We start from the raw sequence: 41,810 nt of genomic DNA, 5'->3' as shown, positions 1-41,810 counted from the left end.
CTCGCGGCTTCCCCCTTGCGGTTTCGCTACGGTTGTCGTTACTACTTCCGGTTACCTCCTTTCAGGTAACTAGTTTTGGCCCATGCTGGGCACACTAGGGTACGCAGTGCGTACCTTTTGGGATTGCATGCATCGGAAGCTTGAAAAGGTACGCACTGCGTACCCTACTTTATTTAACAACAGCAGTTGGTTTCAAGTAACGGCTGATTACTCTAACGTTAATCAGGCGCCCTGCCCCAGCCCAGCATTGCCCACACCGGGCGTTTCACGAAAGGCATGCTTATAACAGACGCAGGCATTGACAAAAGTTGGGCATCCGAAAATGAAACGATATTCAAATTACAATACAAGCGAAGGGAATGGGGTAGGAAAGGAAAAAAGGCCAAAATACCGGGCTTTTTGCAGTCTGATGCGGGATGTCTGAGCGATACCTAATCCTGACTATTCTACTCAGTTTTTACAGCGAGTAAATACTTTTAGTGTTGCCAATCATGAAACAATGAATCTATAAATAGTACTATTGTCAACATTATTACTCTCTCCTATAGTTGAGTCGTAGTCTAAATTCTTTTCCACCGCAATGAGGATCTAACCATGAGCGACTTCTACAAAGACATCTTAACCGGAGCAGTGTTTTTAACTGGCCTGCTGGGCTTTATCTCTGGCGAATTCATTATTTCATCCACCTTGTTCGCGGCTGCGGCCATTGCCAGTAACGTCAACACGAACCGTAAACGTGGCAATGACGGTCGCTTAACATGCGAGTAACCGCCTTGTCTGAACAGCTTAAACAAGCGACTTAAAAACTCCCAGCGCTTCACGGCTCTGGGAGTTTTTTATTTTAACCCTGTTTAAACTTCGCAATCCGCTTAACAGCCTGGCACAGCATCAGTCTTTATTAAGCCGGAAATCGCAACCAAGTCGCACTCCACTCCACCCCGGATTGCCGTCAAATTCAGGCATTCGCAAAAATTTCCGCCCCGGTAAGACCGATTCAACTATGATTATCCGTATTGAAAAAGGCATGGCAAATCGGTGCGTATTTCATATCACTCAATGGATCTACTCGGTTATTTTGACCAGCCAACCATCGCTGCCTTTACATTTACCTTGGGCGCTAATAGCGATGCGGGCATAATCGCCTTTCAACGCTTCAGGCAGATTGCCGGTTACCGCATAGCGTTTGGAGGACAGTTCCTTTACCGCGACCTCGACCGGCTGCCCCTTGACCGTGACGCTAATGCTGGAGGGATCCAGAACACCGGAAGCCAGAAAAGAAAACGGCGCTCCAGGCGCTACTTCCGCTTTGTCGGCCGGGTCAAAATCACTAAATCCCGGTTTCTGGCAGGCTTTTTGGCTGCTACTGCTGCCGTAAGCCCAGGTTTGACTGGTCACCATCGTTAACATCAATAGTGGCAAAACATTGAATAATTTCATGAATTGACCTCGTGAGTTAATCAGGGAAAGGTTAATTGCCGTTACCGGACAAGCAATGTCGTCTATATTACCCCAGGCGTATCAGATTGGCGCCACTATCGTTCGCCAGGATAAAGCCAAAGTGTTTTATGGTTGCAAAAAAGTGCGAATAAATTCGCACCTACAATTTACCTGTCATAATTAAATTGACTGACTACTTTGGCTTGCATGGACAAAACAGTCAATAGCGGTTGTCAATTCTCCCGAATATTTTCCATTTCGATGCATTCTAAGTTATGAGAGAATCGATCATATCCCATCCAACACGAGCAGGACGATTTATCTCGAAATCAACGCAACCTGATACCTCCCGGCACTTGTCGTCTCTTAGGAATCTGTGGCCTTTTCTCCGCCCTTATCGGGGGAGAATGGCTCTGGCCTTTGTCCTGCTGTGTCTTGGCTCGGCCACCATCCTGGCGGTTCCATTGGCGTTCCGAGACCTGATTGACTTCGGTTTTGGCCAACGGCAGAGTGCCAGCACGGGGCTGCTGGGCTCGCTGAGCCTGAACGGACGCTTCGCGGTCCTGTTCGGGCTGGCGAGCGTGTGGGCATTGGCCGTCGCGGCGCGTTATTACACCGTGACCTGGCTGGGTGAGCGGGTGACGGCGGATTTACGCAGTGCCGTGTATGCGCGTGTGCTGGCGCAGAATCCACAATTTTTCGAAACGCTGCAGACCGGCGAAGTGCTGTCGCGGCTAACCGGCGACACCGCCCTGATCCAGACCGTCATCGGCAGTTCCATTTCCATGGGCTTGCGCAGTTTGTTTCAACTGGCCGGCGGCATGATCATGCTGGCGGTAACCCATTTATACCTGTTCTCCCTGAATCTGGGTCTTATGGCCCTGCTGATGCTGCCCATCCTTGCTATCGGCCGTCGCGTGAAAAAACTCTCGCGTGAAGCGCAGGACAAAATTGCCGATGCCTCGGCGCTGGCCGGTGAGATCCTCAACGCGGTGCCGACGGTTCAGGCCTATACCCATGAACAACAGGAAGCCCGGCGCTTCGCCGACCGTGCGGAAGTCAGCTTTATGACCGCCATCCGGCGGAGCCGCGTGCGGGCAGTGCTGACCGCGCTAATTATCATGGCGGTGATGGGTGTCATTGTTTTTGTGCTGTGGGTCGGTGCGCACCAGGTACAGACTGGCATCATGACGGGCGGGCAACTGACTTCCTTTATCCTTTATGCAGCCCTGGTAGCGGGCGGAGCAGGCACCCTGGCGGAGGTATGGGGCGATGTCATGCGGGCGGCGGGCGCGGCCGAGCGCTTGCTGGAACTGCTCCATGCCAGGCCCGCCATTATCGACGCCAACCCGCCCCAACCGCTGCCGTCCCCCGAAAAATCGGAAATTCAGTTCGAGCATGTCACCTTCCGTTACCCGTCGCGTCCGCAGACGAAGGCGCTTGATGACATCTCGCTCGACATCGCCGCCGGCGAAAGTGTCGCGCTGGTCGGCCCTTCCGGTGCGGGCAAGACGACCCTGTTCCAACTGTTATTGCGTTTTTACGAGGTAACGGACGGCGTCGTCCGGTTCAACGAACAGGATATCCGTCAGCTTTCTTTGCACGACTTGCGGAACAGGATTGCCATCGTGTCGCAAGATCCGGTGATCTTCTCGGCCAATGCGCTGGAAAATATTCGTTACGGCCGACCTACGGCCAGCGATGATGAGGTCATGGCAGCCGCCCGATCGGCGCAGGTAGAAGAATTCATCCAGCGCCTGCCGGAAGGTTATCAGACATTCCTTGGCGAACGCGGCACCCGCTTGTCCGGAGGCCAGCGCCAGCGCATCGCCATCGCCCGTGCCATTTTGAAAAATGCGCCACTTCTGCTGCTCGATGAAGCCACCAGCGCACTGGATGCCGAATCCGAAATTCTCGTGCAAGAGGGATTAAATGTCGCCATGCAAGGTCGCACTACCCTGATCATTGCTCACCGGCTGGCTACAGTGAAAAAAGTCAGCCGCATCATTGTAATGGACCAGGGACGCATCGTCGAAATTGGCGCGCCGGATGATTTGCGCCAACGGAGCGGGCTTTACGCCAGGCTCGCAAGCCTGCAATTCGACGTTTAAACAAAGCTAGTACTTAGTCAGCCTTGTTCTGACGAGTAAAATTCCTCGTTGGGAACCGATACCGGGCCATATGATATGCCGCTCTCAAAGCCCGGTATCGGTTCCCACGGAGTATCGTGGCCACCAGAAAAAATACCGCCGACAAAAAGCGATGAATGCAACGAGCATGATTAATGGCCCTGGCATCATCTCCCAGAACCAGCCCGTCTCTCACCTGAGTACCGGTCAAAGGGGCCGCCTTGATGAAAAAACAATCCATGTGCATCAATGTGCTCAATAGCCGGCAATCAGATGAATGTGACCTATTCAAGTCGAGGATAATGAATTGCCATCCAACTTCCCGCTTTGGAACATCGTCAGCTCCCATCGCTGCGCTAATTCATCATGCCGCAGTATATAGATATCGTTTTCGCTGCCGCGCACTTTGAAATAACGGTATTCGGGTGCCAGCCAGCGGTCGATCACTTCTTCGATTTCAATAGCTTTATCGCCCATGAAAAAACGTCTTGGCGTTTCCTCTCCCCGGTAACCGGCATAACATTCCACACGAATTGTTAACGTTTCCGAATTCATAGAATTTTAACCTATGGTGATGCACTATTATGGTTCAGAGTTATTCTACCTGATTGTTTTGGTGGAAAGATTAAGGCGGCCAAATCCTATCCACGGAGCGGTAAGTAAAGATCAGGCCGGCTCGACGCCGATGATTTCCCCCTGCTCATTCAATCGTAACCGCAAACGCCCATAACAGGGTTTCTGATCGCCCTGGCAGCCGGAGCCTTCCATGATGCTTTCAAGAAAAGTCACATAGATCAACAGGCTCTCGGGCTGGCGCTCGATGATTTCATAGTGAATCGATTCATTGATGATCCCGCCGTTCTGGCTGCAAAAGGCACTCAGCTCTTTACAATTTTGCAGTAGACGGGTAATCGCTAGTGCTTCTGTCATGGATTTGCACCTCTTTAATATCTTACGCGGTCAGAATCGCCGGAACGCTGGGTTCAACGCTCAAGCTGGACTCATGAATAGACGGATAACAATAGCGATTATATAGGCAATGCCGGTTCAATGAACAACCTCGGGCGCCCAATCCAGTTCCTATTGGATGAATAAGCGGTAAAAGTCTGGACAGGAACTGAAGACCAAACTAATCGGCATTCCGCTTTGCCGGCCCTTTATTGCCGGATCGACCGGGCGACGGTTTCCGCTGCGCCGCCGCATCGTCCGCTTGCGCTTCATCAATCAAGGCATGGCAGGCGCTATCTTCACCCAATCCCCAGTCAACCCATGGAATAATGGTCGCGACCGGTGTCAGCAACACGCCCAAGGCGGCCGAAATCCCTGCCTTGGCAGCCAGACTAGACCGATCCGGCATGACTGTCGGCGACTTGAATGTTCCTGTGACATTGACCGGCACGCGCGCGGCTAACAGACTGACATCCTTGGGATTGGCATCAAGCCGCAGATCAACGGTCTCCTTGCCCAAATCAATCTGCCCGGTAATATTGATATTGGTATCGGCAGTATCGATCATGAACGGCGCGGTCTTCATGATGCCGTCATTGACCTTGAAGTTGCCGATTATGCAACGCACCCGGGTACTTTTGTCCTCGGTCAGCAGAAGGCCCAGCGATTCGGCCACATCCAGACCCGCCAGTTCCACTAGCAGACTGCTGATATGGCCTTGCTCCATCAGCAACGTGACATCGCCGTTTCCGCGGCCGAGCATTTCGGCTACCGAGTTGCCGGTCGTGTCGAGGCCGATCTGGCCGAAGAACATGCCATCGCTTTCCTGCTCAAACTGTGTATCGGCCAACAGGCGTTTGAGCGGCACCTCGCGGATTTTGATATCCGCCTTCGTGACGATAAGATCCTTGCCGGCATCCATGGTGATGACGGATGCAATCTGGCCAATATCGATGCGAAAATTCAAGGGGTCCAGCGTCAGCTTGCCGTGATCCACGTGCAGATGGGTCTTGAATTCGTCAATCGGCAGATTGGGCGTGATGATGTTGTCGCTATAGAAGTTCACGTCCGCGTCGGCGGAGCGCATCGCCTCTGGACTATAGGGTTCATCGGGGAAGATGCGCGGCCTCTCTTTCTCCTCCGGCGTCGGATCGACGCCGATAAAGCCCACCAGATCCTTGAAGTCGAGTCGTCTGGACTTGATATTGGCTTGCAGAAATGGCCGCTCTTCCGGCGTGCTATAGGTAACTTCGCCGGCGATATCGCTGCCGCCCATTTTTCCATCCAGATCGTGTATGTGCCAACTCTCGCCGGAGCGCGTCACATGGCCGTTGAATTTATAGGACGGGGTCTCGGCCATCGGCACGCCGATAAAAGGCGTCAGCATATCAAGACTGTCGCCCTGTAACTCGATCGACAGTTTGGGTTCGCGCAATTGTACCGGATCGGCAAACGTACCCTCGACCACGACCTTGGTCTCACCGGCGGTCATTTCCAGATCGACGGGATAGGGCTTGCGCTTTTCCCACAGTTCCAGCAGCGAGCCACCTTGCGCCTTAAGCGTGAAGGGCTCGCCCTCGAAACGGCCCTGGCCTTGCAATTCGACGGCCTGTTCTTTCGCCGCCCCGACTGCCGACGCACTAATATCCAGTTCCGTATCTAAGGTCGGATCGCGGTAGACCAGTTTGCTTTCATCGAGCGTCAGGCGGCCAATTTTGGGAAATTCGGTGCGCTCGGTTTCCGTTTCCTCGTCGGTTTTAAACGCCCAGTTGCCTTTGCCGTCAGCGTTCTTTTCCAGCAGCACCCGGGGCCTGGACAAGTGGATTTCCGGCAGCACGATCTTGCCTTTCAATAAATCCGGCAATCTGATGCTGAATACCAGGCGATCCAGGCTCAGCATTTCCGGCTCGCTGCCCCACTCCGCATTGGCCAGTTCGATTTTGTTGACTGTGATACGCGGCGTCCAGCCCAACTTCACATCCAGATCACCCTGAATCTCAAAACGCCGGTCCAGCTGGCTGCTGATTTGGGACGATATCGGAGCGCGCAACCGGTTCCAGTCGAAGAAAGCCAGCAGCAGAGCGATAGCAACGATCAGTACCAGTAAAGTTATTCCCACCCACTTCAAGACATGTTGCATAGAAATACCCTCTCTGATCCAAAACAGCTGCGCGCACGGAGAGACAAAGAAGAAACCCACTTTAATCCAAGGAAATCAAATATCTGATTTTATGCATGAATCAGGATCAAGGACTCAATGAAATCGTTAGAGTTCAGAGCTGATGGAACTAGAAAGCCCTTAAAGTGAACGAATAAAGTGATGCCATGTTAAATATACACTTGCCTTACTTCATCGATACAATGTATAAATAATATCGATTCAATACTTCTTTCAATGGAGATCAGTTATGAAATTTTTTAACAAAACATCGTTACTTGCATCAGCCATGGGCCTGACATTGGCCAGCGGCGTAGTTCTGGCTCAAACCGCCGGCTATTTATCGATCAAGGATGTGGAAGTGGAAGTGGAAGGCAAAGCCGACAAAAAAATGCTGGAAGTGGAAATCAAAACCAACCAGGACATCCCTGTTGACGGAAAATCCGGCGCCTTCGGCTACGCGGTATTGACCGACGGCGGTAATAATGTGCTGGTGCTGACTACGCACTTGCCTATAGACGACAGTTCCCATGAAGCTGCCACTTCCGGTTTTCATGCTCACGTCCTGGACTTGAAAGACCCCACCGAAGCCTGTGCGGGCGCCAATTTTGAAGTCGACCTGGAAAATTCCGGTAAAAACACCGCTTTCGACGCCAATTACAAATGGAAAGTCAAAGGCAGTAAAATTTCCGTCGAAAAAGTGCCGGTCGCGGATCTGGGCGATGCGGGCGTGGAATCGGTCGTCTCATTTACACTGAAACCGATAATGGAAGCCAATAAAAAACCGACCAATCTGTGCGTAACAGTGGCGGATCAGGCTTAAGTTCATATCTGTGCGGTGCAGCATTGATAAGATGTTGCACCGTATCACCGCCTTCAGGCATACGTCGCCATGAAAACAAGCTATTCACTGGCCGACAAGGCGCCAGAGGTTTCCATAATCCCGGTAGGGTACGCATTTATGCCCTTTAGGGTAGTGCGTACCTTTTGGGATGACATTCACCGGAACCGATTGAAAAGGTACGCACTGCGTACCCTACTGTGTTTTTCAGGCGGGCCTGTGAATAATAAAACTCAGTTTTCACAGCAGCCGTTGCTTTCAGGTAACGGTTGATTGCTATAGCCTGTTTTATCCCCACTCAAAGCTCCGCTTGCAATCCCGGTATGCCGATACGTTGTATCCGAATGGCATTCTTGCCTTCTTCATAAGCCGGTATTTGGCCTTCGTGCCGCCAGAGCCTGAAAGCCAGGGCATACGAAAGGACGCGCACCGGATAGTCGCGCGGCAGTTTTTGCAGATAAGGCTGTATGGTAACGAAATCCGTCACGCCGTATTTATGCATGATAAAGCGCAAACCGCCGTTCGCGGGTCCGATATTGTAGGCCAGCAGCCCCAGAAACAGATCGCCGTTCATTTCGGCCAGATAGTGTTTTAACGTAGCGGCGGCAATGAAGGCGTTGTGCCGGTGATTGAACAAAGACAGTTTTTCCGTGCCCAGGCGCCTGCCCACCTGCTCCAGGACCGGTTTGGGCACGCGCGTGATCTGGAACAGGCCGTGCCCGCCATCCAGGCTGTCCCGTGGCTTGAATGAAGACTCTGCCGCGGCGACCCCCTGCAGCAGATTCGGGTCCAGATCGAACGCTTTGGCTGCTTCCTCGATAGCGGGATTATAAGCTTGCGCGCGTTTCACCAGATGCAGCAGCTGCGCGGTGCCGTAACGCCGATAGGCGGCATAAACCTGATGCGCCAGCGTTATACGGGCTGCTTCCTGCCGGCCTCCGACCAACGCCTTAAAATGTCCGTATGCCAGAGCGAATTCACCCTGAAGCGCAAACCAGCCGATCATGAGCGCCAGCCCGGTTGCCAGCATCGGCGCCAGCACGGCCGAGACCGACTGCAGCCGACTCCGCAGTTTCCACCAGCCTATCAGCAAGACCGCCGCGGCCAGGATCAAAGCGGCCACGCCAATGGCAAAAGGCAGCAGACTGCTGAAAAACTGTGTGCCTGAAAATTTGCCGGCCGAATAGCCGAGTAACACGATCACCGTCGACACCGCCGTAATAACGAGGGCCGCCACTTCAAGCGAAATTAGCAACAGCCTGTTTTTGAACTGATCGACTGTCGGCCTGGATGCCGGCTTTTTTACCGCCGACCGTGCCGTCCGCGGACGTGGGCGCGGTTTGGCTTGAGTCGACGCCGTATTTTTTTTCGATGCCGGACGGTCTCGCGTTACCGGTTTGTTCATAATAAAAATCCGATTCAGGTAGTCAGCCAATCCCAAGGAAATTATAGAAGAGGTTTTGATTGAGTCTTAATTATTATCTGTCGTTGCGCATGGGCAATTTTTTATTGAGTTGTCTCTGGTCGAATAAATTCGACCCTACGACGCATTTGCAGGGCAGCCTTTCACCCTCAATCGACCTCAATCTCATAGTTCAACTTGATTCGCTGCGACTCGCCGGCCTCGCTTTCAACACTCAGGGACTCTGTCAGCATCTGCTTCAAGACCAGTACCGCTTGCTTGTTGAACAGGCCGACCTTGGTGCCGACATAAAAATCCGGCGTCAGGTATTGACCGACGGCGAGCAGCGTGTCCTGCAGCGTTTCCCCCTCCTTAACCTCAAATTCATCAATACCGAACTTGTCGGCAATCCAGGATACCTTGCCGGCGCCATAAGACAAGGCCGCGCTGGCGATCATATTGCCTTCCGACTCGCTGACCCGATTGAGCGGCCGGCCGGCAATCAGATAAGCCAGCGCCTCCGCTTCCGGCAAGGCAGGTTCCGAATAGATGCGGGTCTGCGGCGTTTTCAGCGGCCCCGTGACACTGAGCACCGCCGTGACTTTTTCATCGCGCGACAGGCGCGAGGCTTCCACGTCCAGCCAGGGATTATCGACCGGGCCGTTGAAAACGAAACGCCCCTTACGCACGGACAGGTCTTGCCCGTACTGCTTGTAACGGGCCTCTTTCATGTCGATGGCGCCGTGCATGGTCATTTTTCCCGCTCGCTGGATAATCTTCAAGTTACCTTCGAGATCGGTTTCCAAGCCCATCCCTGAAAAGCTCACGTTCTTGCCCAACTCAACGTTTATATCGACATCGAAGCCCGGCACGGCGGGCGCTGTTTCCTCAACAGGCGCCTCGCCGACAATGATTTCATCCTCGCTGACCTTGACAGCCTGTTCCGGCAGTTCCTTGAGCTGCATGATCGCTGTCGGCACCGCCAATTTGCCGGTTATCTTGCCCTGCCCGTTCGCATAAGTGATCTTTAACGCCGGTGAAACGGCAATCTGCGCTTCCGGCAGCTTCGCGACCTCAAACGCCTCGCCTGTCAGCCTCAATTCAAGCGGCCAGCCTGATTCCGGCCGCAGCAGCACAAAGCCATCCAGATAGACATTCCCCTCGCCCGATTTTGCAGCACCCTGTATCTGCAAGCGCTCGGGATTGTCCCTGGCGGCGGCGACCTGCAGTTTGATATCGCGAAGCGACAATCCCAGTTCCTCAATATTGACCGCACCGCCGGAAAGCCGGATCGTGCCGGCCGCGGCCGGCTGCTGCACGACGCCCTGCAGCGTCAGGTCCGCCTGGAGATGGCCTTCGATACCGGACACATTCGGGACAAAGGCATTGAATAGCGCAAACTCAGCTATCGAGGCCTGAATGCGGCCGGCGATGGCCTGGCTTTCGCCGGTATCGACCTGCACCTGCCCGCGCACAAAATCCTGGCCGGCCAGGGCCAGGTTCAGATCGGCCGAAACCTTATCGCCGTCCAACGTGCCGGTCACGGACGAGGCGCCCAGCGGAATGGTCGTGGCGGCTTCCTGCGCCTGCATCGACACGCTCGCTCCGGCCGGCATCTCAAGACGGTAACTGCCGGCCAATCCCTGTTTCAGCCGCGCGATGCCGGCATCGGCATTGATAATGCCGTTTAGCGTCACCTGCTCTCCCAGATAAGCCTGCAGCAGCGACAGCGGCAGTGCCGTCACGTTCAGATCAAACTGGAAGTCGCCGCTGGCCTGATAGTCCCCCTGCACGCAAACGGCAGACGCCTGCCGGACCAGACAGCCTTGTTGCAAAGCCACATCGACGCCCGCCTCGCGCGGAGCTATGTCGATCGCCATGGTTTCCCGCAGCCGCCAGCGCCCCTGATCCGGCGTGTTCAGGTCCAACTCCGACAGGCCGCCCTGCCAGCGGCCGTTTTTGATGCCGCCCGCCAAAACCGCCGACAGGTCGCCTTCGGACGAGCGCAGATCGGCGCTGACGCCATGCGCCGCCTGCGTGCCGCCGCCTTCGACCAGCAGCCGGGCAATTTCGACGGTGCCTGTGCGGATGCGGTTTAGTGATAGCCGCAGTTTCGACGTAGCCTCGGGGCGATAATCAATATCGGCATCCAGCTGTTCGGCGCGGTATTCGGCAAAGCGCAAACCCCGGCCTTGCGCCTGGAAGGCTACCGACGGATGCCGCCATGCGCCCTGCAAGCGCCCCTTGCCGTTCAGGCTCCCGCCCAGGCCCGGCCACAGGGTATCGAGCCGTGGCGCATTAATCGTGACATCCAGCGCCCCCTGCTCCGGCTCCAGCGTGCCGTTCACGGCCAGTCTGTTGGCGCCCGAGGCGATATGCAGGGCATCGACTCTGAGCCGTTCGCCGGCCAGGAATAATTTGCCGTCGGCGCTGACCGGATAGTTGCGCAGTTCGCCGCTCAGCTTGCCGATATCGGCCTCCAGTTCCAGCGCCTGTTCGGCCAGTTTGCCCTTCAAGTGTGTGCTGAAGGTCAGGTCGCCGGGCACGTCGGGCACGATAATGGCCGGATTGAAATGCCGGCCTTCGGCCATCAAGTCGAACGCCGGCGCGTCCTTCCAGGCGACATCGCCGGTCACTTGAAACAAGCCGGTCCTGGATTTCAGCTCCAGTTTTTCTATGGCCATGGCCTCAAGGCTGCCCGTGCCGTTGAATGACAAGCGGCCCTCGGGCAGGTACTGCTGCGTCAGCCGGCCATCGACGGTCAGCCGGTAATCATCGAGCAGACCGCTCAATGTCAGCGTGCCCTGCTCGCTTTTCAATTCCGGCTCGGCGGCGGTCAGCGGCCACTTGAGATCGCGCCAGTCGCCGCGCGCGTCGATGCGCGGCTGATCGAGCACGTTTTCCAGGCTGCCGGCCAGATTGGCGATGAATGGCGCGGATAAGCGGTTATCGAAAACGATCCGCTCGATGTCGCCATGGACGGCGGTCGCGCCTTGCCATACGCCTTCGGTTTCGGTGTTGACCTGCCAGTCGGCCTGCAAGCTGAACGGAAAGCCCTCGCCCAATGTCACCTGGCCTTGCGCGCTCGCAACGACCGGCCTGGCATCGACTTCCAGTCGGCTGACAGTAAGCCGCCCCTGTTCGGTCGTGGCTGCCAGCCGCAGTCTTGCCAGTTCATGCACCTGGTCGTCCAGTTGCAGCCGCGCATCGGTCAGCAACAGATTTTCAATCGCAATCTCTACCGGCAATTGCAGGCCGGCCTGGAAATCGAACGGCGCCTCGTCCTTGGGAGTTTCCTCGGATGGCTTGATATTCGCGGTGACGCCGTGCAGCGTCAGGTCAACGATTTTGACGGTGCCCGACAGAAGTTCCCGCGGCCGCCAGGCGAATACCAGATTTTCAACGGCCACGGTTTCAGTATCGCTTTGATAATGCAGATCCCTGAGCGCCATGCGGTCTATCAATCGGCCTTCCATGGCGGCAACCGTCACCTGCGCCGGCAGATAGGCGAAAACCTGCCGTAACAGCCAGCGGCTGCCGGCTTCGCTGCCGACCAGACCGAACAGGCCGACGGGGATTATCAGCACGATCAGCAGTCCGAGCGCCAGCAGCCATTTCCTCATAGCCGTGTGCCTGCGGAAAAGTGGACCTGAAACGAGGAATCGGACTCGCTCAACGGCACGGCGAAGTCGAGGCGCACCGGACCGATCGGCGAGTACCAGCGGATGCCCAGGCCGATGCCGGTTTTGAAGCTGATGCTGTCGGTATTGAAGGCATTGCCGGTATCGACGAAGGCCGCCACGCCCCAGTCATCAAGTACGGGATGCTCGTATTCGGCGCTGACCACCGTCAGGAACTGGCCGCCTTCAACATGGCCGAACCGGTCCCTCGGGGCCAGTTCCTTGTAATCATAGCCGCGAATGCTGTTGATGCCGCCCGCGTAAAAACGGTACGAAGTGGGCAGCTGCACCAGATCATCGATCAGTGTGGCGCCCAGATCGGTACGGCCGATGAATTTGCCGCCCCAGGAAAAAGGGTGCATCCACAGGCCGGAAAATGTGCCTTGCAGAAAACTGACGTCGGAAAGCGGATTCTCGTAACTGCCGATCACTTCGAATTCGGCTCGATAGCCTCGGGTCGGCCGCACGACACTGTCGGCCACGGAACGCAGCCAATTGGCGCCGGGGATTAATAACAGCGCCTCGCCGGAAGTGGTCTCGGTTTCGAATTCCTCATAGCTGAAGTCGAGGAACAGCGTCTGCTTCCAGCCGCTGTCCAACGCTTTCTTGTAACGCGCGGACAGTGCCGCTTTTCTGGATTTGAAAGTGTCGGTATCTTCGTATCTCAAGCCGCCGCCGAAACTGAACACATCGTAGGTCGGGTCGTCCAGCGGGATATTGTATGCGACATCGGCCATGGACAGGACCGGCGAGATGTCGAGATTGGCGGTCAGGAAATGGCCGCGCCGGTTCAGGCGGCGGTTCTTGTAAGTCGCGTTGGCCAGCGGCCCTATATCGGTATCGAACCCCAATCCGAAGCTGTAAAGATGCCGGCTCCTGGGGTGTAGCGTAATCGATACCGGCACGTGCTGCTGCTCGATATTATCGGTGTCCGGGATGATTTCCACGATATCGAAATAGTCGCTTTGCGACAGCGCGTTATGCGTTTTGACCAGCTGCTCGGTGGTATAAAAGTCGCCTTTTTTTATCGCAATGTATTTTTCCACGAACTCGGGATTCAGGATGTCCTGCCTAACCGTGACATCGCCGAAATACATGCGCTTGCCGGCATCGAATACCAGTTCGATTCTGGCGCTGTTACGGTCCTTGTCGATCAGCAGCCGGCTTTCGGCGAATGTTGCGTTTAAATAGCCGCGCTCCTGCGCCAACGCTTCAAAACGCCGCTTCAGGCTTTCGTAATCGCCGTGATGGACGGGGCTGCCGGTTTTTATCGGCAAGTTATCGCGCAACTTCTGAAATTCGGGATCGTCAAGCGCATCGCCGGTAATGGTGATATCGATGGCGTTGACCACGGCCCGCGTGCCGGGCCGGATGTTAAGGTCAGCTTGCCAGCAGTCGCCGTCAAAGGTCAGCGACTTTTCCACGGCGGCGTGGTAATACCCCAAGGCCCGCAAGGCCCGATCAATTTCCTGATCGGCTTTCGCAAACAGGTTGCGTATTTTCCACTCCGGCGCATCGCAGGGTTCCTTTTCCAGCGACAGCATGACCAAAACATTATCCCGGGCCTGCCCCTGAACACCCGTAACAGTCACTTCGGCAACAGCCGCGGACACCGTCAAATACAGCGCCAGCATGAGCGAAGCCGCCGCTTTCGGCATTGCAGGAATCAAGCGCATGGACTCAGGTTCAACTTAAATTCAGCGGCTTAACGGTGAAATGCGCTGCACGACAGACGGCCGATAAACGATTATTTTTCATAGGATTCTCCAGTCATAACGCTTTTCATAAATCATTGCCTGTGACCCACAGGACAAGAAAAAACCTGAGAGTCAGGTCAGGCTCCCCGGTTCAGCGGCTTGCGAATAGTGCCCGCCCGGTCTGGTACGCAGCCAGATACGAGCACCCGATTCAAATGACCGACGCGCTGGCGGCACAGGGCTGAACCCGATATTTTTCGGCTTGCCGCCAGGCATTGGACTAGACTTTATACACGGTTTTTATATAACCACGGCAACCGATTGGTCAAGCCATGAGCATGGGTCCAACTGTGCATCGATCCATCGAGACAGCGCCTGTCCCGCCACGGGGGTTCCCGCTTAAGGAATTTTAATGCCTAAAATAAGTCCTAGTTTTTAAAATGGTTTTATTCGTTCAGGTCTGTGTTTCTTATAACTGATTCCAGCATACGCATGGGGGATATTATGAAACAGTTGTTACTCTTATTAAGCTTCTTGCTAAGCGCCTGTTCAAGTATGCCGCCCGTGCTGAAAAACGCACCCGCAGTCGATGTCCACCTCGATCAGGTACGCAGTAATATTGAGGCTCATCGCGGCACGCCCGTGCGCTGGGGCGGCACGATTATCGACGTCGAAAACGAAGCGAACGTTACGCGAATGCAAATTCTGTATTATCCGTTGAACAATTCAGGCCGTCCGCGCGTGTACCGGGAAACCGAAGGGCGATTCGTTATTCAAACCCCGAATTTCCTGGACCCCGCTATCTATAAGCAAGGCGCCGAAGTGACCGTAACGGGCACCATCGCCGGCACCATTGAGCGCGCGATCGGCAAGAAAATGCTGGCGTTGCCGAACGTCGAAATCGGCAATATTTATCTCTGGCCGGAAGAACAATACAGGGATGTCTATTACGGTCCGTATATGGGCTATTATCCCTATTATCCCTATCGATACAACAGGTTCGGCTATTACTATTATCCCTGGTATTAAAACCCTTTAGAAAAATTGCCCGCGATAATCTCGTCCTGTGCAACAGAGGTTATTATGAAAACATTACCCGCCCGGATGGCAGCGCTCTTAGTGATGCTGACCGGCTTTTTTACTTCCCCTGCCGTAACCGCCGATGCCGCTGTAGGCGCTCATCGCGGTGGGCCGCTCCTTGAACTCGGCGGCAGGCCCGGATTCAGGCCCTACTATCGCCGCTACCCGCCTTCCTACGGCTACAGACCCTACTACGGCTATTCAGGCTCCAGTCGGTATTACGGCTATCAAAGACCGCCTCACAGATATGACGAGTATCGCTTTGTGCCCAGACACAAGCGGCCGCCCTATTACTATGAGCGGCCTTATTATGATCGATATTACGATTATCCCCGGCGTCCTCCTTATCGATCCTATCAAGGCCGGCCGCCGGGATGGGGAGGCGATCCCAGATTTCAGCCGCGGTATCGCCGCTAGTTCAGTCACAATGCCACAAAATCACGGTATGAAATAAAAATCGTCCGCATTCGCCATAGGCGGACCCCGTTAATCCAAGGAGGTACGCTCTCATGTCATCGAATCCATCCATCGGCCACTACCTCTTGACCCGCCTGTACGAGTCGGGAGTGCATCATATCTTCGGCGTACCGGGCGATTATATCCTGCGCTTTTACCAGCAACTGTCGGAAAGCCCGGTCCAGCATATCGGCACCACCCGTGAGGATACCGCCGCTTTCGCAACCGATGCTTATGCCCGCTGTCGCGGGCTTGGGGCAATGGCGGTCACCTACGGCGTCGGCGCCCTGAATGTCGTCAACGCGGTCGCCGGCGCTCATGCCGAATCATCGCCGATAGTCGTCATCAGCGGCGCACCGGGCATTAAGGAACGGCGCGAGCATCCGCTGCTGCACCACCGCTTCGGCCCGTTCCGGCTTCAGCGTGAAATATTCGAACGCATCACCTGCGCCGTCGCGGTCCTGGACGATCCCTATACGGCCTTCCGCCAGATCGACCGCGTGCTGGCCGCGGCCCGCGAACATTGCAAGCCCGTTTACATCGAACTGCCGCGCGATCGCGTGGACACCGAGGGTTATCCAATCCCCTCGGAATCGCTGCCCGCCCCCGCCAGCGATGCCGCATCGCTTAACGAAGCCGTGGAGGAAGCCTTGCAATTGCTGGACGAGGCCGCCTCGCCGGTGCTGGTCGCCGGTGTCGAACTGCACCGGCGCGGCCTGCAGGACCAACTGTTGAGCCTGGTCGACAAAACGCATCTGCCGGTCGCGGCAACGCTGACCGGCAAGTCGGTGCTGGGCGAACGCCATCCCTGCTATCTGGGCATTTATGAAGGCGCGATGGGCTCGCCCCTGGCCCGCGACCGCGTGGAACAGGCCGATTTCCTGTTGATGCTGGGAGTCACATTGAATGACGTCGATCTGGGCATTTTTACCGCCAGGCTCGATGCCAACCGGATCATACGCGCCAGCCAGGACGAGGTCATTATTCATCATCACCGTTATCCGCAGGTACTGCTGCGCGATTTCGTCAGCATGCTGAACGAGCGGATGACGCCCCGCCCCCAGACAGGCCCCGCAGTCGCGGCGAAACCCGCGGCATTCGATTTTCCCGTCAAGGGCCAGCCGATGAAAATCATCCGGCTTATTGCCCGGCTGAACCGCTTCCTGACGCCCGACATGGTCGTCGTCAGTGATGTCGGCGATTGCCTGTTTTCCGCGATCGACCTGAGAGTGCATGAAAACAGTGAATTCCTGGCCTCGGCCTATTACACCTCCATGGGCTTCGCCGTTCCCGCCGCGCTCGGCGCGCAGATCGCCCGCCCCACACGCCGCACGCTGGTGCTGGTCGGCGACGGCGCCTTCCAGATGACCGGCACCGAACTGTCGACGATAGCGCATTTGGGACTCAATCCGATCGTGATCGTGTTCAACAACAAGGGCTACAGTACCGAACGCTATATTCTCGACGGCCCGTTCAACGATATTCCCGCCTGGCAATTCGAACGCCTGGGCGAGCTGTTCGGGCCATTGACAGGCTACGCGGCCAGCACCGAGGATGAATTCGAGGATTGCCTGAATCAGGCTTTGGCACAGCGATCATCGCCCAGCCTCATCAATGTGCACCTGTCGCCGGATGATCCATCCGCCGCCATGCGGGGCCTGGCCGAGCATCTTGGCAAGCGGGTTTAGGCAGGAGGGGGAAATTGTGTCGCTCTTGGAGCCCGGTATGCATTCCCACGCGGGAGAGAGTGTGAAAGAATTAGTGAAAAACGTCATAAAAAGCCTTATTCACCACGAAGATCACGAACGACTGCAGGGATGCAGGAGGTAGAGCAACGCAGGAGCAGTTGCCGAGGACACGAAGAAAAATTTAAGTTAATCAAAAGCTTAAAACTTCGTGCTCTCCGTGTCCTTCGTGGTTAAATCCTTTAAATTGAATACTTTCACAGTCTCGGGAGCGCGGGAATGAGATCCGCCGTGCTTTAACCCCCGCCCGCGCATTGCCTGGCCGCGATCCGCGCCACATGGCGGCCCTGGTAGCGGGCGCCCTCCAGTTCCACTTCCGAGGGCCAGCGGCTGCCGTCTCCGCCGGCGATGGTCGAGGCGCCGTAAGGGGAATTGCCCATCACTTCATCGGTACCCATCTGTCCCTGAAAGGCATAAGGCAGGCCGACGATGATGAAGCCCAGGTGCAAAAGCACTGGATGAAAAGTCAGGATGGTCGATTCCTGGCCGCCGTGCTGCGTGGCCGTTGAAGTGAACACCGAGCCGACCTTGCCGACCAGCGAGCCGTTCATCCAGAGCGATCCGGTCCTGTCGATGAAGCTCTTCATCTGTGCCGACATGTTGCCGTAGCGCGTACCGGTGCCGAAAATGATGGCGTCGTACTCGGGCAGTTCCTCGACCGTTGCGATCGGCGCGGGCTGATCCATTTTATAACCGGATTTGCGCGCGACCTCTTCAGGCACCAGTTCGGGCACGCGTTTGATGGCCGTTTCGGCGCCGGTCTCGCGCGCGCCTTCGGCCACGGCCTCGGCCATGCGCTCGATATGTCCATAGGATGAGTAATACAGTACAAGCACTTTGGTCATCGCTCTCTCCTGGAAAATAAACCGCTACGCCGCCACTCACTCTTAGGGCGTAACAATGGAATAATTTTTGTCATATGGCTGAAGAGCATAAGACGATGGCGATGCCGCTTCAGTGCGATATCACACATAGCAGGAAAACGGGCGTGATGGCAGCCGTTTGCGCTGAGTCCTTCGATAAGCTGCAAGTACTGTCTATTCGTTCGTGGTGAGCTTGTCGCCCCGTGAGCGGTTAATCCTAAACGGTTATAAATTATGAAGAAAATAATGCACTCATCCGTTATCATGCTGTATAAAATCATTCAAATCCTTGATTTTCAGCGTTAATCATTGTTCTAACCCGCACGGTTTTATGGAGACTCTTATGCATCATAGCAACAGCATCACTGTTCTTGCTCCGGCGTTACTCGGCTTGATACTCAGCCAGACAGTTTGCGCGCAAACAGCGAGCCCGGAACGACTGCAGGAAATTACCGAGCGCGGCAAGCAGGTCATGTCTTTTGACCTCGGGCAAACACAGCATATTTTCACCAAGACCGAAACCGGCGGCGTGCAACAAGTCATCGTCAAAGACCCGCGCGACAGCAGGCAAATCGAGCTGATTCGGCAGCATCTGAAGCAGATTGCCAAGGAATTCGCTCATGGCGACTTCTCCAAGCCTGAAGCTATTCATGGTCGGGACATGCCGGGGCTGGCAGCATTACGCGCCGCCAAACCGGGCCAGATTCTTGTTCGGTACAAGGAGTTGCCCGATGGCGCTGAAATTACTTACTCCACCCAGGACCCGTCGCTAATCACCGCCGTCCACCAATGGTTCGATGCACAACTTAGCGATCACGGACCTGATGCCATGCCGGGCATGCATCATGGCATCGAGCATCATAAGCATAAACAATAGCTTTATCAGAAACAGCGCGGCGTTTCATTGGCGTGTCAGTCCTTGTTCTGCCAAGGCCAGCGGCCGTTCAACTCCACTTCCAGCGAAAAACTGAGAAATGTGCGTATAAGCATGATGATGGATAAGACACCCACCGTTTCAAATGTGACGTCCACGACCACGGAGTAAATGACATCGGCCGCGACAAAAAGCTCCAGGCCCAACAGGATGCCGCGCCCCAGACGCTGGCGTAGATCGCGATAAATGCTATCCGTATCACGTCGCTTGGAAAGAAGCTGGAATACCGCTAGGGTCAGCGCATAGATCGCCAGCACCACAATAAGCCCGACGCCGACCGCTTCGATGACCATCGCGCACCATTCGCCCATCCGTTTTACGAACTCTGCCATATAGCCTGTTCCCGAGGACACCCGTTGGCGCTGGGCTTAACCGCCACGGCATTATAGTCATGAAGACCAACGTGTTCCTCGTGGTCTTCATGGATTTGTGTTACAAAAACTACGCTTCAGCAGGTCATTGCAAGCCCGGGGCGACCTGCTTTTATATCGCCCCCGCCTGTTTCAGAGTGCATTGCTCGTACCACTGCCTTATTTCCATCAGATGCTCGTCCTCCTCGTTCAACGCCACTTGAAAATCCTTCGCCATGTCTTCCAGCCCCATTTCATCGGCCAGCTTGACCAGCAGATCCCAGCCGGCATTGTCCACAAGCTCGGCATTAAGCATGACTTCCAGGGATTGGTCCACCGATGTGCGCGGATCACTCAGTACCTGAAGCACGCCGCTGGACGCTACGGCGCTGACATCGGCTCCCGGCGTCTGCGAGGTGGAATCGGCCCCCAGGGTCTCCAAAGCGTTGGCAACCAGCCTGAAGTGCTGGGCTTCCTCATGCCGGAAACGCTTGAGCGTATCGATGGAAATCGGCGCCTCGCAATGCATGGTCTCACACTTGTTGATGAAATAATCGTACAGTCGCGTGCCCGTCCGCTCGAAGGCCAGGCGCTCGCCCAGTTTGTCGACCAGGACCTCGGCATTTCTACCGGCCAGCATCTGTATGGTGGCCTGGGCCGCGCCTTTCAGCGTGCCGGGAATAGCCACCGTGCCCACTGGCTCGGCTTCCTGAATATAACCGGACTCCATATCCATCAGCGCCGAGCCATTGCCCTTGGAACTCGGCATATAGGCATTGGCCGCATCGATCATTTTCTGGCTGTCGGCCGGCGAGCGGTCGATGCCGGTTCGGTTTCTCATGCTCATTTCAACTGGTTGATTCATTGTTCAACTCCTGGATAATTCGGTGATTAAGCGACTTTGCGGTTCAGTTCGGTGCCCGGCATCCACTGGTAGCCTTCCGCGACCGATTCAGAAGGCGAACCGCCTGAATTGACATGCTGGCGATAATCCAGCGATGCCTGGTCTTCCTGGGCTTTGTCGACGAACTGGGTGCCGCTGGTGCGCATGTCCACTTCCTGGTTGAGCGTCTGGCGCACGAAGTCGCGGTTGCTTTCGAACGGCATCGGATCGGGCAGTGTTTGCGAAATGATCTCGGCCGGATCCCGGCGCTCGTATTGCTTGAACAGTTCCGACACGTAGGCGAAGTGCCCGAGTTCATAATCCAGGAAGCGTTCCCAGATCGCCTTGATGCGGGGGTTCGTCTCCTGTTCCACGCAGCTGTAGTAGTTATAGACTTCGGTCGCCTCATGGATCAGCCATTTTTCCAGCCAGGTTTCGCTAGGGTCGATGATGGATTCATATTGCGTGACATGCTGCTCCTCGATCGAGGCGATCTCGGCATACAACTGGCGCGCGACAGGGTCCGCATAAGTCGGCCCGATATTGGCGTAGTAGTCATGGGTCTGATACTCGGCGGCCATGATGGTTGTGGCGTGCAGCTTGCTGATCGTATCCGCCGTGGCGCGGTCGTAATGCTCGCGCAGATCGTTCTCGGGCGCCCGGTGTTCGTCTATGGTGGGCCGGCCCGGAATGATATCGGTGTGGGACTGCAGGATGTTGTTCGCATCCTTGCCTTCCAGGCGGTCGAGCAGCGCCGAGTAACGATAAAGATGGTCGAAGTCCTCCAGCAGCCCGAACCGGTAGACCTGGGCCAGATAAGGATCGGGCTCGGTTTGCGCCACCGCGGCCGTAACCTCGACGGCGACCTGTTCATAAGCGATGGTGGTTTCCAGCGGCGAATGATCGGACGAGATAAGCCAGTTAATGGTCGTTTGCTGATGCTGCTCGACGCGCCGGACTTTCGCCAGCGGCACCTGCAGGTCTTTGTTCATGCGTGCGCACAGGTGCTGGAAGCGCAGTGCTTCCACTTCAAGTCCATTGGTGAGGATGATCCTCACCCGTGTAAAGGCCTCATCATCAAGTTTGCTGATGGGAGGTTGAACCATATCCTTCCAAGTCATCCGTTGCTTGTCCAGGGAAACACCCTTCGAATCGAATAGATTGACAGACATAATGCCTCCTTAACAATTAAGGAAAAAATTCACGGTTACTTGCTAAGTGGACGTGGTTCCATTGTGCTCCTTATCGTCCAAATATTATCATGGCGTATCCGCTGAATACTGGCCCAGGCAGCTGAGTTGTTTTTTAAGTATCTCGACCGATCCGTGGACTACGCACATCATGATTTCTCCATAATTTATAAACATATCATACGGGGATAAACCGGGGCAGTCGGGTAAATACTTAGACAGATTGCCGCGAAAATGCGGGCATTAAGGCGAAAGCCAATGATGAAGCGCGCTGCGGCGCGCCTTGCTGAAAAGCTGGCGGCTGACTGTATTTATGACCTTTCGGTCCGCCCAAGGTACAAAGACCGCGTCAGGGCAAATCCACCTGTTCGCCCAGCACGTCCCGCATATACAGCATCTGTACCAGCACCATGACCACAACCGCCAGCGGTGAAGCTAGCAGCAATCCCAAAATACCGAAACCCACCCCCAGCATGAGCTGGGCGATCAGCAACAGGGCCGGCGGCAGGGAAACCACCCGCTGCTGGATGAACGGCGAAATCAGATAGCTTTCCAGACTCTGCACCACGAAATAGAGGATGAGCACGTACAGCGCCGTCGCGCCTCCCTGGGACAGCCCGACCATCGCCGCCGGCACGACGGCGATGAGCGGTCCGATGTTAGGCACGAAATCCAGGATAGCGGCAACCAGTCCCAGGATGAATGCGAACGGCACGCCCAGTACCGCCAGTCCGATACCGGTCAGGACCCCGACAACGAGCATGGCGATGATGCGGCCGAGCAACCACCAGCGAAGCGCATGCCCGACCCGCTCCAGGGCTTCGCCGACATGCGCCCTGCGCTCCTGGGGAAACAGGCGCATCGTCCCGTTGATGTAGACTTTTGGATCAGCGGCGAAATAAAGGCCCAGCACGATCACGACCGCAAGGCTGCCCAAGGCACCGAACGCGGTCGAAAAAATCCCGGCGATTTGCGACAGTTGCTTGGGATCGGTCAGGGTGCTCGTGGCCCGGGACAAGGTATCCATCAACGCCGGCCCCCACTCGTACTGTGCCAGGGCGTTGCGTATCCGCTCCGGCGCCGACGGCAATTGCCGGAACAATTGATAGAAGCCGTCGGCGATATCGGGACCGTACAACAGCAGGATCAGCACGAAAATCGCCAGCAATGTCAGCACCACCAGGGTCAGGGACCAGGCCACGGACAGAGGCGTATGGCGGCAGATGAAGTTTGCCAGGGTGCGTAGAAAAAGCGCCAGCAACAGGCTGGCGAAAACCAGCAGCACAACCTGAACCACTTGCCACACCATCAGCAGCAGCACAATGAGCGCAGCGCCGGCGGCCACCACGATCAGCGTCCGCTTGGTCAGCAACCCGCCCGCGCTGTGCGTCCCGGCCGTTTCCCTGTCTATTGCCTGGCTTTCAGGTGTTCCGCCTTGATTCGCCGTGCTCATGACCGCGTCTCCCTGGCGAGCCGGATGCCGCGCGTCATGCGCCCCTTGCCTTCGGACCTGCTGGTGAGCATCCGCTGCCTGTTCTTCCCGACTATCCGCTGAAGACCGGGCAAGCGTGCCTCCGAATCGAATCGTTTTACAGACATGGCTCCTCCTTAACAATAAGACATGGATTTCGCCGCTTACCGGCTGAATGACTTATCCCTATGCAACAAATACCCCAACAAGGCGGTGCGGAACGGGCCGGTAAACCGGATCAGCCCAAAGCACACTCAGGGCAATTCCATCTGCTCGCCCAGCACATCCCGTACATACAGCATCTGCACCAGCACCATGACCACGACCGCCAGCGGTGGCGCGAGCAAAAATCCCAGGATGCCGAAACTGGCTCCCATCACAAGCTGGGCTGCCAGCAACCAGGCCGGTGCGATGGATATCATCTGCTTCTGGATGTAAGGCGTGATCAGATAGCTTTCCAGCGCCTGGATCACCGCATAGAGAATAAACACATACAGCACCATTGATCCGCCCTCGGTCAAGCCCACCATGACCGCGGGCACAGTCGCGATGATCGGCCCGATATGGGGAATGAAATTAAGAACGGCGGCAACCAGACTTAGAATAAAAGCGAACGGCATCCCTAGTATCAACAGCCCGACAAAAGTCAGTATGCCAATTGCCACTACCGAGACGATTCGGCTCAGCAACCACCAGCGTAGCGCGTGCCCGAGCCGTTCGAAGGCCTCGTAGACCCGCGCTCTGCGCTCTTGGGCAACCAGGCGCGCGGCACTGTCGATATAGGATTTTGGATCGGCGGCCAGATAAAGACTGAGCACCAGCACGATCAGGGTACTGCCGATGCCTCCGAACGCAGTCGAAAAAATCCCGGCGATTCCCGCCAACTGCCGGGGATCGGTCAAGGCTCGCCCGGCCCGGGCCAGGGTATCCAGAAACGCCGGCCCCCAGTCATAATGCTTGAGATTATGCTCCATCTTGTCGAGCGTGCCGGGTAATTGCAGGGATAACTGATAGAAACCATCAGCGATATCGGGGCCGTACATTGCCCCGATCACCACGAAACTTGTCACTAGAATCAAGACGACCAATATCAGGGAGGCATTAACGGTCAAGGCGGTATGCTCACTGATGGTTATTGCGAAGGAGCGCAAAAACAGCGCCAGCAGTATGCTCGCGAAAATCAGCAGTAAAATCTGCGCCACCTGCCAAACCATCAGCAGCAGCGCCGCGATCGCCGCGACCACGATCAACGTCCGCTTGGTCAGCAGCCTGCTCGTGCTCCAGCCGCCGGCCTGTTCCCGATCCGTCGCTTCGCTTTCCGGCATCCGGCCTTTGTCCCAAAAGCTCATAGCGGCATCCTCCAGGGCTGAGGAGCGGTTATTCGTCGTTTACGTAGAAAAACTGCCTTCGAACTGAATGGTTTTGCGGCCATAACGCCTCCTTAGGAACAAGAATCTCAACGCTACCTTGTCAAAAAGACTCTACCCCCATGGCAATCGTTCCACTTTATTTGCCAAAAATAGTTCATGGCAGCAGGCGCTGTTAGCGACGATTGCGCGGTTATCCGTTGCTGCCTGAATTCGGCGCTTTGACTTAGGATTTGGCTAAAAATGGCTTCCTGAAATTAGAGCGTTTAGTTATCAGCCGGAAACATGGCCTTCAGGCATGCGTCGCCATGAGAACAAGCCATTCAATGACCGACAGGGCGCCAGAGGTATTCATAAATCCGGTAGGGTACGCATTTATGCCCTTTAGGGTAGTGCGTACCTTTTGGGATGACATTCACCGGAACCGATTGAAAAGGTACGAGGCTGTGAAAGAATTAGTGAAAAACGTCATAAAAAAGCCTAATTCACCACGAAGATCACGAAGGACACGAAGTAAAATTAAGTTAATCAATAGCTTAAAACTTCGTGCTCTCGATTGCTGTTCCAGACGCAATTCTACCGCCTCCATCCTTGGAGGCGTTCGTGTCCTTCGTGGTTAAATCCTTTAAATTGAATACTTTCACAGTCTCGTACGCACTGCGTACCCTACTGTGTTTTTCAGGCGGGCCTGTCGATAACAATACTTAGTTTTCACAACAGCTGTTGCTTTCAAGTAACGGCTGGTTGCTATATTGAAACAACAGATAGAATTGCCTTAGAGGCATGAGGTGCACCACCATGGGTAAAAACTCTGTGAATATAAATCCGTTGATAATTCGAGGCATGTTATGCCGGCTACAGGGAGCCGGAAACACTCGGGAGGGGTAGTTTTTGTACGATAAATCGATTGCTGGCTGACGTTTGGACCAGTTTTGCCGCTAATGCCGGGGGAATATTTGCCGCATTTTCACTGATGAGCGCTGATCATAAGTCCCATTGCGCCATGAAGCACCTTTGTTGGCGCATTTAAGCGCATCCACGAGATTGTCAAACACACCCCAGCATCTCAAATACCCATTGATCAGGCAATGCACTGAAAATACATAATCAGAACGAAGGATGAAAGGTGATACCGGGGTTGATCCTTGCAGCAAAAACGGATTAATTAAATACCCGTCGATATAATCCTCCGCCAAATATTCAGTACCATCATCAAGTTTAAACTTAGCCATAATCATAATGTCCTCTGGTCCATTTTTGTCTGTTTTATCAAAGGCTAGCATTCGCTAACTTAAGTTAATTTTAAATCCTTGGTCCATTCGCTCAGCGGCATGGCCAGCAATAGCTTAATCGCTGCAATCGTCCTTTGCGTTTTTTCAAGCAAAGCTAAAGAAGCCCGAAACGGACAGTCATATCGTAGGTCTGGGGCCTAAGCGATCAGCGAATCTGTTAAATCATGCCCAATGCAGGGGCTTGTCCGAATCACTCAATGAGTTGATACCGCTTCGGCGCCAACTTTTCCTGCCGCGGCTGGCTGTTAAATCACCAGCGCCCGCTGAAAGAGCGGGCGCGGCCTTCGCATATCAGCTCTGTGCGTGCTTGTTCACGCGAGTCAGTCAAGCGATCATGAAGTCGAATGGCGGGGCTATCTGATCAAAGCCGGTATCGCTGTCGTGCACAGAGAAAAAGCGGAAGCGCCTTTCCTGTCCGTCATTTCCAGCACCCTGGCGCCGCCGCGGGCAGCGCAGGTCAGCGGATTATCGGCGATAAAAACAGGCAAACCGGTTTCTTCGGCAATCAATCGGTCAATAGCCTTCAGCAGCGCGCCACCCCCGGTCAGATAGATGCCATGGTTTGTGACATCCGCGCCCAGTTCGGGCGGCGTTTGCTCAAGCGCGGTTTTCACGATGTAGACAATAGCGGATAGCGGTTCCTGTAACGCTTCGAGAATTTCATTACTGTTCAGCACGAAATTGTGCGGCACGCCCTTGGCCAGATTGTGACCTGTCACTTCAATTTCCCTGGCCTTGCTATCGGGGTATGCCGTGCCGATTTCCATCTTGATTTTTTCGGCGGTCGGTTCGCCGATTAGCGCGCCATAGTTACGGCGTACATAGTTGATGATCGCCTCATCGAAACGGTCGCCGCCAACCCGTATCGATGACGAATAGACAATGCCGTTAATCGAAACCACCGCGACTTCGGATGTGCCGGCGCCAATATCGAGCACCATCGAGCCGCACGTTTCGTGGACAGGAAGCCCCGCGCCGATCGCGGCGGACATCGCCTCCTCAATCAAAAACACTTCCCGCGCGCCGGCCATGGCGGCGGATTTGCGGATCGCCCGGCGCTCGACCTGGGTCGAGCCGGAAGGTACGCAGATCGAAATACGCGGACTCGAGCGCAAAAATTTATTTTTATGTACTTTTTCGATAAAAAAACGCAGCATGCGCTGGGTGACCGCAAAGTCGGAGATCACGCCGTTTTTCAGGGGGCGAACGATAGTCATGTTGCCGGGCGTCCGGCCAACAATGCGTTTGGCATCGGCACCGATGGCTGATATCGACTTAGTGCCGCGAACCTTGTCTTCCTTGAAGGCGACAATCGAAGGCTCGTTGAGAACGATGCCTTGTCCCGGAATATGAATTAAGGTATTGGCGGTTCCAAGGTCAATGGACAGGTCGTTAGAAAAGATTCCGCGAATTTTTTTAAATAGCATTGAGAGTGGTTTCAGGTAGGAAATAATTAGGACTACTTTATCAATCGATCCGGTATTCAGCAGGCAGGCGATTTGGGCTGGTTTTAAGATTTTTCACCCGTCTGTTCACAACAAATGGACGGGGATTATCAATGAGCGAAGCCAGTCATAAACGTTAAATACCAGATAGCCTTAGCGGTAGAATTTGTTATGTAACCAGCGATAATACCGACTCAACTAAATAGATAAATTTGGCACAAGTTTGGCGTTTGTCAATAAAACGGCCTGATTAAACTGGCATATACCAAATTGATGAAGCTCCCCGGTCGCATCATGGGGCAGCCGCGACAGGAAGCTTCGATATCAACGGCGACGCTACAAAACAGCTTCCTTGCCCTGGTCTGCAAAGGGCTTGTTTTCCGTCCTCAGCACCGGCACCGCCCCTAGCAGTTTTTTCGTGTAAGCCTGCCGGGGCTCGGACAGCACCTGTGCCACGCTGCCGTACTCGACGATCCTGCCTTTATGCATAACCGCGACTTCATCGGCTATTTCGGCCACCACGGCCAGGTCGTGCGTAATGAACAGGTAACTGACGCCTTTTTCCTGCTGCAGCGATTTCAGCAGTTCGATAATCTGCGCCTGTACCGATACATCCAGGGCACTGGTCGGTTCATCACAAACGATCAGTTTCGGATCGACAGCCAATGCCCTGGCGATGCAGATGCGCTGGCGCTGGCCGCCCGAGAATTCATGCGGGTAGCGTTGCGCGGCATCTTCGGGCAGACCGACCTGCTGGAGCAACTGCCTGACTCGCTCCTGCCTGTTAACCGAGCTGACGCCTGGATGCAGCGCCTGGATGCCTTCGGCGACGATATCACCGACCAGCATCCTCGGGTTCATCGAGGAAAAAGGGTCCTGAAACACGATCTGCATGTCCGCGCGTTTTTGCCGCAGCGCCTCGCCCTGTATGGTATCGAGCGCCACGCCGTCTAATGTTACCCGTCCCGCAGTGCCCGGTATCAGGTTCAACAGGCCTTTGCCCAGCGTGGTCTTGCCGCAACCGGATTCGCCGACCAGGGCCAGGGTCTTGCCCTGCTGGATGATGAAGCTGACGCCGTCGACTGCCCGCACATGATCGACGACGCGTTTGAAAATGCCCTTTCTGATCGGGTAATAGACTTTAAAATCTTCAACCTGCAACAGCGGCGGCGTTTCCTGCCGCCTGTGCGTCAAGCAGCTCTGCATGGAGGGCAAGGCATCGAGCAGTTTTTGCGTGTACGGATGCTGGGGATGACGGAAAAATTCATCGCAATGCCCGGTTTCGACGATTTTACCCTGCTGCATGACCGCCACGCGATCGGCCAAATTGGACACCAGGGCCAGATCATGACTGATCAGCCACAGGGCCATGCCGGTCTGCTGCTGCAGGGTTTTCAGCAAGGCCAATATTTGCGCCTGAATGGTCACGTCCAGCGACGTGGTCGGCTCATCGGCAATCAGCAAATCGGGCTCGCCGGCCAGCGCGATCGCGATCATGACGCGCTGGCGCTGGCCGCCGGACAGTTGATGCGGATAATCGTTGATACGCTGCTCCGGCAACGGAATCTCCACCTGCCGCAACAATTCCAGCACGCGTCGTTTGAGCGCCTGTTGCGGCGGGTCAAAATGCAGCTTGATGACTTCCTCGATCTGGTCGCCGATGGTCATGACCGGGTTCAGCGATGACATCGGGTCCTGGAATATCAGGCCGATGCGCCGGCCGCGGATCCGGCACAGCTCGTATTCGGACCGGCGCAGCAGATTATCGCCCTGCAGGCTGATCGCACGAGCCTGAATGCGGGCATTGGGCGGCAACAGCCTTAATACGGACAAGGCCGTGATCGACTTGCCGGAACCCGATTCGCCGACCAAGGCAAAGGTTTCGCCCGGATAGACGTCAAAGCTGATGTCGTCGACGACCTTGTTGCCGTGATTGAAGCTGACGCTGAGGTGCGCTACGGACAGGATGGGATTATTCATAGGCGCCTCGCCGTGGATCAAACGCATCGCGCACCGTATCGGCAAACAGGTTCGCGGCCAGCACCAGCGCGAACATAAAAATGAATGAGGCGGTCAGGGACCACCAGACCACGGGCTCGCGCGCCATTTCCAGCCGTGCGCCGTTGATCATGTTGCCCCAGCTGTAGGTCGTGGGGTCGACGCCGATATTGATATAGGACAATACCGCCTCGGCCAGCACCAGCGAGCTGAAATCCAGCACCACCGATATCAACACGATGTGCATGACATTGGGCAGGATATGGCGCAGCAAAATCACGCGGCGCCGGACCCCCATCGCCTGAGCCGCCTGCACGTATTCCATTTCACGCAGTTTGAGCGTTTCGGCCCGCAGCAGCCGGCACAAGCCGGTCCAGCTGGTCACGCCCAGGATCAGGCAAAGAAACAACAAGCGCATGTCGGCCCGCACGATCACGCTGGTAAATTTTTCCTCGTGCGCGGCCATGTACACCTGCACCATGAGGATGGAGGCGGCTATCAACAATACGCTGGGGATGGAATTCAGCGTCGTGTAAACATATTGGATGACATCATCGACCCAGCCGCGGAAAAAGCCGGCCATAATGCCGAACACGAGGGCCATGGGCAGCATGACCAGTGTCGTCAGCGTGCCGATCACGAGTCCCGTGCGTATGCTTTTTATAGCCTGATAAAACACGTCCTCGCCGACCTTGTCGGTGCCGAACACGTGATAATAAGCCGACAAATAGACCAGCATGTAATTGACCGAGACGACCAGGAATACCACCGCCCAGACCGCCTTGGCCGTTGGACTCACGATGAAGCGCTTATGCGGCTCTCTCAACAGGCTGACCAGCAGAACCATGAAGAACACGACCAGCCCTGCGCCCTGGAGCCAGCCATAAAAGGCTTTCTCCAGAATATCCGGCAGGTGTTCGGTTTCGGGATCGGCCAGATGCGCGCCGCCGAATTGCAGGCGCGGATAGCCCCATTGTTCGGTGCCGTCCGGCAAGGTCATCATTTCCTTGCTGTACAGATAAACGGCGAAAGGCGCCGAATAGGTTTTCTCGCTGTGTTCGCGCAACGGCGTGGCCCAGTAGTCGAGCGCGCTGATGATTTCATTGCCGTGGCCTTCCGGCGGTTTGAAATGTATCGAGTCCAGCAGACCGACCACGACAAAGAAAATCAGCACGGTCAGCGACATCATGCCGGTCTTGCTGCGGGCTATCTGTTGCATCGGCCGTTTAATGTATTCCTTGCCGCGCAGATAAAATCCAAGCAAGAGCATTACCGCAATCAGCAGGAATATCAGCGCATCGGTCCATAATATGATCATCAGGATAACCTTACTCTGGGGTCAACGAGGGTATAGGAAATATCGGTCAACAGCAGACCGATCACATACAGGACCGAGCCCAGGAACACCATGGCGCGCACAATCGCGAAATCCTGGCTGTTAATCGCATCGATCGTGTAACTGCCCAGGCCTGGAATACTGAAAAACGATTCCATGATCAGACTGCCCATGAACAGCGTGGGCAACACCACCACAACACCTGTCAAAATCGGCAACATGGCATTTTTCAGCACATGCCGGAACAGGGTTCGGGTTTCACTTAGGCCTTTGGCGCGCGCGGTGCGCACGTAATCTTTTTCGACTTCTTCCAGAAACAGGGTTCGGTACCAACGCACGTTGGCGCCAATAGCGGAAAAGACGCCGATCAATACCGGCAGGATCAGGAACTTCAGCGCCGAAAAGCCGCCTTCGTAACCGGAGATCGGCACCAGCCTCAGCAATTTACCGATTAAAAACTGGCCGCCGATAATATAGAACAATGACGAAACCGACATCAGGATCACGCACAGCACGACGCCGGCATGCTCCAGGTAACTATTGCGGAACAGCACCATGATCAGGGCGAACGTGATATTGACCAGTAAACCGACGATCAGCGTCGGCAGCGCGACGGCCAGACTTGGCCACATGCGTTGCTGGATATCGGCCGCTATGTTTCTTCTGTCGCTGTCGGATATGCCGAAGCGAAACAGGAACAAGCCGGCCGACTTCTGATAAAAGATGGTTTGGGTTAGTTTTTCCTTGCCCTCGGCCTTGCTGTTCCATAACAGCGGCAGGTCATAGCCGCGCTGTTGTTTCCAGTTTTCCACGGCCTGTTCGGTCACGTGCTTTTGCCCTAACTGCATGCGGGCCATGTCGTCAGGGCTGTTGACGATAAAAAACAGCACAAAGGTCAGGATATTGACGCCCATCAGCAATGGAAAGGCATATAACACTCGACGGATGATGTATTGGATCATTGAATCGTTTCCCTAACACGCCGACGATAAGCGAGGACCGCCGGAATTAACAGCAGCATAAACACGACAATTGCCAGCAGCAAGGGCCAGAACACGGGTTTGTTCCACGCGGCTCTTTTCTCGGCCCTTGCCGTCGTATCGATGCGTGTGTATTTAAGCTGATTATTGGCCATTAAGTTGGGTTTCAGGTTTTTATACCAGCCATGATATAGCGAAAAACTCTTGGGATGAAAGCCGAACACCCACGGCGCATCGCGGCGCACCAGTTCCTGCAGTTGCTGAATGATTTCATAGCGCTGCTCGCCATTTTCCATATTGCGCATTTGTTCGAACAGACGATCGAATTCAGGATTTTGATAATTCCCTGCGTTTTCTCCACCGTGCGCGACTTTGGCATTGGGCCCGTAGAGCAGGAAAAAGAAATTTTCCGGATCGGGATAATCGGCATTCCAGCCCCAGAAAAAAATCTGTGCATTGCCGGCGCGCATTTTCTGCTGGAAACGGTTGTAATCGGTGCCGCGAATGACCAGTTTGATGCCCAGCTTCTCGAATTGTTTGCGGTACCAGTTCATTCTCGGTCGGTCGTCGATACTGACCGAGGTCGTATCGAAATACAGGATCAAGGCCTGCTGGGTTTTAGAATCGATACCGCCCGGATAGCCGGCCTCGGCCATTAACCGCCTCGCCACTTCAATGCTTTTTCTTTGTGCCTTGCCGTCCTTCCAATCATAAACATAGGGGTTGACGCCGTCCTTGCCTTCAGCATAGCCGTATATGCCGGGTGGTATCAGGCCCTGGGCCGCGACGCCGCGCCCGTTCGCAAAAATTGCGATATATTCCTCGTAATCGACGGCGATGGCGATAGCCTGACGCAGCTTGCGCGCTTTCTCGCTGTCCCCGCCGACCGTGGCATCAAGCATGTTGAAGCCGAGATAGAAAATAGAGGTCGTGACCGCCGTTTCCAGTTGGATGCCTTTTTCCCTCATGGCCTCGGTCAAGGTGGCCGCGCCGCTGCCGGTGAACTGTATGGCCTGATCGAAATTGTCGGAGGCGATGCCGGAGGCATCGTAGTATCCCTGCAGGAATTTGTTCCAGTAAGGAATCGTTTCCTTCTCCAGCATATAGACGACTTTATCGATAAACGGCAGCGGTTTGCCGGCATCGGCTAGCAGGCCTTTTTCCTTATCGCCGGGTTCGCCTTCGGACGGATAGGTTTCCAGATGAAACAAAGGGTTTTTCAATAAAATCATGCGTCGGTTCGGATTGTTCTCGGCCAGAAAATAAGGGCCTGTGCCTATCGGATACCAGTCCAGCGTAATGTTTTTGTCGTCCAGGCCGGGTTGTTCATAAAACACATCGGCCTCCCATGGCATTGGCGCGAAAAACGGCATGGCCAGCCAGAACTTAAACTGTGGATATTTGCCTTTAATGCGTATGCGGTATTGATACCGGTCCAGCGCGGTAACGCCCTCCATCGGAATGTCTTTGATCTCAAATTTCTGCTTATCCGCGACCTGTTTGGAAAATTCATCGAAGCCGACGATGTAGTTTTTCATCATTTCGGCAATGGGTGATTGAATTTTCGGGTGCGCCAAACGCTTGATCTGGTACACATAGTCCTCGGCAACCAGTTCGCGCGAGCCGGACTCGGGCAGGTCCTGCAAGGTGCCAAGCTGATCAATTTGCGCGGCAGTCAAATGATGATAGAGATAGTCGCCTTGCGCATTTTTCGCCAGAACCGGATGCGGTTGGTAGCGGATACCGGGTTGAATTTCGATGATATAATCGGTGTAGGCAATATCGCTGTCGTTTGCGGTTGAAGCCAGTTTATCGCCCCTGGCATTCAGGTACTCGATTTCAGGCATGCCGGTTGCCGTCAGCGGCGTTAGCTCGTAAGGCCTTTTCAGGTAATGGTATTGAAACGGCGGTTCGTAAATCTGTGCAATAAACGCATATTCGTTTGAACTGTATGCCACGGCCGGGTCCAGATGCTTCGGGCGTTCTGAAAAGGATTCATATAAAACCGCCTGATCGCCCTCTTCTTGCGGATAAGGATTGTTGAGCCGCGAATCAGCGCAGGCGCCCAATATTATAGCCAGCACTATCAGAACTAGCGTTCGAGCTTGGTCAGCATACATCTTCATGGACAAAAGACTGGACATCAAAATACCTTGCAGCCTGAAAAAAAATCCCTTTTTTAGGGGTGTTGTTAAATTTGACAGTCTTGCGTAAGCAAGGCTATCCTTTCCGATACCCCTTCGTCACGGCGGGGTAAATCCGCCGTCTGCAATTCATGGGGGATGTTATCATCGACCGGTTACAGGTTGGTGCGGATTGAAATAAACAAACAGAAATAATTAAAGCTCTATTGTAGCAACAAAAACATTCGGAGATGATAATGGGTTTTATGCAAGGCAAGCGTGTCTTGATTGTGGGTTTAGCCAGCAACCGTTCAATTGCATGGGGCATTGCTCAGGCCATGCACCGTGAAGGCGCTGAATTGGCTTTTACTTTTCAAAATGAAAAGCTTCAGAGCCGGGTTGAAACCATGGCGGCTGAATGTAATTCCAACATTACCGTTGAATGCGATGTCAGCAGCGACGAGCAGATAGAAAACGTTTTTAACAAGCTGGGCGAACACTGGGATGGCTTGGACTGTATCGTGCATTCAGTCGCTTTCGCGCCGCGCGATGCGCTGGATGGCGACTTCGTCAATGCCACGACCAGAGAAAACTTCAAAATTGCCCATGACATCAGTTCGTACAGTTTTACCGCCCTGGCCAAGGCGGGTCGCGCCATGATGGCGGGGCGTAACGGCTCTCTGTTAACCTTGAGTTATTTAGGCGCGGCACGCGTTATGCCCAACTATAATGTCATGGGCGTAGCCAAAGCCAGCCTGGAAGCCAACGTCCGCTACATGGCCGTTGCCTTGGGCGAGGAAGGCACACGTGTAAACGCGATTTCCGCGGGCCCGATCAGAACACTGGCGGCATCAGGTATCAACGATTTCAAAACCATGCTTAGCAAGGCAGCCGATGCTTCGCCGTTGAAGAAAAACGTAACGATAGAAGAAGTCGGTAACGCCGCGGCATTCCTGTGCTCGGACCTGGCTTCCGGCATTACCGGTGAAATCACTTATGTGGACGCCGGCTACAACATTGCCGGCTATGTAGCGTCTTAAGCATTTATTTTTTCAACGCAAAAAAAGGGAGCTTATGCTCCCTTTTTTATTCCCTGACCAAGCCTAGTTTTGAGCCTGGATCTGGGGCTTTACCGAAATATCGGCTTCTGCCTGCAAGCTGTTCAAGAGCGCACTGAACTCATTCTGGCCAAAGGCTCTGGCAATATTCTTGGTTGCCAATTCGAGCTGCTTCTTGTCATCTTCGGTCATGACGCCTTCCTTGACCTTCGACAGACTGGCTACCACCTGATCATCGGAAGGCAATGCGGTGGTAAAGATGGTTGGTTTGCCGCCAACGGGGTGGGCAGCCTTGAAGATGGCCTGATTCAACTGCCAGGGCAATTCGCGATCGCCTCGCGTGATTCCGGTCATTTTTTTGACTTCAAGCTTATTTTCCGCGGCAACTGCATCAATTGATTCACCGGCTTGTAAACGGGATTTTACCTGCTGAGCTTTTTCAGTGGCCTGTTGCTTGGCTTTATCCCTTAACAAAGCCGCTATAACGTCCTGCTTGACCTCACTCAGATCACGCGTAGCCGCTACCTTGTGTTCCAGCATACGTAATACCACTAACCGGTCGTCGCCCAACTCCACGGGCGTGCTGTTATTGCCTTGCTGCACGTCCTCGGAAAACGCGGCACTGCGTATTTTGGGGTCGCCGGCAATGCCTTCGCCATTATCCCTCGTAAACAATGTCGATTTTTTTATGGTTAAGCCTAATGCATCCGCTACCGTTTGCAGATTATCAGGGTTTTCATAACTCATTTCGCTTAACGTCTCGCCGGATTCATAAAAAGCATTTTCCGCTTGGGCCTTTTGGTAAGACTTGGTCAATTCCGCTTTAACCGCTTCAAAAGACTTCACCTCACCGGGCACTAATTCGGTCACTTTAATCAAATGGTAGCCGTACGGTGATTTGACCGGTTCCGACACTTCACCAAGCTGCAACGAGCTTGCGGCCTCTTCAAATTCCTTCTCCATGGTACCGGCAGTAAACAAGCCTAAATCGCCGCCCGTTTTGGCTGTCAATTTATCGTCCGAAACCTCTGCCGCTAAAGTGCTGAAGTCCTTGTCGGCCAGTTCTTTTTTTGCTTGCAACGCTTTTTCCAATGCGGTTTTTTCATCGGTTTTGTCATTGATGGCAAACAGAATATGACTGATCTTTCTGCGTTCCGGAGTCGTATACTGATCCCTTTGCTCTTCATAGAACGCTTTTAGCTTTTCATCCGTCACTTCGATGGTTTTAGCAATGTCGTCGAGTGACAACTCTACGTATTCAACGGAAACTTGCTCAGGCACTTTATATAAGTCTTGATGCTGCTGGTAATAAGCCGCTACCTCTTCTTCCGAAGGCTGCTCGGCCGGTTGTTGAGCCGGGACAATCACATAATCAACATCGCGCTGCTGGTTCTGGATTTTAAAAAAGCTTTCCACGTCATATTGAGTCGCAAAACTGCTATCAATAATGCTGCGCTGGAATTGCTCCATCATCAATGCATTCTTGATTCTGCTGACAAACTCGGCGGATGTCATTCTCTGTGAATTCAATAAAGCCTTATATTGTTTCTCATCGAACTTACCGTCCACCTGGAAATATTCCAGGGATTTGATAAATTCACGCGCCTTATTATCGGTGGTAACAAGGCCTTCCGCGTGTACGTACTGCAATAAAACCTCATCCTTTATCAACTTCTCTAAAGCCTGTGCCTTCAGCATTTGTTCATCAATGTTCATTCCTTGAAGATTCTGGCTATATTGTTCATATGCCCTATTGACATCCTGCTGATAAAACTCCCTATCGCCTACGGAAGCAACCGGAGGTTCTTTTCCTGCACCCAAATAGTTTTGTATACCCCATAAAGCAAAAGGCACGCAAATTATTATCAAAATGCCCCATGCAAAAGCACCTTGCGCTTTTTCTCTAATTTTTGTCAGCATACGCTCTATCCTAAAGAAAACGGCTAAAATTCAAGCAAAAAAAAACCCCGAACCATGCCGGTACGGGGCTTTAATTTGGCGGAGTGGACGGGGCTCGAACCCGCGACCACCGGCGTGACAGGCCGGTATTCTAACCAACTGAACTACCACTCCAAAGTCTGGTGGGTGCTGAGGGGTTCGAACCCCCGACCCTCGCCTTGTAAGGGCGATGCTCTCCCAGCTGAGCTAAGCACCCGACTAAAGAAGCACTAGTTTACAGCATCTTTTAAAGATTTACCAGCTTTAAATGAAGGAATTTTCGCAGATTTAATTGTAATCTCTTCACCTGTTTGCGGATTACGGCCTTTGCGCTCTGCTCTTTCCTTGACAGAGTATGTACCAAAACCAACTAAAGCAACAGAATCACCTTTACTTAAAGCAGCTGTAACTGCACTAATGAAACCATCTAAAGCACGTCCAGCGTCCGCTTTTGTCAATTCAGAAGACTCTGCAATAGCATCGATTAGTTCTGATTTATTCATCATTCCCCCTTAGGAAGTATTTTTTAAAATTGTATTCTGCACAACCAGTGTATGGTTCTTATGCGCGATTCCCGGCAACACAAGAAAGCCCGGTATTTATATCAATAGCTCTTAGGCAGTGTCAAGCATTAAAGCCCCCGGAAGCCATGATTTTTGCGGTTTCACCGGTTTTCAGGCAAACCGCAATGTTTTTAATGAGCGGTTACCAGACCTCGTTTTTTTAGCTTCCCCGAATCAGACTCACTTTTACCCTGTTTTTCGGCTTCTTTCTTATTGCTTGGGGTGGGCATGTACTGTAGCGCCACTTCAAGCACCTCATCTATCCAATGGACAGGCTTGATATCGAGGTTTTCCTTGATATTTTCAGGAATTTCAACCAGGTCTTTTTCATTTTCCGCGGGAATAAGAACCGTCGTTATGCCGCCACGGTGCGCGGCCAGTAACTTTTCTTTCAATCCACCTATAGGCAATACCTCGCCACGCAATGTGATTTCGCCCGTCATCGCTACGCTTGCTCGTACAGGTATTTTAGTCAACGCCGAAATAATCGCGGTGCACATGCCTATGCCGGCGCTAGGACCATCCTTCGGGGTTGCCCCTTCAGGGACATGAATATGAATGTCATTTTTCTGAAACACTTCATGATCGATACCCAGAATTTCGGAACGACTTCTGACCACAGTCATCGCCGCTTCAATCGATTCCTTCATGACATCGCCAAGTTTGCCTGTGGAAGAATGCTTGCCTTTGCCGGGAATGACCGCCGTTTCTATCATCAACAATTCGCCGCCCACTTCCGTCCAGGCCAGACCGGTCACTTGCCCAACCTGATCCTTTTCTTCCGCAAGACCATAATGGAACCGTTTAACGCCCAAATAGTTATTCAGATTCTCAGGATTAACTTCAACTTTGGCTTTGCTCGGCTTCAGTAAAAGATCCTTGACCACTTTACGGCAGATTTTCGAAATTTCCCGCTCAAGACTGCGCACTCCGGCTTCTCGAGAGTAATAACGAATAATGTCTCTGACAGCCTCTTCGGTAATTTCAATTTCCCGCTCTTTCAGGCCGTTGTTTTTAATCTGCTTTGGAATCAAATACCGCGTGGCGATATTAATCTTTTCATCTTCGGTATAGCCGGCAAGACGTATAACCTCCATGCGGTCCAACAAAGCCGGCGGAATATTCATCGTATTGGCCGTCGCGACAAACATGACATCGGACAAATCAAAATCCACTTCCAGATAATGGTCTGAAAACGTATGATTCTGCGCGGGGTCCAGCACTTCCAATAATGCGGAAGCGGGGTCGCCCCGAAAATCGGCCGCCATTTTGTCAATCTCATCAAGTAAAAACATCGGATTCCGGGTATTCACTTTAGCCAGATTTTGCAAAATCTTGCCCGGCATGGAACCGATATAGGTTCGCCGATGCCCCCGAATCTCCGCTTCATCCCGCACCCCGCCCAAGGCCATGCGCACATATTTGCGGTTAGTGGCTCGAGCAATGGATTCACCCAGCGAGGTCTTCCCTACCCCCGGAGGACCAACCAGACACAGTATAGGCCCTTTGAGCTGTTTCACCCGTTGTTGCACCGCCAGATACTCCAGAATGCGCTCCTTAACCTTGTCCAAGCCATAATGTTCCGTTTCCAGCACGTGCTCGGCAAGCTTTAAATCATGTCGCACCTTGGTCTTTTTCTTCCAGGGCACACTGACCATCCAGTCAATATAATTGCGCACCACGGTTGCCTCCGCGGACATCGGAGACATCAATTTCAGCTTATTAAGCTCCGCCGTGGCCTTTACCTTGGCTTCCTTGGACATGCCGGCACTTTCGATTTTCTTTTCCAGCTCTTCAATTTCATTGGCAACATCATCCATTTCGCCCAATTCTTTCTGAATCGCCTTCATCTGTTCATTCAGATAGTATTCCTTTTGATTCTTCTCCATTTGTTGCTTGACGCGCCCGCGAATTCTTTTTTCCATTTCCAGCAGATCGACTTCACCTTCCATCTGAGTCATCAGGCTTTCCAGGCGTTTTGCAATATCCGCGGTTTCCAGAATCGCCTGCTTTTCATTCACCTTCAGCGTCATATGCGCTGCCATGGTATCGGCAAGGCGGCTGGGATCATCAATCCCGGCGAGAGAATTCAAAACTTCCGGCGGTATCTTGTTATTCAATTTGACGTATTGATCGAACGAACTGATCACCGTTCGCTGCAATACTTCTTGCTCTCGTTCAGATATAGTTAAAATATCATCAATTTTTACCACGGACGCGGAAAAGAAACTCTCTGTTTCTTTATAGTACAGGACTTTACTGCGCTGACTGCCCTCCACCAAAACCTTGACAGTGCCATCCGGCAATTTCAGCAATTGCAGAATATTGGCCAAGGTTCCGACCTGATAAAGATCGGTAAAATCCGGCTCATCAATTTCAGCTTCTTTCTGGGCAACCAATAAGATCTGCTTGTTGTCCTTCATAGCAGCATCCAAAGCGTCAATGGATTTTTCCCTGCCGACAAACAAGGGGATCACCATATGCGGATAAACCACGACGTCTCTGAGCGGCAATACCGGAATCAAAACATCTGTTTGTTGTATCTCTGTCATTTTGTGCGTTTCCATAACTGGAACCTTTAGCAATTTTTTGAAAAAAGGATATGGGGACGATAATTAAAATAGCAAGGGATCAACCCTTGATTCACAGTCTTTTGGCTAACTATAGCGCAAAAAAAAGGGAGCTAAAAATAAAGCTCCCTTTTTTTTCTATCCCGTATAAACCTCAAGATTCGGACGAAGCCTTTTTCTTTTCGGTTTCGTAAACCAAAATAGGCTCGGAGTCACCCAAAATTACGCCTTCATCAACGACCACCTTGCAGATATTTTCCGATGATGGCAATTCATACATAGTATCCAGCAGCACATTTTCAACGATAGTCCTCAAGCCGCGAGCGCCGGTTTTTCTTTCCATGGATTTACGAGCGATGGCGATCAAGGAATCCTCTCTGAATTCCAGCTCAGCGCCTTCCATCTCAAACAAATGCTTATATTGCTTAATCAATGCATTTTTAGGTTCAGTCAATATTTGGACCAAGGCCTGTTCATCAAGTTCTTCCAACGTGGCAATCACCGGTAGACGACCGACAAATTCCGGAATCAATCCGTACTTGATCAAATCCTCGGACTCAACTTCAGCAAAGAGCTGACCGACATTTTTAGTTTCATCCTTTGCCTTAACCTCTGCCGAAAAGCCTATGCCGCCCTTTTCCGAACGATCCTTAATGATACGATCCAGTCCGGCAAATGCACCGCCGACTATAAACAGGATATTGGCGGTATTGACTTGCAGAAACTCCTGCTGTGGGTGCTTACGGCCACCTTGGGGTGGAACGGAAGCGATAGTGCCTTCAATTAATTTAAGCAGGGCCTGTTGCACGCCTTCACCGGAAACATCACGCGTTATCGACGGGTTATCGGACTTTCTGGAGATCTTGTCGATTTCATCGATATAAACAATGCCGGTTTCGGCTTTCTCTACATCATAATCGCATTTCTGCAGGATCTTCTGAATGATATTTTCTACGTCCTCCCCGACATAACCTGCTTCTGTCAGCGTGGTGGCATCCGCAATAGTAAAAGGGACGTCCAACAGACGCGCCAAGGTTTCAGCCAGCAGCGTTTTTCCTGAACCGGTAGGCCCGATTAATAAAATATTGCTCTTTGCTAATTCGACACCATCTTTTTTTGACTTGCTGCGCAAGCGCTTATAATGATTATAGACCGCGACGGCCAAAATCTTTTTCGCGCTTTCCTGCCCGATGACATACTCATCAAGCTCTTGCTTTATCTCTTTCGGTTTAGGCAATTCGCCACCAAAGGAAGAAGAGTCGTCTTGCAATTCGTCTCTTATGATATCGTTACAAAGCTCCACGCATTCATCGCACACATAAACCGATGGTCCCGCAATAAGCTTCCTGACTTCATGCTGACTTTTACCGCAAAAAGAACAATAAAGCAGTTTATCGTCGTCTTTGCCGTTTTTGTCATTACTCATAAATTAGACTCCTGCAAACATCCAGTAACTGATGTTCTTTTACTTTCGATGAAGCAAAGAATATATCGAAATACAAAAAAATACCAACCGTTATTTATCAGAATCAATCATTCGACTCGACAATACCTTATCGATGAGTCCATAGCTAACAGCATCATTGGCGCTCAAAAAATTATCCCTATCCGTGTCCACCTGGATCTTTTCTATCGGCTGGCCAGTATGGTTGGCCAGGATTTTGTTCAGTTTTTCCCTGATTGACAAAATCTCTCTGGCATGAATATCAATATCCGATGCCTGCCCTTGAAACCCACCCAGCGGCTGATGAATCATCATTCTTGAATGAGGCAGGCAGTACCGTTTGCCTTTCGCGCCGCCGGTCAGAAGCAATGCCCCCATGCTGGCCGCCTGACCGATACACATGGTGCTGACATCAGGCTTGATAAACTGCAT

Annotated in this window: 33 protein-coding genes and 2 tRNA genes (1 of these 35 cut by a window edge); 8 read left to right on the top strand and 27 right to left on the bottom strand. The window is 53.5% G+C overall.

The window, feature by feature from the left end; genetic code table 11:
- Positions 1-594: 594 nt before the first annotated feature.
- Positions 595-768: a hypothetical protein gene (locus METMA_RS27570; protein ID WP_020160279.1), complete on the top strand. Its 174-nt coding sequence runs from the start codon at positions 595-597 to the stop codon at positions 766-768.
- 294 nt (positions 769-1,062) lie between these two features.
- Here the strand turns inward: METMA_RS27570 and METMA_RS0116820 are convergent, their stop codons facing one another.
- Positions 1,063-1,437 carry a hypothetical protein gene (locus METMA_RS0116820; protein WP_020160278.1) on the bottom strand — a complete coding sequence of 125 codons (375 nt, stop codon included), beginning with the start codon at positions 1,435-1,437 and terminating at the stop codon, positions 1,063-1,065.
- A gap of 407 nt (positions 1,438-1,844) precedes the next feature.
- Between METMA_RS0116820 and METMA_RS0116815 the strand changes: the two genes are divergently transcribed.
- On the top strand, positions 1,845-3,548 hold the full coding sequence (locus METMA_RS0116815) for an ABC transporter transmembrane domain-containing protein (protein WP_020160277.1): 1,704 nt from the start codon (positions 1,845-1,847) through the stop codon (positions 3,546-3,548).
- 306 nt (positions 3,549-3,854) lie between these two features.
- Here METMA_RS0116815 and METMA_RS0116805 read toward each other — a convergent pair whose 3' ends face one another.
- The 3 genes from METMA_RS0116805 to METMA_RS0116795 form a co-directional block, all read right to left on the bottom strand.
- Entirely contained in the window at positions 3,855-4,121 is a 267-nt protein-coding gene (locus tag METMA_RS0116805; RefSeq protein WP_020160275.1) for a hypothetical protein, read from the bottom strand.
- A gap of 111 nt (positions 4,122-4,232) precedes the next feature.
- Positions 4,233-4,496 (bottom strand): hypothetical protein, encoded by a 264-nt coding sequence (locus METMA_RS0116800; RefSeq protein WP_020160274.1) that lies wholly within the window; start codon positions 4,494-4,496, stop codon positions 4,233-4,235.
- A 199-nt stretch (positions 4,497-4,695) separates the two neighbouring features.
- Positions 4,696-6,654 (bottom strand): AsmA family protein, encoded by a 1,959-nt coding sequence (locus METMA_RS0116795; RefSeq protein ID WP_020160273.1) that lies wholly within the window; start codon positions 6,652-6,654, stop codon positions 4,696-4,698.
- Positions 6,655-6,922: 268 nt separating this feature from the next.
- Between METMA_RS0116795 and METMA_RS0116790 the strand changes: the two genes are divergently transcribed.
- Positions 6,923-7,495, top strand: a complete 573-nt coding sequence (locus tag METMA_RS0116790; protein WP_020160272.1) for a hypothetical protein — start codon at positions 6,923-6,925, stop codon at positions 7,493-7,495.
- 316 nt (positions 7,496-7,811) lie between these two features.
- On the opposite strand, the gene METMA_RS0116785 is transcribed toward METMA_RS0116790, so the two are convergent.
- From METMA_RS0116785 to METMA_RS0116775, 3 genes are all read right to left on the bottom strand, one after another.
- The gene (locus tag METMA_RS0116785) at positions 7,812-8,918 is read right to left on the bottom strand and encodes a transglycosylase SLT domain-containing protein (protein ID WP_020160271.1); all 1,107 of its coding nucleotides are present in this window, start codon (positions 8,916-8,918) and stop codon (positions 7,812-7,814) included.
- 167 nt (positions 8,919-9,085) lie between these two features.
- Positions 9,086-12,538: a translocation/assembly module TamB domain-containing protein gene (locus tag METMA_RS0116780; protein WP_020160270.1), complete on the bottom strand. Its 3,453-nt coding sequence runs from the start codon at positions 12,536-12,538 to the stop codon at positions 9,086-9,088.
- Positions 12,535-14,253 carry an autotransporter assembly complex protein TamA gene (locus METMA_RS0116775; RefSeq protein ID WP_232216371.1) on the bottom strand — a complete coding sequence of 573 codons (1,719 nt, stop codon included), beginning with the start codon at positions 14,251-14,253 and terminating at the stop codon, positions 12,535-12,537. The genes METMA_RS0116780 and METMA_RS0116775 overlap by 4 nt, the downstream gene beginning before the upstream one ends.
- A gap of 543 nt (positions 14,254-14,796) precedes the next feature.
- Here METMA_RS0116775 and METMA_RS0116770 point away from each other — a divergent pair.
- From METMA_RS0116770 to METMA_RS0116760, 3 genes are all read left to right on the top strand, one after another.
- The gene (locus METMA_RS0116770) at positions 14,797-15,321 is read left to right on the top strand and encodes a Slp family lipoprotein (protein WP_027147405.1); all 525 of its coding nucleotides are present in this window, start codon (positions 14,797-14,799) and stop codon (positions 15,319-15,321) included.
- Positions 15,322-15,375: 54 nt separating this feature from the next.
- Positions 15,376-15,789, top strand: a complete 414-nt coding sequence (locus METMA_RS27565) for a hypothetical protein (RefSeq protein WP_020160267.1) — start codon at positions 15,376-15,378, stop codon at positions 15,787-15,789.
- Between the two features lie 92 nt (positions 15,790-15,881).
- The gene (locus tag METMA_RS0116760; RefSeq protein WP_020160266.1) at positions 15,882-17,516 is read left to right on the top strand and encodes an alpha-keto acid decarboxylase family protein; all 1,635 of its coding nucleotides are present in this window, start codon (positions 15,882-15,884) and stop codon (positions 17,514-17,516) included.
- Between the two features lie 293 nt (positions 17,517-17,809).
- On the opposite strand, the gene wrbA is transcribed toward METMA_RS0116760, so the two are convergent.
- Positions 17,810-18,418: an NAD(P)H:quinone oxidoreductase gene (gene wrbA, locus METMA_RS0116755; RefSeq protein ID WP_020160265.1), complete on the bottom strand. Its 609-nt coding sequence runs from the start codon at positions 18,416-18,418 to the stop codon at positions 17,810-17,812.
- Between the two features lie 361 nt (positions 18,419-18,779).
- Between wrbA and METMA_RS0116750 the strand changes: the two genes are divergently transcribed.
- Positions 18,780-19,313, top strand: coding sequence for a hypothetical protein (locus METMA_RS0116750; protein ID WP_020160264.1), 534 nt, complete (start codon positions 18,780-18,782; stop codon positions 19,311-19,313).
- Positions 19,314-19,348: 35 nt separating this feature from the next.
- On the opposite strand, the gene METMA_RS0116745 is transcribed toward METMA_RS0116750, so the two are convergent.
- The 12 genes from METMA_RS0116745 to METMA_RS0116690 form a co-directional block, all read right to left on the bottom strand.
- Positions 19,349-19,702, bottom strand: a complete 354-nt coding sequence (locus tag METMA_RS0116745; RefSeq protein WP_027147404.1) for a DUF1622 domain-containing protein — start codon at positions 19,700-19,702, stop codon at positions 19,349-19,351.
- 151 nt (positions 19,703-19,853) lie between these two features.
- A complete protein-coding gene (locus METMA_RS0116740; RefSeq protein WP_027147403.1) occupies positions 19,854-20,585 on the bottom strand; it encodes a hypothetical protein in 732 nt (243 codons plus the stop codon).
- A 26-nt stretch (positions 20,586-20,611) separates the two neighbouring features.
- Positions 20,612-21,775, bottom strand: a complete 1,164-nt coding sequence (locus tag METMA_RS0116735) for a hypothetical protein (protein WP_020160261.1) — start codon at positions 21,773-21,775, stop codon at positions 20,612-20,614.
- A 367-nt stretch (positions 21,776-22,142) separates the two neighbouring features.
- A complete protein-coding gene (locus METMA_RS0116730) occupies positions 22,143-23,246 on the bottom strand; it encodes an AI-2E family transporter (protein ID WP_020160260.1) in 1,104 nt (367 codons plus the stop codon).
- Positions 23,243-23,392: a hypothetical protein gene (locus METMA_RS27095; protein WP_020160259.1), complete on the bottom strand. Its 150-nt coding sequence runs from the start codon at positions 23,390-23,392 to the stop codon at positions 23,243-23,245. Before METMA_RS27095 ends, METMA_RS0116730 begins: the two co-directional genes overlap by 4 nt.
- Positions 23,393-23,518: 126 nt before the next feature.
- Positions 23,519-24,613 carry an AI-2E family transporter gene (locus METMA_RS0116720; RefSeq protein WP_020160258.1) on the bottom strand — a complete coding sequence of 365 codons (1,095 nt, stop codon included), beginning with the start codon at positions 24,611-24,613 and terminating at the stop codon, positions 23,519-23,521.
- Positions 24,614-25,569: 956 nt separating this feature from the next.
- Positions 25,570-25,863, bottom strand: coding sequence for a hypothetical protein (locus tag METMA_RS0116715; RefSeq protein ID WP_156830533.1), 294 nt, complete (start codon positions 25,861-25,863; stop codon positions 25,570-25,572).
- Positions 25,864-26,276: 413 nt separating this feature from the next.
- Positions 26,277-27,350, bottom strand: coding sequence for a rod shape-determining protein (locus METMA_RS0116710; RefSeq protein WP_020160256.1), 1,074 nt, complete (start codon positions 27,348-27,350; stop codon positions 26,277-26,279).
- A 354-nt stretch (positions 27,351-27,704) separates the two neighbouring features.
- Entirely contained in the window at positions 27,705-29,348 is a 1,644-nt protein-coding gene (locus METMA_RS0116705; RefSeq protein ID WP_020160255.1) for an ABC transporter ATP-binding protein, read from the bottom strand.
- A complete protein-coding gene (locus tag METMA_RS0116700; RefSeq protein WP_020160254.1) occupies positions 29,341-30,684 on the bottom strand; it encodes an ABC transporter permease in 1,344 nt (447 codons plus the stop codon). The genes METMA_RS0116705 and METMA_RS0116700 overlap by 8 nt, the downstream gene beginning before the upstream one ends.
- A complete protein-coding gene (locus tag METMA_RS0116695) occupies positions 30,684-31,664 on the bottom strand; it encodes an ABC transporter permease (RefSeq protein ID WP_020160253.1) in 981 nt (326 codons plus the stop codon). The genes METMA_RS0116700 and METMA_RS0116695 overlap by 1 nt, the downstream gene beginning before the upstream one ends.
- Positions 31,661-33,808 carry an ABC transporter substrate-binding protein gene (locus METMA_RS0116690; protein ID WP_020160252.1) on the bottom strand — a complete coding sequence of 716 codons (2,148 nt, stop codon included), beginning with the start codon at positions 33,806-33,808 and terminating at the stop codon, positions 31,661-31,663. The genes METMA_RS0116695 and METMA_RS0116690 overlap by 4 nt, the downstream gene beginning before the upstream one ends.
- A gap of 254 nt (positions 33,809-34,062) precedes the next feature.
- On the opposite strand from METMA_RS0116690, the gene METMA_RS0116685 reads away from it, so the two are divergent.
- A complete protein-coding gene (locus METMA_RS0116685; protein WP_020160251.1) occupies positions 34,063-34,845 on the top strand; it encodes an enoyl-ACP reductase FabI in 783 nt (260 codons plus the stop codon).
- Between the two features lie 63 nt (positions 34,846-34,908).
- Here the strand turns inward: METMA_RS0116685 and METMA_RS0116680 are convergent, their stop codons facing one another.
- The 7 genes from METMA_RS0116680 to clpP form a co-directional block, all read right to left on the bottom strand.
- Positions 34,909-36,783, bottom strand: coding sequence for a SurA N-terminal domain-containing protein (locus tag METMA_RS0116680; RefSeq protein ID WP_020160250.1), 1,875 nt, complete (start codon positions 36,781-36,783; stop codon positions 34,909-34,911).
- 76 nt (positions 36,784-36,859) lie between these two features.
- Positions 36,860-36,936, bottom strand: a tRNA-Asp gene (locus METMA_RS0116675).
- Positions 36,937-36,942: 6 nt separating this feature from the next.
- A tRNA-Val gene (locus tag METMA_RS0116670) sits at positions 36,943-37,018 on the bottom strand.
- 13 nt (positions 37,019-37,031) lie between these two features.
- Positions 37,032-37,304, bottom strand: a complete 273-nt coding sequence (locus METMA_RS0116665) for an HU family DNA-binding protein (protein ID WP_020160249.1) — start codon at positions 37,302-37,304, stop codon at positions 37,032-37,034.
- A 191-nt stretch (positions 37,305-37,495) separates the two neighbouring features.
- On the bottom strand, positions 37,496-39,931 hold the full coding sequence (lon, locus tag METMA_RS0116660; protein WP_020160248.1) for an endopeptidase La: 2,436 nt from the start codon (positions 39,929-39,931) through the stop codon (positions 37,496-37,498).
- A 157-nt stretch (positions 39,932-40,088) separates the two neighbouring features.
- Positions 40,089-41,360 (bottom strand): ATP-dependent Clp protease ATP-binding subunit ClpX, encoded by a 1,272-nt coding sequence (gene clpX, locus METMA_RS0116655; protein ID WP_020160247.1) that lies wholly within the window; start codon positions 41,358-41,360, stop codon positions 40,089-40,091.
- 90 nt (positions 41,361-41,450) lie between these two features.
- On the bottom strand, positions 41,451-41,810 hold the 3' portion of the coding sequence (clpP, locus tag METMA_RS0116650) for an ATP-dependent Clp endopeptidase proteolytic subunit ClpP (protein WP_020160246.1). It continues 279 nt past the right edge of the window; the window shows 360 of its 639 coding nt (coding positions 280-639); its start codon lies off the right edge, out of view; it ends in the stop codon at positions 41,451-41,453.

The sequence above is a fragment of the Methylobacter marinus A45 genome (assembly GCF_000383855.1).
GTDB lineage: Bacteria > Pseudomonadota > Gammaproteobacteria > Methylococcales > Methylomonadaceae > Methylobacter > Methylobacter marinus.
The sequence above is the reverse complement of the archived record's forward strand: the minus strand, read 5'-3'. Positions and strand labels throughout refer to the sequence as shown.

Bases quoted from the DNA above. Each gene is read 5' to 3' on its own strand.
- METMA_RS27570 (WP_020160279.1), top strand. From the start codon at position 595: ATGAGCGACTTCTACAAAGACATCTTAACCGGAGCAGTGTTTTTAACT.
- METMA_RS0116820 (WP_020160278.1), bottom strand. From the start codon at position 1,437: ATGAAATTATTCAATGTTTTGCCACTATTGATGTTAACGATGGTGACC.
- METMA_RS0116815 (WP_020160277.1), top strand. From the start codon at position 1,845: ATGGCTCTGGCCTTTGTCCTGCTGTGTCTTGGCTCGGCCACCATCCTG.
- METMA_RS0116805 (WP_020160275.1), bottom strand. From the start codon at position 4,121: ATGAATTCGGAAACGTTAACAATTCGTGTGGAATGTTATGCCGGTTAC.
- METMA_RS0116800 (WP_020160274.1), bottom strand. From the start codon at position 4,496: ATGACAGAAGCACTAGCGATTACCCGTCTACTGCAAAATTGTAAAGAG.
- METMA_RS0116795 (WP_020160273.1), bottom strand. From the start codon at position 6,654: ATGCAACATGTCTTGAAGTGGGTGGGAATAACTTTACTGGTACTGATC.
- METMA_RS0116790 (WP_020160272.1), top strand. From the start codon at position 6,923: ATGAAATTTTTTAACAAAACATCGTTACTTGCATCAGCCATGGGCCTG.
- METMA_RS0116785 (WP_020160271.1), bottom strand. From the start codon at position 8,918: ATGAACAAACCGGTAACGCGAGACCGTCCGGCATCGAAAAAAAATACG.
- METMA_RS0116780 (WP_020160270.1), bottom strand. From the start codon at position 12,538: ATGAGGAAATGGCTGCTGGCGCTCGGACTGCTGATCGTGCTGATAATC.
- METMA_RS0116775 (WP_232216371.1), bottom strand. From the start codon at position 14,253: ATGCCGAAAGCGGCGGCTTCGCTCATGCTGGCGCTGTATTTGACGGTG.
- METMA_RS0116770 (WP_027147405.1), top strand. From the start codon at position 14,797: ATGAAACAGTTGTTACTCTTATTAAGCTTCTTGCTAAGCGCCTGTTCA.
- METMA_RS27565 (WP_020160267.1), top strand. From the start codon at position 15,376: ATGAAAACATTACCCGCCCGGATGGCAGCGCTCTTAGTGATGCTGACC.
- METMA_RS0116760 (WP_020160266.1), top strand. From the start codon at position 15,882: ATGTCATCGAATCCATCCATCGGCCACTACCTCTTGACCCGCCTGTAC.
- wrbA (WP_020160265.1), bottom strand. From the start codon at position 18,418: ATGACCAAAGTGCTTGTACTGTATTACTCATCCTATGGACATATCGAG.
- METMA_RS0116750 (WP_020160264.1), top strand. From the start codon at position 18,780: ATGCATCATAGCAACAGCATCACTGTTCTTGCTCCGGCGTTACTCGGC.
- METMA_RS0116745 (WP_027147404.1), bottom strand. From the start codon at position 19,702: ATGGCAGAGTTCGTAAAACGGATGGGCGAATGGTGCGCGATGGTCATC.
- METMA_RS0116740 (WP_027147403.1), bottom strand. From the start codon at position 20,585: ATGAATCAACCAGTTGAAATGAGCATGAGAAACCGAACCGGCATCGAC.
- METMA_RS0116735 (WP_020160261.1), bottom strand. From the start codon at position 21,775: ATGTCTGTCAATCTATTCGATTCGAAGGGTGTTTCCCTGGACAAGCAA.
- METMA_RS0116730 (WP_020160260.1), bottom strand. From the start codon at position 23,246: ATGAGCACGGCGAATCAAGGCGGAACACCTGAAAGCCAGGCAATAGAC.
- METMA_RS27095 (WP_020160259.1), bottom strand. From the start codon at position 23,392: ATGTCTGTAAAACGATTCGATTCGGAGGCACGCTTGCCCGGTCTTCAG.
- METMA_RS0116720 (WP_020160258.1), bottom strand. From the start codon at position 24,613: ATGAGCTTTTGGGACAAAGGCCGGATGCCGGAAAGCGAAGCGACGGAT.
- METMA_RS0116715 (WP_156830533.1), bottom strand. From the start codon at position 25,863: ATGGCTAAGTTTAAACTTGATGATGGTACTGAATATTTGGCGGAGGAT.
- METMA_RS0116710 (WP_020160256.1), bottom strand. From the start codon at position 27,350: ATGCTATTTAAAAAAATTCGCGGAATCTTTTCTAACGACCTGTCCATT.
- METMA_RS0116705 (WP_020160255.1), bottom strand. From the start codon at position 29,348: ATGAATAATCCCATCCTGTCCGTAGCGCACCTCAGCGTCAGCTTCAAT.
- METMA_RS0116700 (WP_020160254.1), bottom strand. From the start codon at position 30,684: ATGATCATATTATGGACCGATGCGCTGATATTCCTGCTGATTGCGGTA.
- METMA_RS0116695 (WP_020160253.1), bottom strand. From the start codon at position 31,664: ATGATCCAATACATCATCCGTCGAGTGTTATATGCCTTTCCATTGCTG.
- METMA_RS0116690 (WP_020160252.1), bottom strand. From the start codon at position 33,808: ATGAAGATGTATGCTGACCAAGCTCGAACGCTAGTTCTGATAGTGCTG.
- METMA_RS0116685 (WP_020160251.1), top strand. From the start codon at position 34,063: ATGGGTTTTATGCAAGGCAAGCGTGTCTTGATTGTGGGTTTAGCCAGC.
- METMA_RS0116680 (WP_020160250.1), bottom strand. From the start codon at position 36,783: ATGCTGACAAAAATTAGAGAAAAAGCGCAAGGTGCTTTTGCATGGGGC.
- METMA_RS0116665 (WP_020160249.1), bottom strand. From the start codon at position 37,304: ATGAATAAATCAGAACTAATCGATGCTATTGCAGAGTCTTCTGAATTG.
- lon (WP_020160248.1), bottom strand. From the start codon at position 39,931: ATGGAAACGCACAAAATGACAGAGATACAACAAACAGATGTTTTGATT.
- clpX (WP_020160247.1), bottom strand. From the start codon at position 41,360: ATGAGTAATGACAAAAACGGCAAAGACGACGATAAACTGCTTTATTGT.